A 56497-nucleotide genomic window follows, 5' to 3' on the forward strand; every position below is an offset into this window, starting at 1 on the left:
CTCGGCGAGCAGCCCATAGGGTCCTTCGCCGACGTCGATCCCGTGCTGGCACGCGGCGAGCTCGAGCGTCGCTGGCGTACGACGGGGCTCGGTGTTGCCGCGACGCTGAACGACACCTTGGTTTCTGAGGTGGCGAACGAGTTCGTCTCGCAGTTCGTGCGCGACAAGATCAACCAGATCGTTAAGGACCCTGCGACGGCGAAGCTGCTCGAGCCGCACGACTACCCGATCGGCACGAAACGACTTGCTCTCGACACCGGCTACTACGAGACGTTCAACCGTTCGAACGTGTCACTGGTGAGCATCCGCGAGACCCCGATCGAGCGATTCAGTCGACACGGCATCGTCGTCGACGGGCACGAGCACGAGTTCGATGCCATCGTCCTGGCCACTGGTTTCGACGCGGTCACCGGCGCCCTCGAGCGGATCGACATCACCGGTCGCGGCGGGCAGTCCCTGACAGACGCGTGGTCCGAGGGCGCCAGGTCCTACCTCGGTCTCGCCGTTCACGGGTTTCCGAACCTGTTCACGGTCACGGGCCCGGGAAGCCCGGCGGTGCTGACGAACGTCCTGGCGTCGATCGAGCACCACGTCGAGTGGATCTCCGACTATCTGGAGCACCTGCGCCGTGAGGGCGTCTCCCGCACCGAGGCCACGGCCGAGGCGCAGGCCGACTGGGTCGCGCGGGTGGCCGAGCTCGCCAGCCACACCCTCTATCCGAAGGCCGCGTCCTGGTACATGGGCGTCAACGTGCCGGGCAAACCTCGCGTGTTCCTCGCCTACCTGGGCGGCTTCGGCCACTACCGCACTGCCTGTTCCGAGGTGGCTGCCTCCGGCTACCCGGGGTTCGCCCACGCACACTCGGTCCGCGAGTCCGCGGCCCGCGAGACCGAAAGGGTCAACGCATGACCGGCACGACGCTCCCGACGACGACTCCCGCACCTGGCCAGAACGTCCGGGCGGCGGTGGTCGACCGCGTGGCCGCCAACCAGTTCACGTTGTCCGAGATCCGCCTCTCGGACCTTCGGCCCGGCGAGGTCCTGGTCGACGTCAAGGCCTCGGGGCTGTGCCACAGCGACTGGAACTTCGTCTCTGAGGACCGCGGGACCCCGTTCCCGGCACTGCTCGGCCACGAGCTCGCCGGCGTCGTCAAGGCGGTGGCCGACGGGGTGACGGAGTTCGCGATCGGCGATCACGTGGTGGGCTGTGGAGTCGGTTCCTGCGGCGAGTGCGACAACTGTCGTGAAGGCCGTTCCATTTGGTGCCGTCACCCCGAACGCGCGGCGCGAGCTGCTGGTGAGCCTCCGCGCATGACGACCGCTGACGGCGATCCGCTGTGGCAGTTCCTCGGGATCGGCAGCTTTGCCGAGCAGACGATCGTGCACCAGAGCATGCTCGTCGCCGTCGATCCGAGAGTGCCGTTCGACCGTGCGGCGGTGCTGGGTTGCGCCGTCGCCACGGGTGCGGGGGTCGTTATGCGCTGCGCGGAGGTGCGTCCTCGGGAGACCGTGGTGGTGTTCGGTGCTGGTGGAGTCGGGCTCAACGCCATCCAGGCGGCGGCCCTGGTCGGCGCCCGCAAGATCATCGCCGTCGACGTCCAGGACGAGAAGCTCGAGCTGGCGAAGAAGTTCGGGGCCACGCACGGCGTCAACGCTCGCGACGTCGATCCGGTGGAGGCAGTCGCCGAGATCACGGGTGGCCACGGGGTCGACCACGTCTTCGAGATGACGGGCCTTCCCGGCCCGCTGGGCCAGGGGTACCGGATGCTTGGCCGCGACGGCACCGTCTACATCGTCGGGATGCAGGCTCCGGGCTCGCGTTTCGAGCTCCCGAGTGCCGAGATTCTGCGTGGCGCGAGCGTGCGGGCCGTGTGGATGGGCTCGTCGAACTTCAAGGTCGACGTCCCCTACTACGCCGAGCTGTACCTGCAGGGTCGCTTCAACCTCGATGACCTAGTTGCCCAGAACATCGCGCTCGACGACATCAATGACGGTTACGCGCGGATGCTCACCGGCGGCGGCGTCGCCCGCAGCGTCATCGCCCACCACTGAAACTCGCACCGACGAAGGGACATCATGACGATCACGACCGAGCAGCGGCTCGACCAGGACCTGTTCACCCGGAACACCCTGTTCATCGGTGGTGTGTGGGTCGAGCCCGCCACCACGAACCGGCTCGACATCATCAACCCGACGACCGAGGACGTCATCGGCTCGATCCCGGAGGCCTCCGAGGCAGACGTCGACCGCGCCATCTCGGCTGCGGTGGAGGCCTTCGCGAACGATCCGTGGCGACGCCTCACCTACGCCGAGCGCGCCGAGTACCTCGAGCGCCTCGCGGTCGAGATCGAAGCGCGCGCCGACCGCGTGGCGCAGGCTTACGTGCATGACTTCGGTGGAACGATCCGCAGTGGTCAGGTGATGGCCGCTGGCGCAGCCGCCTTGGTCCGAGCGCACGTCGGATACGTCGAGCGCCTCTCGGACGACCCAGAGCGCGTCACGGTCGGCAACCTCGAAGCCCTGCTGGTGCGAGAGCCGATCGGCCCCGTCCTCGGGATCGTGCCGTGGAACACGACCTTTTACGTTTCCGTGGTCAAGATGGCACCTGCTCTCCTCACCGGATGCCCCATCGTCATCAAGATCGCCACGGAAAACCCGCTGGGCAGTTTCGTCCTGGCTGAGGCCATCGAGGCAGCCGGGATCCCGGCTGGCCAGGTCAGCTTCCTTCCCGGGCGTCGTGAAGCGCTCGGAGCGATCACCAAGCGGCCGGAGTTCAACTACATCTCCTTCACCGGCAGCACCGAGGCCGGCATCGAGATCATGAAGGACGCTGCCGACAACGTCACGGCGCTCACGCTCGAGCTTGGCGGCAAATCCGGCGGGATCATCCTGGATGACCTAGATCCCGTGGAGCACGCCCCGTTGGTGTTCGCGGGGACCATGGCCCAGGCCGGACAGATCTGCACAACCTACTCGCGCCTGTTCGTGCCGAAGGCGAAGGAGCAGGCCTGGCGGAACGCGCTCGCAGACTACTACGACGGTCTCGTGGTCGGCGATCCGTCCGATCCGGCCACGGACGTCGGCCCCCTGGTATCGGCGTCGCATCGCGACAAAGTGGAGCGCTACATCGACATCGCCCGAGCGGAGGGCGCCACGATCCTCGCTGGGGGCGGCCGGCCAGACGGCTTGGAGCACGGCTACTTCGTCCGCCCCACGTTGGTCGCCGACGTCACGTCGGACATGCGCATCGTTCGGGAAGAGGTGTTCGGTCCGGTCATCACCCTGCAGCCCTATGAGACCGAGGAAGAGGCCATCGAGATGGCCAACGACTCCGAGTTCGGTCTCGCGGGCGGCATCTTCACGATGTCCGAGGCCCGGGCGATCCCGATCGCGCTCCGCCTCGAGGCCGGCAACATCAGCGTCAACCTCTCGAGCGGCTCCTTCCAGTTGCCATTCGGCGGCTACAAGAAGTCCGGTATCGGACGTGAGGGCGGTTTCGCCGGTGTCGAGGAACTGCTCGAGTGGAAGCAGGTCCAGCTCAAGCGCACCTGACCGTGGCGTACGTCGACTTGTGACGCCAGCACGACCGTCCCCAGCACCTGAGGTGGAAGCCCATGACCCCCATTCCTGACGATCGCTCTCACGCGCCGCTCGATCGCCGGTACCGGAGGCAGCGGTTGATGGCCACGATCGCCGCCTTCGGCATGATGGTGACTGTCTCGACCGTTGCTGCTGCTGGCTTCACGGTGGTGCCTGGCACTGAGCACTTCGGGGTCGGTGCCGGCCGATACCTGATCTGGTACTCGGTCTTCACGCTCGCGACGGCCGCGGTGTACTCCTCCGCGGGCCGGCTGCTGGAGCGCCACGGCGCTCGGGTGATGTCGATCAGCGGCAGCATCGGTGTGGCTGCGAGCTTCACTGGGATGGGTGTCGCGCCCAATCTGGCTGCCTTCTACGCCTGGTCGGCGGTCCTCGGCGTCTCCTGGACGGGGTGCACCTATCTCGTGGCAACACACCTCACGACCGTCTGGCACACCCACAGTCGCCGCGGGACCGTCGTGGGGATCGTGGCCACCGGGTTTTCGTTCGGTGGGTTCCTCTGGGGTCTCGCCTTTCCCCCGATCGTGGCCAGCTTCGGGTTCACGGGAGCGTTCACGGCCATCGCGGCATTTGTCGTCCTGTTCGCCGTGCTGCCCGCCATCTTCCTGGTGCGCGAACCGTCCGAGATCACGGTGGACGTGCCTGACCCTCGTGCGCGGCGAGACGGAGGACCGCGTCTGACACGGGGTTTCGTCGTCGTGACGACTCTGCTCGGGGCCGCGTTCTTCCTCTTCGCCCTCGAGTCCGCGTTCGTCAGCGTCCAGCCCGCGGTGTACGACAACCTCGGTGTCAGTGCGACGACAGCCGGCCTGCTCGTCTCGGTCTACTCGGTCAGTGGCTTGGTCGCCAAGCCCATTCTCGGCTACCTTCACGACCGCTTGGGCGTGATCGCCCTGTACGCCGTGCTGGTCTGCCTGTTCGCCCTGGGACTTCCGATGATCGCCCTGTTCGGAGACCTGGGAGCGGGAGTGCTCTTCCTCCTGCTGCCGGTGGCCGCCCTTTCGCTCTCTGTGCCAACTATCATCGTGCCGCTCGTGACCCTGCGGGCCGTCGGCCAGGAGCGCTTCGCCGTGGTCTACGGATTCGCCCTGTCGGCGTTCGCAGTGGGGCTCGCCGCCGCACTGCCTCTGTGGGGTCTGATCCGAGACCTGACAGGCAGCTACAGCCTCGCGATGCTCGGAGGAGCAGGTCTCGGGATCGTCGGCGTCCTTATCTCCTTCTTCGCCTACCGCGTCGGCCGTGGCCTGCGAGAAAACGACGGCGCAGCTGTGCCGGTGCGGGCACAGGCGTCGAGCGCAGCACACTGACGCCGGCGCGACTAGGCCGACCCTTCCGAGGATCTGGCAGAACTTTTAAAGGTTCGACTTCAACTACGTTGTCTAAAGTTGTATGGTGTGATCCACGGCACACGGGTGTTCGTGGCACGGAGCGCGATCAGGAGACTGCGGTGAATGCACAGAACGTCCTCGATATCGAGGGGATCGGCATCTCGTTCGGCGGCATCAACGCCCTCACGGGTGTGTCCTTCAGCGTCGGCCACGGTGAGATCTGCGGACTCATCGGACCGAACGGGGCTGGCAAGACAACCTTGTTCAACTGCATCACCCGGGTTTACGAACCGACCGTCGGCACCATCCGCTTCCAGGGCGCAGACCTGCTCGCCATGCGACCGCACCGCATTGTGGGAGCGGGAATTGCGCGGACGTTCCAGAACCTCGCGCTCTTCCCCTCCATGTCCGTGCTCGAGAACACGATGTCAGGCGCCTCCGCGCTCGGGCACACCGGTTTCGTGTCCGCAATGCTCGGCCTGCCCGCGTCGCGGCGCGCCCACCGGCAGGTTCGCCACCACGCATGGGAGCTCCTCGAGCGCCTCGACCTCGTCGACGTCGCCCTCGAGGACGCCGACGGGCTGCCCTTCGGCACGCTGAAGCGAGTCGAGCTCGCACGAGCGCTCATCGCCCGCCCTCAACTGCTTCTGCTCGATGAGCCGGCCGGCGGTCTGACCCACTCCGAGGTCGACGAGCTGGGTGTGCTGATCAAAGACCTGAGCCGGTCGCTCGGATTCTCCGTTCTCCTGGTCGAGCACCATATGGGTCTGGTCATGGGAATCTCCGACTCGGTCGTCGCCTTGGACTTCGGACGCGTCCTCGCCCAGGGCGCGCCGCGAGAAGTGCAGGAGAATCCAGACGTCGTGGCCTCCTACCTGGGCACGGCAGCGGCATGAGCGCCCTCGAGATCTCGGGACTGAGTGCCGGGTACGGGGCGGCGGACGTCGTTCGTGACATCTCCATCTCGGTCCCCGCCGGCGAGGTCGTTGTCGTCCTCGGAGCGAACGGCGCCGGTAAGACGACGACGATGCGCGCCATCTGTGGGCTGATCGATCGGCGAGGCAGCGTCCGAGTCGACGGCGTGGAGATCGGGACAAAGCCGGCGGACGTCGTCCGTGCCGGTGTGTCCTTGGTTCCTCAGGGTCGAGGAACGCTGGGCACCTTGACGGTGCTCGACAACCTCCGCGTCGGAGCTGCACTGCGCGGGGACCGGGCGGGTATCGCGGACGACATCGAGCGGTGGACGACGGTGTTCCCCGTCCTCGCCGAACGGGTCGACCAGCGCGCCGGAACGCTGTCCGGAGGCGAGCAGCAGATGCTTGCGGTCGCCCGAGCCTTGATGGCGCGCCCACGTGTGCTGCTCTGTGACGAGCCCAGCCTTGGCCTGGCTCCGCGCATCGTGCAACACCTGTTCGCCACTCTGCGCGACATCAACCGCGAGGACTCCACCTCGATGCTGATCGTCGAGCAGAACGCTGAGCTGGCCATGGACCTAGCCTCGTCGGTCAACCTGCTCGAAGTGGGGCGCATGGTCCGCACCGGAACGCCCGCGTCGTTCCGTGAGGACACCGAGCTCCGTCGCGCCTACCTGGGTTACTGAGGAGACCTCCATGGAACTGTTCGTCGAACGTCTCCTCGCAGGTGTCACCAACGGGTCGATCTTCGCCCTCCTGGCGCTCGCGCTCGTGATGGTCTACCGGAGCACTGGCACCCTGAACTTTGCCCAGGGCGAGTTCGCGCTCTTCAGCGCCTTCTTCGCCTGGTGGCTCGTCGGTACGGGACTGCCCGTCTGGGCGGCGGTGATCGCGGGCATGCTTGCCGGGTTCCTCCTGTGCGCCGCAGCGGAACGCGGCCTGATTCGCCCCGTCCAGAAGAAGAGCGAGCTCGCGACCTTGATCGTGGCGCTCGGGCTCTTCAGCGGACTGAACGCCGCCGTCGCCCTGATCTGGGGGACTGACACCAAGGTCATGCCCAGCATCGTGCCCAACGGCTTGGACGACTACTTCGAGCTCTTCGGTGCGCGCGTGTACGGCGACACCGTCGTCACGTGGGTCGCGCTGGCCGTTGTCACCCTGCTCATGACCGTGCTCTTCACCAAGACCGAGCTCGGCCTGCACATGCGGGCCGTGGCCGACAACGCCGAGTCCGCTGCGCTGACGGGGGTCAACACCAGTCGGATCCTGATGCTGGGCTGGGGTCTGGCAGGTGCGATCGGCGCCTTGGCCGGATCCCTCGCCACGCCGCTGGCGCCTGAACAGCTGTCCGTCACGACGATGTTCCCGATCTTCATCGGGGCCTGTGCCGCTGCGCTGCTGGGCGGGCTGGACAGCCTCGCCGGGGCCGTGATCGGTGGCCTCATCATCGGCGTCGTCGAGGCCATGGTCACCGGGTACGTGCCCCTGGTCGGCGGCGCGATGCAGCAGACCACCGCCATGGTCATGATCGTCCTCATCCTCGTGGTCCGACCCAACGGCCTCTTCGGCAGCAAAGAACTGGAGCGTGTGTGATGCCGACAGTCACCGACCGCGAACGGACGACCGAGCCCCGAACGGAGCGCAGCCCCGTACTCCTCGCCGAAGGCAGCCGCGCCTACCGGATCGTTGCGCTCGTCATCGTCGGGGCCATCACCGGGCTAGCACTCATCGGTACGACCCTCTCGGTCTACCGGATGTCACAGGTGACGGCCGTCATGATCACGGCCATCGCAGTCGTGGGCCTCAATCTGGCCACGGGGTACACGGGCCTGTTGTCGATCGGCCACTCCGCCCTCTTCGGTGTGGGGGCTTACGCGACCGGCATCCTGATCCTGGACTACGCCTACTCGCCGCTCCTGACCCTCCCGGTTGCGACCGCACTCGGATTCGCCGTCGGTCTCATCGTGGGCGTGCCTGCCCTACGGATCCGTGGCCTCTACTTCTCGCTCGTGACCCTGGCCCTCGGCATCGCCTTCCCGGAGATCATCCGCCGCTTCGACGACTTCACCGGAGGTGCCGCCGGCCTGCTCATCAGGTCGCAGTTCCTCACGCCTCCGAGCTGGACCGGTCTGACCCGCTTCGAACGAGGGCTGTGGTTGTACGGACTCTCGTTCGTCTCGCTCGTGGTCGTGATGCTCCTCGTGCGCAACCTCATGCGCAGCCGGACGGGCATCGCCATGCGTGGCGTGCGCGACCACGAGGTCGCCATCAGGTCCAACGGTGTCGACGTGGCCCGCACGAAGGTCATCACCTTCGGCTTGTCGGGCGCGATCACCGGCTACGCGGGCGGGCTCTTCGCGATGAACGTCGGAGCGCTATCGCCCGACGGCGGCTCCTTCACCCTCGTGAAGTCAATCGAGCTCATCACGGCCATGTTCATCGGTGGAGCGGGGACACTGCTCGGTCCGCTGATCGGATCGACCGTGACGGTCTTCCTGCCTGAGCTGACCAGCACCTGGACCACCGGACCGATCTCCGGCGTCCTGTTCGGCGTGACGCTGATCGTCCTGGTCTTCTTCATGCCCGAAGGCATTGCGGGACGACTGCAGATCGTCATCCGACGCTTCGTGCGGGTCGTGCCGTCGGATCATCCGGTGGCCCGACGCCGTGCCTCGTCGACCCAGAACTCGGGAGGAAAAGTCACCGGCGAAGAGCCGGTGGCGGCAGGAGGTGCCGAGCACCCGCCCGGGCCGAACTCAGATGATGCGAGCAGTGAAGGAAGTTCACGATGAAAACCAGCAAGTACGGCGTGATCGGAGTGGCGATCACCCTGGCCCTCGCCAGCGCCTGCGGCACCAACACCGGCGGGACGACCAGCGGTTCTGCGGAGGAGGCACTCTCGAGCGAGAACTGCGCCGACCCCGCGGCTGTGACCGGGGAGATCACCGACGAGTTGGTCGTGGGCATCTCCGCGGCCCTGTCGGGCCCGGCCGCCCAGGCCATCGGCCAGGTGCTCCAGGGCGCAGAGGCGCGATTCGAGCTCGCCAACCAGAACGGTGGCATCGACGGAGTCGAGATCTCTGTCGTCAAGCGCGACGACGGGTTCACGCCCGAGCGCGCCAAAACGAACGTCCAAGCACTCATCGACCAGGACCAGGCCGACGTTCTGACGACGTTGGGCGGCGGCCAGGTCGACGCCATGTCGGACTACCAGAACGAGCAGTGCGTCCCGTTGCTCAACGCGATATCGAGCGTGCCGAAGTACTACGACCCGGTGCAGTTCCCGTGGACTACCCAGGACCTTCCCGCGGCGTCCATCGAAGAGGCTGCGATCGCTCGCCTCATCGAGGAGCGCTACCCGGACGGAGTCGAGGTCGCCATGGCCTCGAACCCGAACGAGTCAGGACAGGCGTACGCGGAGGCCTTCGAGGCCGCCATCGAAGGCACTGACATCAGGCTCGTCAAGAACGAGCCGATCGTCGACCCGGCAACCACCGCATCGACCCTGGAAGCGACCGGCGCCAAGGTGCTGAACATCGGCGGCATCGGCACTGACTGCCTGTCGATGATGAACGCCATCGGTCGGGCCGGCTGGGAGCCGGAGCTCGTGATCGTGCCGTCCAACTGTACGGACGCCAAACTGGTGTTCGAGCCCGCGGGCGAGGCCGCCGACGGAGTCGAGATCCTGCGGTGGTTCAAAGAGCCGATCCTCGAGGAGTATGAGGACGACGACGCTGTCCTCGAGTTCGTCGAGGCGGTGACCGCCGCAGGCGCTGACCCGTCGTCGTCCTACGTCCTCAGCGGTTGGGCAATGGCCGACATCACGGTCAATGCCCTCGAGGAGGCCGCGGTCTCTGACGGCGGTCTGTCGCGCATCGGCATCATGAAGGCGGCGCAGTCCCAGGACTACAAGGCACCGCTGTTCATCGACGGCGTGAGCTTCACGGTCGACGGCGAGTCGGATTCCTTTGGCATTGAGTCGTTCCGACCGTACGCGTGGAACGCGGAGACCAAGAAGTTCGAGCCCGTGGGCGACGTCATCTCCGCGGACTGACCACTGGGTTGCCCGTCGCCGCTCCACCCACCGGGCACGGCGGCAGGCACACGTCGGGACTCTTGGGCTCGGTCGTGTGCCTGCTTCGCTGGCTTTCGAGCAAGGCAGCGGTGTGGGTCACTCCCCGCCGTCGTCCTGCCACAGGCGATATAGGCACAGGCAGATGAAAAGCTGGGCGCGACGATAGGGCTCGGTCAAGGAGTACCCGAGCTCGGCCTCAGCCTTCTGCACCCAGTAAGTCACCGAGTTGTGATGAACATGGACCTGGGCCGCAGCCTTGCGCAGTGAGTCCGTCGTCGCGTAGGCCTCGAGCATCTGGAGGACGTGTTCCCCGTGCTGCTCGGCTAGCGTGGCGAGTGACTTCACATCGGGGACTATCTCGATGTCCGTGCGATCGAGCCGGCACAGCGCCGCAAGCCCGGAGAGGCGGCCACCGTCGAGCCAAACACCCGCGACCGGCTGGTACGGGCCACGGTCGTGAAGCGAGGGGCGGGCGAACCGGTAGGCGTCACGCGCGGTGAGATAGGCCGTTGAAGCGTGGTCGGCTTCCACGACTCGGCCGTGCGCGGCCCGAACTCCTGTCGGGACGCCGGGGACGGCGACCGGTCCGACGTCGGCGGCTGCTAGCAGCACCACGGTCTTGTCGCGGCGTGTGGTGCGCGCGATGACGCGCTCGATGTCCCCGAGTGTGGCGACGAAGCCATCCACGCGGTCGGCCTGACCGCTGCAGATTGCCACCCGGACCAGTGCTCCGGCGGTCAGTCCGAGCTGCTTGCGAGCCCATCCCTGGGCGACCTCGCTGGACGAGGGATCCAGGAGGAGGTCGATCGGCGGTGAGATGGAGCTGGCGCCGGAGATGCCCCAACGCTCCACCACGGTCACGGTCAGGGCAAGACGATCAAGGAAGTGCGCGGCGAGCAACCCGGGTTTGGCGTCCACCCAGACAAGCCCACCAGTGGCGACCGAGCTGGCTGTCGCTCCGTCCGGTGCGACGACCGACAGCGCTCCGCCGCGCGCGTCCCGCGCCGCCCCGCGCCCATCGGCTCGGCGCCGACCGACAGCGCTGCTCACGAGTGCCGCCGCCTGTTCGATCAACCTTTCCAGACTCGTGCCCTGGAGCAGCTGCCCGTCGAAAAAGGCCGTGATCGCCGACTCCGTGGGCCACCCTGGCGGATCCGATCGTGGATCGTCCACGTTTCGGCACCTCCCGCCGTCGCTACGCTGCGTAGACAGTCAGGGCCTCGACCACGCAGGCCGGTTTGGCCGAGCCCTCGAGCTCGATGGTAAACCGCACGGTCACCAACGTCCCGAGTTTGACCGTGCGCGACTCCACCAGTTCGGCCCGGGCACGCAGTCGCGCGTCGACGGGCACTGGCTGCGGGAACCTCACCTTGTTCGTACCGTAGTTCACCGCAACGCTGACGCCGTCGACCCGATACATCTGTTGGGCAAGGAACGGAACGAGGGACAGCGTCAAGAAGCCGTGGGCGATGGTCGACCCGAAGGGGCCCCTCGCGGCGCGGACCGGATCGGTGTGGATCCACTGATGGTCGCCGGTCGCCTCAGAGAACTGGTCGATTCTTTCCTGAGTCACGGTCAACCAGTCACTGACGCCGATCTCAGTGCCGCCCGCGGAGGTCAGCTCACTGAGGCCGTTATAGACACGCATAAGGACTCCCAACGCCCTACGCGGAGGCGGTTAGATCGAGAACGATCTTGCCCATGTGCTGGCTCGATTCGAGACGAGCGTGGGCTGCGGCGACCTGCTCAAGCGGGTACGCGCTGTCGAGTGCTGGCTTGACCGCACCGGACTCGAGCAAGGGCCACACATCGGAGCGCAGCCCCCGGATGACCTCCGCCTTCTCGTCGATCGATCGCGCCTTGAGGGTCGCAGCCTTGATCGTGAGCCGCCGACGCAGCATCACACGGAGGTCGACCGGCGCGACCGACTCCGATGACAGTGTCGCGAGCACAGAGAGGCGGCCATCCAGGGCAAGCGCCTGGAGGTTGCGTTGCATGTAGTCGACTCCCACCAGGTCGACGATGAAGTCGACTCCGCGGTCGTCGGTCCACGCCTTCACCGCCGGTAGGAAGTCGTCCTCGCGGTAGTTGATCGCCAGGTCGGCGCCGAGCTGACGGCAGAACTCCACCTTCGCCTCGTTCCCCGCGGTCGCTGCGACGGTCGCGCCGAGCGCCCGAGCGAGTTGGATCGCCATCGAGCCGAGACCGCTGGACCCGCCGTGCACAAGCACTGTTTCGCCGTCGCGGACCGGACCGCGACGGACGATGGCGTCCCACGCGGTGCAAAGATTCTCCGGCAGGCTCGCGGCCTCGAGCATCGTGAGTCCCTGGGGCACCGGAAGCAGATGCTCGGCGGGCACAACCCCGTAGTCGGCGTTGCCGCCGATCGTCAGAGCGCACACGCGGTCCCCAATGCTCCAACCGTCGACTCCGTCCCCGACCTCGGCGACCTCGCCGGCGAGCTCCAAACCCAGAACGTCGGGGGCGCCCGGCGGCGGGGGGTAGAGGCCCTGCCGCTGGATCGTGTCAGGACGACTGACCGAGCTCGCGAGGACTCGCACCAGCACTTCGCCGGCGCCCGGGCGCGGGACGGATCGACGCACGATCACAGCAGCCTCCGGGCCGCCGGGCTCGGGCGCGACAACGCAGCGCATCTCGGTGGGCAGGCTCAAGGTCATCATCAGGTCCTTCGGTCGGCAGGGCGTGCGAGTTCAGTTCGCAGCCTGGTTCGAATGGTAATCCAAACGTCCGACAATAACAAAAAGCGACAGGTGTAGAAAAACCTCGCTGTGACTGTTGTCGGACCGCAACCTGTATGACTAGGGTCACACGTGTCGCGGCGCCCGCCCGGCAGACCCAAGGAGTTTTGGCATGCGCTCGAGGCTGCTCACCGTCCTGACGTTTCTCTGTATTGCAACGACCACGGCATGTGGTGGAGCGGACGGGAGCACCGACTCCACACCGGACCCGGACGGCACCATCACCGTGCTCGACGTGAACCCGCAGCCCAACGGCACCATGGATCCGCGAACGGCCAAGAACGACTCAGGGCCAAGCCAATCACCGCTCTATGCCGTATTCGACCGTCTGATCGGCTTCGACGAAGAGGGCACCCCCATCCCACAGCTCGCAACGGAATGGTCGTACTCCGATGACCTGACCGTCGTGACGCTCACACTGCGCGAAGGAGTCACCTTCCACGACGGCACCGCATTCGATGCCACGGCAGTGAAGGAGAACCTCGAGGCCGCGAAGACTCTTGACGCTGATGTCGGCTCGACCTTCCGTGCCGCCGCGGCGCAGATCGCCTCAGTCGAGGCGACCTCGCCGACCGAAGTCGCTATCACCCTCACCGCACCCGACGGCGGCTTCATCTACGCGCTCGGCACGCAGATTGGCATGATGATTAGCCCTGCCGCGCTCGGAAGACGCGGCCTCGAGATGGACCCTGTCGGCACCGGTCCGTTCGTCCTCGAAGAGTTCACGCCGAACGAGTCGACGTCGATGGTGCGCTACGACGACTACTGGGATGGGGTCAAGGACCGACCCAAGCGCTTGGTGATGAAGTACGTCACCGACGAGACGACCCGTCTGAACGCTGTCCGCTCAGGCGAGGCGACCGTGGCCAGCGTGACCCCACAACAGATAGCCACCGCGGAGGGCGCGGGACTCGAGGTCAAGATCAACCCGTCCGGCAGCCGATGGACGATGTACCTGAACACGTCAGGCGCCCTTGGGGAACCACTGGTTCGCCAGGCACTGATGTACGCGATCGATCGTAAGTCAATCGCGGCGGCCCTGGGCTTCGGCACCACCGAACCCACCGTGCAGCTCATCCCCAAAGGCCAGCCGGGACACATCGACGGCGCCGAAGACGACTACGCATTCGACCCAGACAAGGCCCGCGAGCTTCTCGAACAGGCGGGCTACCCCGACGGTCTTACTCTCGGGTTCCTGCTCCTGAACCTGTCCGACTACACCCAGATGTTCGACGTGGTCAGTCAGCAACTGAAGGACGTCGGCATCACCCTCGACGTCAAGACGATGGACATCAGCCAGAGCCTCCCGGCCTTCCAAGACGGATCCGGCGGTGACATCTGGATGGTGCGATGGGGCGGCCGCGCCGACCCCCTCCAGACGCTCGAGATCGTCGTCGGGCCGGGTGGCACCTACACGCCAGGCGGGGTCGTCAGCGAGGACCTCGCCGACGCACTCGAAGCCGTGTCGGGATTCAGCGTTGACGACCCGGCCCGCGCAGAAGCGATCGAGGAGGCCAACCGCATCACGATCGAGAGCGCCGCAACCGTCCCGATCATCGACCGCCCGATCATCTATGCCTACAAGAAGGGATGCGTCTCGGGGCTAGAGCCGTATCTGGCGTCGAGCGCCAACGACTGGCGCGACGTGACCGTAGGCGTCGGATGCAGCTGAACGGGGGCGGCTCATGCTGACCTTCGTCCTGCGACGACTCGGGATCCTGCTCCTCACCTTAGGACTGGTCACCGTCATCGGATTCCTCCTGATCCACATCACCCCCGGTGACCCCGCGGTGGCAGCCGCGGGCCCCGACGCAGACCAGGCGACGATCGCGGCGACACGGGTCGAACTCGGGCTCGATCGTCCATTGGTAGTCCAGTTCTGGGAGTACACGACCGGTCTGGTGCGTCTGGACTTCGGGACGTCGTTCGACGGAGGCCGGCCGGTGCTCGACGCGATCACTGACCGGCTGCCGGCAACGCTGAGCCTGGTCATCGCATCGCTTCTCGTGGCACTGCTGATCTCCATCCCGTTGGGGGTCGGCACTGCCGTTCATCGCGGCTCGATCTGGGACAGGATCGGCGTCCTGCTCGCGTCGCTGGGTGTGGCGCTCCCGGACTTCTTCGTCGGGCTCGTCTTGGTGTTGGTCCTGGCGTTGCAACTGGGAATATTCGATGCCACCGGCTACGTGCCACTGTTCGACGATCCGATCCAGTGGGCCTATCTCCTGGTCCTACCGGCTCTGACGCTCGGGACGACCGTGGCCGCGGAACTCACTCGACACATTCGGGCCTCGGTGTCCGATGTGCTAGAGCTCGACTACGTCCGAACGGCGAGGTCTAAGGGGCTTGGCAGCACGCGGGTGATCCTGAAGCACGCGAGCCGCAATGCCGCGATGCCGGTCGTCACCGTCTTCGGTAACCAGATCGCGCGCCTGCTGGGCGGAACCGTGATCGTCGAGCAGATCTTCAGCATCCCGGGCATCGGCCAACTGCTGGTGCAGTCGGTCTTCACCCGCGACATTCCCATGGTCCTGGGCATCGGGATCTTCATCGCCATGATCGTGCTTTTGGTCAACGTCCTGATCGACCTGTCGTACGGATGGTTGAACCCGAGGGTGCGTGCGTGAACAGGAGTCAAGCCGTGAACGTCACTGCGTCCCGAGAGCGCGGCAGGGGACTGCGTCAGACATTGACCCGCGGCGGTGGCGTCGACCGCTTCCGACGTCAGCCTCTGGCTGTGGCCGCCTTGGTGTTCGTCGTCGTCATCACGACGGTCTGCATCCTTGCGCCGCTACTCACCCCGTATCCCTTCGATCGTGGGGTCCTGGCCGACACGCTCCAAGGCCCCAGCGCGAGGCATCCGCTGGGGACCGACGATGTTGGCCGCGATGTACTGAGCCGCCTGCTGTACGGGGGCCGAACGACACTCCTGGCTGCGGTGCAGGCGACAGGGTTCTCCGTGATCCTCGGGGTACCGGCCGGACTCATAGCAGCGTTCGCAGGTGGCTGGGTCGACGCTTGTCTGTCACGAGTCGCAGACGCCATCATGACCTTTCCGGCACTCCTGCTTGCCGTGGTCATCATCGGCATCACAGGACCCGGCCTCACGAACGCAATGATCGCGATCGGCGTCGTCTACGGTCCGCGGCTTTTCAGGGTGGCGAGGGCGGCCGGGTTGGCGGTGCTGAACGAGACCTACATCGCTGCCGCCAAAACCGTCGGCTGCAGTCCGCTCCGGATCCTGATGCGCCACATTCTCCCCAACGCCTTGTCGCCGTTGCTCGTCCAGGTCTCGCTGACGATGGCGACGGCCGTCCTCGCGGAAGGGTCGCTCAGCTTCCTCGGGCTGGGCGTCCAACCCCCTCAGTCCAGTTGGGGAGCGGTCCTCGGCCGATCAGTCCCGCAGATGTCACAGCACCCTGTGCCCGTCATCGCCGCCGGTGTGCTCATCTCCCTGTTGGTGCTGTCCTTCAATCTCCTGGGCGACGGCATCCGTGACTCCATCGGACGGGAGCGGAAGTCATGAACACCGACTTGGTCGGCCAGCACGTGCTCGACATCAACCATCTGACGGTCGAGTTCCGCACAGTCTCCGGGTGGTCACCGGCCGTGCGAGACCTGTCGTTGACCATCGGACGGAACGAGGTGTTCGGCCTCGTCGGAGAGTCCGGCTCGGGCAAGAGCGTCTCGGCAATGAGCATCCTCGGACTCCTGCCGCGTCGCGGCACCCGCATTGGTGGTGGCCACGTCCGACTGGGAAAGACCGATCTGCTCGGGGCGACCTCGAAGCAACTCGACCAGGTCCGAGGCTCACGAGTGGGGATGATCTTCCAAGAGCCGATGACCAGCCTCAACCCGGCCTACACGATCGGTGAGCAGATCGCCGAGAGCGTCCGGCGTCACCGCGGTGCCACGCGGCGACAAGCGTGGGACCGTGCCGTCAGTCTGCTCTCGAGAGTCGGCATCCCCACCGCTGCCAGGAACGCCGAGCGCTACCCCCACCACTTCTCCGGTGGGATGCGTCAGCGAGCAATGATCGCGATGGCCCTCGCATGCGAGCCCGAGCTGCTCATCGCGGATGAGCCGACAACAGCGCTCGACGTGACGGTCCAAGCCCTGATCCTCGATCTCATCGCGGAGCTTCGGGCCGAGTCCGACATGAGCGTCCTACTCATCACGCACGACCTCGCCGTGGTCTCCGAAGTCGCCGATCGAGTCGGCGTGATGTACGCCGGAGAGTTGGTGGAGCAGGCCTCCACGGCTGACGTGTTCAACGCCCCGCAGCACCCGTACACAAGCGGCCTGCTGTCGTCGATCCTCGCGCTCGATTCCACGCGGGAATTCGCCGGCATCCCCGGAAGCGTGCCGAGCGTCGACCGCGAGTTCCCAGGCTGTCGGTTTGCGGACCGCTGCGCCTTTGCGACCGACGCATGCACGATTAGCCCGGTGGCTCTCCGCCGAAGCGCGGGGCGAATCCACCGCTGCCTGCGATCCGACGAGCTGGTCCTGGAGGGTGCACGATGAATCCGATCTTGAATCTAGAGCGAGTCACGGTGGAGTTCGTGCGTCAGCGTGCGGTGGGGCGTCCGCGCCAAGTCCTGCACGCGGTGAACGAGGTAGACCTAGAGATTGCGCCGGGCGAAGCAGTTGGGCTCGTTGGCGAGTCGGGCTCTGGTAAATCCACCGTCGCGCGAGCTATCACCGGTCTCAATCCAGTCACCTCCGGCGCAATAGGCGTCGACGGCAACAGCGTCCTTCGCGCCAAAGGCAAGGACCTGCGAATGCTCAGGCGCCGTTTCCAGATGGTGTTCCAGGACCCGTACTCGTCGCTCGATCCTTCAATGTCCATCGGGTCCACCCTCACCGAGTCGCTGACGGTTCATGGGCTGGAACGAGGGCCGGCGGCCGTGGAACGGGCGGCTGACATGCTCCTCGCGGTGGGGCTTCGCTCAGCCGACCTCGCCAAGTACCCCCACGAGTTCTCTGGGGGCCAGCGCCAGCGGATCGCGATTGCCCGCGCCTTGATGACCGACCCGGATCTGATCATTCTGGATGAAGCCGTGAGCGCGCTCGACGTGTCGACTCGGGCCCAGGTGCTCGACCTTCTCCAGGGATTGCGGCGAGACCGCCGGCTGGCTTACCTCTTCATCGGTCACGACCTCGCGGTCGTACAGCGTATGAGCGACAGAATCGCCGTGATGTATCTCGGCCGGATCGTCGAAGTTGGACCCGCCGATGACGTCATCAGGAACCCGCAACACCCCTACACGGCCTCCCTCCTGGCGTCGGTACCGCAGGTCGGTTCGCGAGGAGCGGAGCGAGCGGCAGAGTTGCGTCGTCGTCTCCATGTCCGCGCCGATCCGCCAGACCCGTGGAATCCTCCGAGTGGATGTGCCTTCGCTACGCGGTGCCCTTTCGTCATGGAGATGTGCCGCGCCGAGACTCCGCCAGCAGTAGAGATTGCCTCAGAAGCGGTCTCCCGCTGTCACCTGGCCACCGACGCGGGCCGAGGGACGGAGTCTGAAGCGCGCTGGGACAGGGCACGCGAGTTTCTCGCCATGCCCAGCCCAGCGTCATGAGCGCAGCAGCGCTTCGCTGATCGATCATCACCCAAGCAACGGAAGGTACGACAAGGTGAACACCACCACCCGCGACACGAAGGACGAGACCATGACTGACCTGACCGATGACCGGCACCGGGGTCCCGACTTCACCGGGCGTGTTGTGGTCGTGACTGGCGGCGCCCAGGGAATTGGTTTCGCCTCGGCTCAGATCATGGGCCGTGGGGGTGCGTCAGTCGCGATCCTGGACTTTGACAAGGACGCGGCGGATCGCGCCGTGGCGGGCCTCTCGGCGCGCGGTGCCCGCGCCCTTGCGCTCCACGCTGACGTCACTGACCAGCTCAGCGTGAAGGCCGCCTTCGACGAGGTGCGAACGACCTTCGGGGACGTCGACGTCCTGGTGAACAATGCCGGCGTGGCGGGACCGAACCGGCCGGTCTGGGAGACGCCCCCCGACTTCATGCGGAGCATGTTCGAGGTCCACGTCATGGGCGCCTACCACTGCATCGTGGAGGCCGTTCCCGGCATGATCGAGGCGGGATACGGCCGTATCGTCAACGTCGCGAGCGTCGCGGGGAAAGAGGGCAACGCAGGCGGGGGAGCCTACTCCGCGGCGAAGGCAGGCCTGATCGGACTGACCAAGTCGCTGGGCAAGGAGCTTGCGCGCAAGGACGTGTTGGCCAATGCTGTCACGCCGGGCATGGTCACGACCGGAATCAGCACGCGAAGTGGCGTCTCCGAGGAACGCAACCGGCAGCTCACCGCACTCATCCCGATGGGGCGCCAGGCGCATCCGGACGAGCTGGGCCAGCTCATCGCCTTCGTCGCCTCGGACCGCCTCACCTTCACCACGGGTTCGGTGTTCGACGCCAGCGGCGGGCGGGCCACGTACTAGCGGACCGAGGCGGGTGCTCTGCCCGAATCGTCCCGAGACAGACATTGGATTGTAAATGTCCAACCTTCTACGGTATGTTCGAGGCGACTGCGGTAGATGGACGCTGCCGTGGAGCGAACGACCGACCTGGATGGATGCGAGGACGAGACGACATGCGCATGAGGCTCTCGAACGACGAGGCGTTGTTCCGTCAGGAGATCCGTCAGTTCTTCAGCACCCAGATCCCCGAGGACATCCAGGAGCGGTCGGCCGCGGGTGAGACCCGCGAGCCGGACGACATCGCGGCCGTGCAGCGAATCCTGAACGAGCACGGCTATGCGGTCCCGAGCTGGCCTACTGCCTGGGGCGGGCGTGACTGGTCGCCGGTGCAGGAGCACGTCTTCCTCGACGAGATGCACCTCGCGCACGTCCCTGAGCCGCTCACGTTCAACGTTGACATGATCGGCCCGGTCCTCTGCGAGTTCGGAACCGACGAGCAGAAGGCGCGGTTCCTGCCCGGCACGGCCAACCTCGACATCTGGTGGTGCCAGGGTTTTTCAGAGCCGGACGCTGGCTCGGACCTCGCCTCACTCCGCACCAGCGCCGTGCGCGACGGCGCCGAATTCGTCGTGAACGGTCAGAAGACCTGGACGACCCTGGCGCAGCATGCGGACTGGATGTTCGCCCTGGTGCGGACCAACCCGGATGCACCCAAGCGCCAGAAGGGCATCAGCTTCCTCCTCATCGACATGCGAAGTCCGGGGATCACCGTCCGACCGATCACGCTGCTCGACGGCAGCGTCGAGGTCAACGAGGTCTTCCTCTCCGACGTGCGAGTGCCCGTCGCGAACCTCGTCGGTGAACAGGACCACGGGTGGACGTACGCCAAGTTCTTGCTCGGGAACGAGCGGACCCGCGTCGCGCGAGTAGGCGTGTCCAAGAACCGACTCGCCCAGGCGAAGCGCCTGGCCGGCGAGACCCCTGCGGGTCGGGGGACCCTGCTCGACGATCCGATCCTGCGGGCGCGGATCGCCGAGATGGAGAACGAGCTCGCGGCCCTCGAGGTGACGCTCTTCCGCGCAACGTCGGGCGATGTCGACCAAGCCGCGATCGCCTCCATCCTCAAGCTCCGGGGCAGTGAGCTGCAGGAGCAGACGACCGAGCTGATCGCCGACATCGCCGGTCCCACTGCCCTCGCGGTCGACGGCCCATCCGACGAAATCCCGCGATGGGCGCAACGGTCAATCCGCTCCTACCTCACCCAGCGGAAGGTCGGCATTTACGGAGGCTCCTCCGAGGTCCAGCGCATGATCATCGCCAAGACCCTGACCGGTCGCTGAGCGCACGACGACGATAGCGAGACATCATGGATTTCACCTTGAGCAGGGAGCAGGCGGCACTTCGTGACGCCGTACGCGAGCTCTACCGACGTTCCTACGACATCGAGCGTCTTCGCGAAACGGCCACCGCAGATCGCGGCTGGCGCGCCGACGTCTGGCGATCCTTGGCTGACACCGGCATCCTCGGGCTGGCCATCCCCGAGGACCTCGGAGGCGCCGGGGCCGGCATCGTCGAGGTCGCCACCGTGATGACGGAGCTGGGCCGAGTCCTGGCCCCGGAACCAGTTCTTGACTCCGCCCTGATCCCCGCCGACCTCCTCCTTCGGAGCAACAATCCACGACAGTGGCAGGAGACCCTCGAGGGAATCGCGAGCGGAGAGCTCCTCGGAGCGATCGCTCACGAGGAATGGGGCGACCGTTGGCCACACCGTGCTATCGCAACGTCGGCGACCGAGACGATTGACGGTTGGATCCTGAGTGGATCGAAGCGCCTCGTCAAGCACGGGGACGTCGCCGACTTCTACCTGGTCTCCGCGCGAGCCGGAGACGACGTCGCCGTCTTCATGGTGGACGGTTCGACGCAGGGCCTATCGAGGACAGCCTTCCGGACGCCCGACCGCCGCCGGGGCGCGCACCTGTTGCTCGAGAAGTCGCCAGCGACACTCATCGAGCTGGGCGACCCCGACGCAGCACTGCGTCGTGTGGAGACCCTCGAACAGGTCGCCCTCTGCGCCGAGGCCATCGGCAGCATGGAGGAAGCGCTGCGGATCACCACCGACTACCTCGGGTCCCGCAAGCAGTTTGGCGCAGCCTTGGTCACCTACCAAGCACTGGCCCATCGGCTGGCTGACCTTCACGTGCTCGTGGAGATGGCGCGCAGCATGAGCCTGTACGCCGTCGCGGTCGTTGAGGACGGGGCGGGCGAAACGAGGATCGCCTCGCGTGCCGCGCTGCAGGTCTGCCGTTCGGCACGCGCCGTCGGGCATGAGTCCATCCATCTGCATGGCGGAATCGGTGTCACCGAGGAGTACGTCATCGGCCAGTACGCCGCCCGCCTCATGGCGATCGAGGCCCGACTTGGTGGCGCGCTCGAGCACCTGCAGCAGCTGGCATCCGGGATCGACAGCTACGACAAAGTCGCCCTGGGATGACCGGAGCGACTCCCCCCGCGACGGCGTACCTCCGCACGCCGACAGACGACCTCGAGAGGACAGGTGTGCGATGCACGGCCTGATGCAGGATCGCCCGCTCACACTGCCGCAGCTGCTACCGGGGATGGAGCGGCAGTACGCCGACTCGCGCGTGATCACCTCGTACGACACTGGCCCGGTCTCGATGACCTTCCTGGAGACCCTTGAGCGAGTCCACGCATTGGCGAGGGCGCTCGACGGGCTCGGAGTCTCAGCGGATGCTCGGGTGGCGACGTTCGCGTGGAACACGCAACGTCACTTCGAGCTGTACCTGGCCGTGCCTTGCTCGGGCCGGGTCCTCCACACCGTGAACCATCGGCTCTTCGCGGAACAGATCGACTACATCCTGCGCGACGCCGGCGACGAGGTTGCCTTCGTCGAGCGGTCGATGCTCGCGACGGTGTGGCCAGTTCTCGAGCGGTCTGCGGCGATCCGGCACGTCGTCGTCGTGAACGACGGGACCGCCGCCCCGGTCCCGGACGACCCGCGAATCCTGGACTACGACCAGCTGGTCGATGCGTCGCTCGGCTCCGAGCACCCGTTCGCCGTCGACGACGAACGTACCGCCAGCGGACTCTGCTACACCTCCGGCACGACCGGTCTGCCGAAGGGCGTCCTCTACGACCACCGATCCACGGTCCTGCATGCCCTTCTCCTGCAGGTGGCCGACGGCTACGCGATCCGACGTCAGGACGTCCTCTTCCCCATCGTCCCGATGTTCCACGTCAACGCCTGGGGCTACCCGTACGCTGCGGTGATGTGCGGCAGCACGTTGTCGCTTCCGGGCCCCGTCACGGCGCCCGAGCGCCTCGCCGCGCAGATGGAACGGGACCGGATCACGCTCGGTGCCGCGGTCACCACGGTGTGGACCACCGTCGCTCCCCACCTGGAGGGTAAGGACCTCTCGTCGGTCCGCAGCCTCATCTGCGGTGGCGGCAAGGTGCCGACGAGCCTGTCCGAGCACTACAAGGCCACGATCGGGGTCCACCTCAGCAGTGGCTGGGGCATGACCGAGACAAGCCCGGCCGCCACCTACGTCGCGCAGGCCGACGCTCCTGGGATGGCCCCCGATCGCATCGACCTCATGAGCCGTCCCGGATCGTCCCTCCCGCTGCTGCAGTTCCGGATCGTCGACCCGCCGGGTAGTACCAGTGAACTGAAGTGGGACGGCGACACCGCGGGGGAGCTGCAGGTCTACGGGCCGACGGTCGCCGGTCAGTACCTCAACCGCGACGCGACAGAAGGCTTCACCGAGGACGGCTGGCTGCGGACCGGCGATCTCGCGACGCTCGACCCACACGGCGCGGTGACGATCGTCGACCGGGTCAAGGACCTGATCAAGTCCGGCGGGGAGTGGATCTCGTCCGCCGACCTGGAGAACCTCCTGGTCAGCCACCCGGCGATCGCCGAGGCAGCGGTCATTGCCCAGGACGACGAGCGGTGGGGGGAACGTCCCCTGGCCTGTCTCGTCCTCGAGCCGGGTCACGCCATGACGGCCGTCGAGATGCGCAATTTCCTCGACGGGAAGGTCGCGAAGTGGTGGATCCCGGACGACATCGCCGTGGTCACGTCACTGCCCAAGACCGGCACGGGAAAGATCTCCAAGCTCCAGCTGCGGACCTCCCTCGCGGTAGCCGCTGACGCCTGACCAGGCCCCCTGCACACTCCGACTCAGAAGGACCCACTCATGAGCATGTCGTTCGACTTCACCGGCCAGACCGTCGTCGTGACCGGCGCCGCGCAAGGCATCGGCCTCGAGATGGCGAGGTTCTTCGTCGACGCAGGCGCCACGACCTACCTCATCGACTTCGAGGACGAGGCGCTGGCGACGGCCGCCGTCGACACCGGCGGACGTGGCGTTCGCGCCGATGTCTCATCGACGGGCGATGTCGAAGCGGTGATCCGACAGGTGATCGAGGAGACCGGCCGTGTCGATGTCCTCGTCAACAATGCCGGCATCCTGAGGGACACCGTCGTCTGGAAGCTAGCGGACGAGGACTGGGACGCCGTCCTGAACGTCCACGCCGGCGGAACCTTCCGCTTCACCCGCGCGTGCGTCCCGCACTTCCGTACCCGGGGATACGGACGGATCATCAACGTCACCTCCTACACCGGACTGCACGGCAATGTCGGTCAGGCCAACTACGCGACGGCGAAGGCCGGCATCATCGGCTTCACGAAGACGACCGCCAAGGAGCTCGCCCGGTTCGGCGTCACCGTCAACGCGATCTCTCCGAACGCCCGGACCCGAATGATCGACTCGATCCCCGCCGACCGTGCTGCTGAGCTGGCAGCCACGATCCCGATGGGCCGCTTCTCGGAGCCGGCAGAGGTCTGCTCGACCGTCGGATTCCTCGCCGCGACCGAGTCGGGCTACGTCACCGGCGTCGTCCTGCCCGTCGACGGCGGGATCTCGATCTGAGCGCCAGCAGCCCGTCCACCGTCGCGCGGGCCCCGCGCGACCAACCGTAGGAGCAACGCATGGCAGAGGCCTATCTCGTCGATGGTGTCCGGACCCCGGTCGGACGTCGCAACGGCGGACTCGCAGAGGTGCACACGGCAGATCTCGGAGCGACGGTGCTGGGCGCCCTCGTGGACCGCGTCGGGATCGATCCGGCACGGGTGGACGACGTCATCTTCGGCTGCCTCGACCAGATCGGCATGCAGGCGGGCAACATCGCGCGGACCAGTTGGTTGACGGCTGGTCTTCCGGAGACGGTGCCGGGCGTCACGATCGACCGCCAGTGCGGATCGTCCCAGCAGGCAGTGCACTTCGCGGCCCAGGCGGTCATGAGCGGCACGCAGCATCTCGTCGTCGCCGGCGGGGTCCAGACGATGAGCCGAGTGCCGATCTCAGCCAGCTGGAGCACCGACACCGTCGCGGACCCCTTCACTGGATCAGTGGGCTGGGAGAAGCGTTACGGCCACGAGGAGATCAACCAGATACGAGCGGCGGACCTCATCGCCGAGAAGTGGGACATCTCGCGCGAACGGATGGAGGAGTTTGCGCTCGAGAGCCATCGGCGAGCGGTCGACGCGGTCGACGCCGGACGGTTCGATGCCCAGATCGTGCCGGTCGGCGAGGTGGCAAGCGACGAGGGTCCGCGCCGAGACAGCTCAGCGGAGAAGCTCTCGAGTCTGAAGCTTCTGCGCCCGGGGGGTCGCCTCACCGCCGCAGTCGCCAGCCAAATCTCCGACGGAGCCTCGGCGATGCTCGTCGCGTCGCAGGAGGCGGTGGACAGGTACGGCTTGACGCCGCGCGCCCGGGTCCACCAGCTGACCGCACGCGGAGACGATCCGGTCCTGATGCTGACTGGGCCGATCTCGGCCACGAGGCACGCCTTGGCGGCCAGTGGCCTGGCGATGGACGACATCGATCTGTTCGAGATCAACGAGGCGTTCGCCTCGGTGGCGCTGGCGTGGCTCGACGAGCTGGATGCCGACCCGGCGCGCCTGAACGTCAACGGTGGCGCGATCGCACTCGGCCACCCGTTGGGTGCATCCGGAACCCGGATCATGATCGACCTGCTGAACGAGATGGAGCGCCGCGACGTCCGATTCGGTCTGCAGAGCATGTGCGAGGGCGGCGGCCTTGCCAACGTGACCATCATCGAACGAATCTGAGGCGGTTTCCATGGGTGACAGCGTGCGGGACAAGGTAGCTGTCGTAACCGGCGGCGGGCGGGGACTAGGCAAAGCCTTTGCGCTCGCCCTGGGTGCCGAAGGGGCCCGCGTGGTCGTGGCGTCCCGCAAGCGCGCAGATCTCGAGGCGGTGGTCCACGAGGCCAAGACCCTGGGGATCGAGGCGTGGGCACGCCCGACGGACGTGACGGATGAGGCGTCGGTCGACGGCCTGATCGCGGAGTCGGTCGACCACTTCGGTCAGGTCGACATCATGGTCAACAACTCCGGTGTGATCGTGACGCGACCGCTGGTCGACCTGACCCTCGAGGAGTGGGACTCGATCGTCGACACCAACCTGCGAGGCGTGTTCCTGGGCTGCAGGGCCGCAGGGCGACATTTCATCGCACGCGGCGGCGGCGGCAAGGTCATCAACATCGCCTCGAACTACGCCCTAAAGGGTTACCCGTGGCATGCGGCGTACTCGGCGTCGAAGGCTGGTGTGGTCGGGTTCACGCGGTCGCTGGCGGTAGAGTGGGCGCGCCACGACATCCAGGTCAACGCCCTGGCGCCAGGCTACACCGAGACAGACATGAGCGCCGTGGCGATGGCCGACGAAGAGTTCAACGACAGGATCCTGCGGACCATCCCGGCCCGGAGAATGGGGCGACCTGACGAGATGGCGCCGTGGGTGGTCCTCCTCGCGGGCCCCGCATCGGACTTCATGACGGGCGAGATCGTGACCGTCGACGGCGGGCAGACGGTCTTTTGAGCGGAACCGACGGCCGATCCGATGTTAGGCTCCGATGCTAACGCTGATGTTTGACATCCGACCTTAGACAGTCGCGGTCGGAGGATGGAGAGGCATGACGATCAACGCTGGCGACCCCGGCCCGCCCAAGGTCATCGGTCAGAAGGTCATGCGGCCTCGGCAGCAGGTCGAGGAAACGATCAGGCAAGCCATCCTCTCGGGCGAGCTCAAGAGCGGTGAGCTGCTTCCTCCAGAGGTTGAGCTCGCGCGCCAGTTCAACGTCAGTCGAACAACCCTGCGCGAGGCACTGCGTGTCCTGACCTCCCAGCACCTCATCACCAAGGTTCCCGGCGCGCGGGGCGGCAACTTCGTGCAGTCGGTCGACTATCAGTCGATCGGCGCTGCCGTGATCGGCGCGGTCGACAACCTCATGGCCCTCGGCAACATCGAGTTCGACGAGGTCGCGGACGTGCGCCAGCAGCTCGAGGTGCCCTCGGTGAGGCTCGCCGCCGCGCACCGGTCCGACGAACAGCTCGCCGAGCTGACCGCGATCGTCGACCGGCAGAAGTCGGCATCGGTCGACGATCCCGACGTCGCCGACCTCGATCGCCAGTTCCACACCCTGATCGCCACGGCGTCGGGAAACCGGGTCCTGGCAGCACTCGTCGCAGCTCTCCACCACGTCACCGAGCCCGTGCACTACCTGGACCTCTCACCCGATGTCGGACGCACGACCGTCAAACAGCATCAGGCGATCCTGCGAGCGATCGCGAAAGGCAACGGGGACGCCGGCGAGAAGGCGATCGTCGAGCACCTGACCTATCTGCGCAAGCACATTTCCGCAAGCTCAGACGCATAGCCACTTCCACCTGCTGCCTAATGTTGGACTTCACTTCACCTGTCTAAAGTAGTAGGATAGGTTCTGTCCGCGAGCCCGCCGACGTTCCGGAGCGGGCCCAGGAGCTTGGCACCGGTCCGCGGTTGCCTGCGCGGCAAAGGCAGGAGATGCGAGATGAGTGCACGACCGAACAGCGACCGTCCGTTGGAGGGTGTGCGGGTCGTGGACGTCACCACCTCCTATGCCGGTCCAACGGCCTCGATGTACCTCGCGGACCTCGGGGCTACCGTCATTAAGGTGGAGAAGCCTGGCGGAGGCGACGACTCCCGCGGATGGGGTCCCCCCTTCATTGACGGCACGTCCGCGTGGTTTGCCACGGCCAACCGCAACAAGTCGTCGGTCGTGCTCGACCTGCGCGACCCGGCTGGACGCGAGGCGCTCCTGCGCCTGGTCGCCTCCGCGGACGTGTTCCTGCAGAACATGAATCCGGCCAAGCTGCAGCGACTGGGGATCGACGGCGCATCGTTGCTGGACCGTCACCCCCGACTGGTGTACTGCGCGATGTCGGGCTTCGGCCTCGACGGCCCCGACAGCCATCTGCCGGGCTATGACCTCGTGGCCCAGGCGAGGTCCGGACTGATGTCGGTGACGGGCGAATCCGGTCGCTCCCCGCAGCGGGTCTCCACCGCACTGTCGGACGTGGTGACGGGGATGTGCGCCGCGATCGCGATCAACGCAGCACTCGTCCGACAGGCCCGACACGGGCGCGGTGAGATCATCGACGTCTCGCTGTTGGACACCGACCTTGCGATGATGGCTCCTCGAATCGGAGCGTTCCACGCCGGGGAACCCGAGCCGGCGCCGAGCGGGGGGACCGACTCCGTCCTGGCGGTCTACCAACCGTTCCAGACGGCAGACCGCGTCATCGTAATCGCGATCGGGAACGACATGATGTGGCAGCGATTCTGCGGAGCCACGGGGCTGGCCGACCTCGGTGCGGAGCCGGAGCTTCGCGACAATGCCGGCAGGCGTGAGCAACGTCCGCGCATCACAGCCCGGATCGCCGAGGTCCTGGCCCAGCGAACGGCAGCCGAGTGGCTCAGCGTGATGGAGTCCGTCAACGTTCCCGCCGCGATGGTCCAGTCGCTCTCGGAGGTCGTCGCGGACCCCCAGGTGGTCGCTCGTTGTGCCCTGATGGACGTGCCCGGAACGGGTGGGTCCCTGGTCACGGTGCGGAGCCCGTTCCGGCTCGCTTCGGCGCCGGAACCGCGCAACGAACGTTTCCCCGATCTGGGGGCCGACACCGAACGGGTGCTGATCGAGCTCGGCTACTCACCTGAGGAGGCGCGTGCCCTCGTGCCAGCTGTCACGGCCAGGGAGGAAGCGTCATGAACACGATCGAGTCCGACTCGAAGGACGAGCGACACGAAGGCGAGCTCGTGGTCGAGCGCGACGGCTTCGTCACCCTGGTGACGATCAACCGGCCGCAGGCTCACAACGCCCTCAACGCGGGGGTGATCGACGCACTGCGGCAGGTCGTCAGTGCGTGCGCCGCGGACGACGGCTGCCGAGTTGTTGTGATCACCGGGTCAGGACGCAAGGCCTTCTGCGCGGGTGCCGACCTGGGCGAGATCGCTGAGCTGACGCCCGATGCGGCCGAGGCGTACATGCGTGCGGGGCAAGCTGCATTCCGTCAGATCGAACGCGCGGACATCCCCGTCATCTGCGCTGTCAACGGGTTGGCGCTGGGCGGGGGATTCGAGCTGATCCTGTCCTCTACCTTCGCGATCCTCTCCTCGGAGGCGTCGATGGGACTGCCCGAGGCCAGCCTGGGTCTGATCCCCGGGTACGGAGGGACCCAGCGCCTTCCGCGGCTCATCGGACGGCAGGCCGCGACCCAGCTCATGCTGACCGGCGGTCGTCTCTCGGCCGACCGCGCCCACCAGCTCGGACTGAGTCCCCTTCCTCCCGTGGCGCCGGACGACCTCCTCCCGTCAGCCCTGGAGGTGGCACGATCCATCGCCCGGCAGGGGCCCCGCGCCGTGCGATCGATCCTGCGAGCAGTGCGCGAGGGACAGGACGCGGCTCTGGACGCCGCGCTCGCCCTCGAGTCGGGCCTCGCCGCCCTGGCGATCGCGGACGACGAGTCCCGCGAAGGTGTGGACGCGTTCCTCTCACGCCGACCACCGCAGTTCCGGGCAGACGTGCCATGAGCGCGCCCCACCGACCTTCGAGCCGACGGACCACGAACGATGGAGACACGCGATGACTGATCGAGCGGACGCATCGGAGCACCCGCGATGAGCGGGCTGCAGCGCACCGTCGCCGTCCTCGGTGCAGGGACCATGGGGTCGGGCATCGCGACCGTCATGGTCCGTGCCGGCCACCGGACCATCCTCTTCGACGTCTCCGAGGACGGCCTCGTGCGGGGCATCGAGACGGTCAATGGTTTCCTCGACAACAGCGCACGACTCGGCAAACTGACTGAGACCCAGGCCGCAGAGGCGAAGGCACTGCTCGTCGGCACGACCCACCTCGCCGACCTCGCCGCGAGTGACGTCGTGGTGGAGGCCGTCTGGGAGGACCTCGCGCTGAAGAAGGACGTGTTCGGGCACCTCGACGACGTGGTCTCGGACCGGACCCTGTTCCACACCAACACCTCGACCCTCTCGGTCACGGGCGTCGCCTCCGGGTCTCGTCTCCCGGAGCGGGTGGTCGGGACCCACTACTGCAACCCGGCGCCGCTCATGAAGCTCGTCGAGGTCGCCAACGGGAGGCACACGGCTTCCTGGGCCACCGAGGCCACCCTCGAGTTCATGACCTCGCTGGGCAAGACCTCGGTCATCACGAAGGACCGTCCAGGGTTCATCGTCAACCGCTTCCTCATCCCGTGGGAGAACAGCTGCATCAACGCGCTGGAAGCGGGCCTGGGATCGGTCGAGACCATCGACGCAGCCGTCCTCGGGTCGGTCGGTCACCCGATGGGACCGTTCCGTCTGCTCGACATCGTCGGCATGGACATCCACCAGCAGGTCGCGACGCGTCTGTACGAACAGCTACGCGACCCGCGCTTCTTCCCGCCGCCGATGGTCGACCGCATGGTCGCGTCGGGCGACCTCGGTCGCAAGACGGGCCGCGGATTTTACGAGTACGGCGACACGAAGCTGTTCGGATCGTGAAGGGACATGACATGGACCAGATCACCCAGGTTGGCCTGATCGGCTTCGGCACCATGGGCACCGGAATCGCCGTGGTCCTGGCCGCCTCGGGCCGGTCGGTCGTCGTGGTCGAGGCCGACCAGGATCGAGTCGATCGCGGCCGAGCTGCTGCCGAGTCCCTGTGCGAGGACCTCCTGCCTGACGGCACGGCCGCGGACCGAAAGGCGATCCTGCGCAGGATCGTGGCATCGATCGACCTGGCTCAGGTCGCGACGACCGAGCTCGTCATCGAAGCTGTGTCTGAGGACCTCGACGTCAAGAAGGCAGTCCTGGCAGATGTCGCAGACCTGGTCGGTGACGAAGTGGTGATCGCCACCGCGACCACGGCGCAGTCCATCACGGAGCTTGCTGCGGCACTCCCCAACCCGGGCCGCATCGCGGGCCTGCACTTCTTCAACCCGGTACCCCACCATCGGACCGTCGAGGTGATCCGTGGTCTGGCGACGCGCGACGACGTGGTCGACGCTCTCGTCGCCTTCGTAGCCTCGCTCGATGAGAAGGAGGCGGTCGTCGTGAAGGACAGCCCGGGATTTCTGGTGAGCTCGATGCAGTTCCCGTATCTGAACGACGTCATCCAAGCGCTCGACGACGAGCTCGCGAGCGCCGACGACCTGGATCTGGCCCTGAAGCTCGGTCTCGGCTACAAGGTCGGCCCGCTGGAGATGCTCGACGCCGCAGGGCTCGACGTACACCTGCAGGGCACCTCGGCTCTGCACGCGGCAACGGGCGACGCCCGTTACGCACCCCCACCGCTGTTGCGTCGCATGGTGGCTGCTGGTCACCTCGGGAACAAGACCGGCCACGGATTTCGCACACACGCCCCCCGGAAGGACGACGCATGACCACATACGACGACATCCTGGTGGACCGAGACGGTCCCGTCTTCACCGTCACGATCAACCGTCTGGACGCCGGCAACAAGCTGCGTCATCAGACCTGCCTGGAGATCTTCCGCGCCCTTCAGGAGTTCCGGGTCGACCCGACCCTTCGGGTGGCGATCCTGACCGGCGCGGGCGACAAGTTCTTCTGCATCGGCGGGGAGCACGACCCGATCACATCACTCGACCAGTCCCAGGTCCTGCCGATCGTGGACGTCTACCAGGCCATCGACACGATCCCCAAGGCCGTGATCGCCGCCGTCAACGGCTTCGCCGTCGGCGGGGGGAACGTACTCCACACAGTGTGCGACCTGACGATCGCCTCCGACAACGCCGTGTTCCGCCAGGTCGGCCCCTCTGTCGGCAGCTTCGATGCCGGATACGGCAGCTGGTACCTGGAGGACACGATCGGGCGCAAGCGTGCCAAGGAGATGTGGTTCCTGAACCGCAAGTACACCGCCGACCGTGCCCTGGAGATGGGCCTCGTCAACGAGGTGGTGCCCGCCGACCAGCTCCGTGCCCGGGCGCTCGAGGTCGCTCAGGACCTCGCCACCCGCAGCCCGATGGCGATCGGTGGCATGAAGGGTGCGTTCTCGGCCCGCCACAACGGAGTCTCGGGGCAGGCGAGGATGGCCCACGACCAACACCTCACGCTATACCTCCAGACGCGGGAGGCCCACGAGCTCAGCGAGGCTTTCGGAGAGCGTCGCCAGCCCGACAGCGAGACCTTCTACTCGTGAGCTCGCCCGATTCTTCTGCCGACCTGTATTTCGACGACGTCCCGGTCGGGACGTCATGGATGACGACGTCGCGCACCATCACCGAGGCAGACGTCGTCAACTTCGCCGGTCTGACCGGTGACCGGTTCCCGCTGCACACCAGCGAGGAGTTCGCACGGCAGACGCCCTTCGGTACCCGCGTCGCCCACGGCCTGGTCGGACTGACGTTCGCCCTCGGCCTGATGTGGCCGCGGACCGGACAGTTCGACCGTTCATCGATCGCCTTCCTGGGCGTGAAGGACTGGAACTTCCTGGCACCCGTCGCCTTCGGAGAGACGATTCACGTCGAGTACGAGGTGACCTCACACCGGGCATCCCGCACGAAGAGCGACCGAGGCATCGTCGAGTTCGACGTCCGTCTCGTCGATGCCAGTGGCGACGTCCTCCAGAGAGGCACCTTCGCCTTGCTCCTCTCGCGCCGCCCGGCGGACCCCGCATGACCTCTGCGCATCTGTACGCCGCCTCCCGGACGCCGTTCGGCCGGTTCGGCGGAGGGCTGGCCGGAATCCGTCCCGACGACCTCGCCGCCGCGACCCTCACCTCCTTGGTCGCGAAGGCTCCCGACCTGGACCCGGCCCTCATCAGCGACGTCTACTGGGGCAACGCGAACGGCGCTGGCGAGGAGAACCGCAACGTCGGCCGCATGGCGGTGCTCCTGGCGGGGCTCCCGACCAGCGTCCCGGCGACCACGGTCAACCGCCTGTGCGGCTCCTCCCTCGACGCCGCGATGATGGCATCGCGAGCCGTGGAGACCGGTGACGTCGAGATCGCCGTCGTCGGCGGCGTCGAGTCGATGACCCGTGCTCCGTGGGTGCTCCCCAAGCCCGCCAAGGCCTACGCGCCGGGCGACATGCAGGCGGTGTCCACCACATTGGGTTGGCGCCTGGTCAACCCGACCATGCCAGCGACCTGGACGGCGAGCCTCGGCGAGTGCAACGAGCTACTCGCCGACCGCCTCTCGATCGGTCGTGAGCGTCAGGACGCCTTCGCCGAGCGCTCGCACCGACTCGCCGCGGCCGCGTGGGACGAAGGCTTCTACGCCGACCTCGTCGCCGCGGTCCCCGGCGCACAACTGGAGCGGGACGAGAGCATCCGTCCCGGCACCACCCCCGAGTCCTTGGCTGGCCTCAAGCCGTCCTTCCGGCCCGACGGGACGATCACCGCCGGCAATGCCTCTCCGCTGAGCGACGGCGCCGCGTCACTGCTCATCGCCGCGGAGTCGGCCGCCGAGCAGATCGGTGTGGCACCGCTGGCACGAATCGCAGGCCGAGGAGTGCACGCCGTCGATCCCCAGGACTTCGGCATCGCGCCGGTGCACGCGGCGCACCGCGCGCTCGCGGCAGCCGGTGTCGGTTGGGGTGAGGTGGGTGCGGTCGAGCTCAACGAGGCCTTCGCGGTGCAGTCGATCGCTTGCGTCGACGCCTGGGACATCGATCCTGAGATTGTGAACACCAGGGGTGGTGCCATCGCCCTCGGCCATCCCCTTGGTGCGTCCGGAGCGCGGGTGCTCGGAACGCTGGCCCACCGCCTTCGTGATTCCGGTGAGCGCTGGGGCGTCGCTGGCATCTGCATCGGCGTCGGTCAGGCCCTGGCCGTCGTCCTCGAGAACACCAACGTCTGATCGATGACTGCGCGCGGTCCAGGAGAACCCATGTCCCTAGTACTTCCCCCTCACGTCGGTGTCTTCGGCGGCGGGCGCATGGGAGCCGGAATCGCCCACGCGTTCTTGCTCGCCGGCAGCCGCGTGAGCGTGATCGAGACCGACGCCGTCGCCGCCGCCGCCGCACGGCAGAGGGTGGAGTCCAGCACTGCTCAGGCTGCGACTCGCGGCCTGTTCCCCCCGGGGGGCGCAGCGGCCGTCCAGGACCGTCTGACGGTCACGGTCGATGCCGCGGCCCTCCGGGACGCCGCCTTGGTGATCGAGGCCGTACCTGAGGTACCGACGCTCAAGGCCGACGTGCTACGCATCGTCGAGGAACACGTGAACAGTGTCGCCGTCATCGCAACCAACACCAGCAGTCTGTCCGTGGACGACCTCGCGTCGGAACTGGCGGATCCCAGCAGGTTCCTCGGTCTGCACTTCTTCAACCCGGTTCCTGCGAGCGCGCTCGTCGAGATCGTCCAGGGGTCGAGGACTGGGAGCGACCTCGTGACCCGGGCCCGGGCCTGGGTCGAAGCGCTGGGGAAGACAGCGATCGTCGTCACGGATTCACCCGGATTCGCCTCGAGCCGCCTCGGAGTCGCGATCGCGATCGAGGCGATGCGGATGGTCGAGAGCGGTGTGGCCTCGGCCGAGGACATCGATCTGGCGATGACGCTCGGATACAAGCACCCCATGGGGCCGCTACGCACGACCGACGTCGTCGGGCTCGACGTGCGCCTAGCGATCGCCGACCATCTCGCGCGGGAGGTCGGCGACCACTTCACGCCTCCCCAGATCCTGCGCGACAAGGTGGAGCGGGGCGACCTGGGGCGCAAGTCCGGACGAGGGTTCTTCGACTGGTGACGGTCGTCGAGGTGCTAGCCGGTCGTCAGCAGCTGCACGGCGGCATCGCCGAACCAGTACGCGAGCTTCGATTCCGAGACGCCCTCGCGAGCTGACAGTGCTCGAACCTGCCGGGGGCCTGCGAGGTCGACAAGGATCTCGACCGCGACGTCGACGTCCGCGCTGGACATCTTCCCTTGATCGATCCCGCGACGGATCACCCCCGACCAGAGCTCTCGGATCTCGTCGTGGCAGTCAGACAGGCGCCGCGCGACGGGCTCGGACAGGTGGAGCGCATCCCGATCGGCCACGACCATCGCCTCGTGATGACCGAGCTTGAATCGTGACTGCTCCTCGATGCCCCGGCGGGCCTGCTCGACGGGGTCGTCGGCCAGAGACAAGCCGCTGGCGATGGCGTCGCGCAGGCCCAGGGTGTACGCGAGCACAACTTCATCGAGGATCTGCTGCTTGGAGTCGACGTAGTTGTACAGACTCGGTGCCTGGACGCCCAACTCGTGGCCGATGTCCTTCATGTTGGTGCCGCTGTAGCCCTGGCGAGCGAAGAGGCGGGTGGCCCCCTCCCGGACCTGCTCGACGCCGCCGGCCAGTGGTCGCCCGCGGCGGGTCTCGGGATCGGCGGTAGGCATGGAGGGGACTCTACTGGGGTGTGCGCCTGCGCCCTAGGGCGTCGTCTGCTCGTCGACGGGATGGGCGGAGTGGCGGTCGAAGAAGCGACGCTTGATGTCCGCGTGGTAGGCGCGGACAGCCTCGGCGGTCGCGTCGCGGTCACGTGCCTCCAGACCCTCCACGATGTGAAGCCGGCCCTCGCTCCATGCGGCGTGGATGTCGACGGCGCCGACGTCGGGAAGAACTTGTCGGAAGGCAGCCGAGATCTTGAGGCTCCGGAGCATGTCGAGCAGCAGGTGGTTCTCCGCGAGGCCGATCAGGACCTCGTTGAAGGGAACCACCGTGTCGGTCAGCTCGCTGAGGTCCATCACGCCGTCGGCCGTGGCCGGGTTGGGTACCGCCGCTTCGGCGACAGCGCGCAGCCTCGCGACTTGTTCGTCGCGGAGGTCGTGGACGACCATGTCGACCACGCCGAGCGAAAGGGCGCAGCGAGCGTCGAGGATCCGGGCAAGATTGCGTTCTTCCGAGGCGGTGAGTGTCGTGGTCAAGACCTTGTCTCCCCTAGGCGATGCCGAATCCTCCGATGCTAGCGGCGTGCTCCAGCACCGGCAATCAGGGGGGAGTGCGCGTCACGCGCTGGCGCGCTCGCGCACGGCCGTGCCCCAAGGGGTGAAGTCTCCGAATCCGCCCTTGAAGTAGGTGAGCGGCTCTCCGCCGGCCACACAGGCCGCGACAGCCCGGGCGATGAGGATGCGGTGAGTGCCGCCGTACGACGTGTCGACGACCTTGCATCGGACCCATCCCAGCGCACCGTCCAGCACCGGGTGCTCGCCTGGACCCGAATCGAGGGCCACGCCGTCGAACTTCGCCGACGAGCGCGAGGCGAAACGCATGGCCAGGTCGGACTGGCTGTCGCTCAGGAAGTTCACCGTGAAGTCGCCCACCTCGGCAATGGCGGTGCCGGTCTCGGAGGTGCGGTTCAGGCACACGAGAAGCATGGGCGGTTCCATCGACAACGAGCTGAAGGCACTCACCGTCGCGCCGAGCGGAACGCTGTTATGAAGAGTCGTCACGACGGTCACGCCGGTGACGAAGTGCCCCATCGCGTCGCGAAACGTGGTTTCGCTGAGGAGTTGAGTGGCGTCGGCCTGGGCAGTGATGGTGCTCATCTGTTGCTCCCTTCGCTGGTAACTAATGAACATTAGTAAAGCGCATCTGCGGCCGTGCGGCAATGGGTCACATTAGTCCGGGAGCGCCCAGCGGCAGCCGAGACGCGTGTACGCTGAGTCAGCCAGTTGACGAGGCCGTCGCCGCGTCGCGCGCGAGATCTCTGTCGCCGAGGCAACGTCCGCTGTGTTGACTAATGACTGTTCGTAAGTAACATCTTCTGATGAGACCTACTTGCGTTGGCAGGTGGGCGATTAGGCGGCAGGTGCCGCGAAGGAGGAGTCATGCAGGTAGGCGTCATGGTGACGAGCTACAACCAGCGGGACTGGGATCGTGTCCTGGCCGGGGACAACGACAAGCCCCCGGTGAACCCCGACATCCCCATCGTCGATAACAGCCTGGCGTTGGGCGCGATGGTCGAGCCCCTCGGCTATGACTCGATCTGGTGCGCCGAGCACTACGGGTCGCCGTACTCGATGCAGTCCAACCCGCTGCAGTGGTTGAGCTACTGGGCCGGTCGCACCGAGCGCATCGACATGGGCACCGCGGTCATCGTGGCTCCGTGGTGGCAGCCCGTGAAGCTGGCCCACGAGATCGCGATGCTGGACACCCTCCTGGACGGACGGCGTCTTCACCTGGGTATCGGCCGTGGTGTCGCCGCTCACGAGTACGCCGGCTTCGGCATCGATCGGGAGGAGTCGCGCGACCGGTTCCGCGAGCTCATCGAGATCCTCCGCCTGGCTGATTCCCAGGAGTCCTTCGAGTACGACGGGGAGATCTACAAGATTCCCGAGACCCAGGTCCGTCCGCAGGCGCGCAACAAGGGCAGGTTGATGGAGACGGCCAAGGCCGCTTTCAACACGCCGGCGTCGATGGACATGGCTGCCGATCTCGGTCTCGGACAGCTGTTCGTGGCTGCCGAGGGCGAGGACCAGATGATCTCGCAGGTGGCGAAGTTCAACGCGATCCGCGCGCAGAAGGGCCTCGCGCCGAACCAGCCGACCACGATGCTCTACCTACACTGCTCGACCGACGAGGAGGAGCTCGAGAAGGGCTGGCGCTACGTGGCGCAGCAGACTTGGGCGGCACGCAACCACTACGCGGTCTGGAAGACGGAGTCCTTCGCCAACACGAAGGGGTACGAGGAATACGCGGCCCGTTTCGAGCAAGACGCCGAGGTCGACGAGAACAAGGGCACGCACCGCGTGAAGCAGACCGGCCTGGTCGGCACGCCGGAGCAGATCTTCGACCAGATCGAGCGTTTGCAGAAGAGCATCAGCCTGGAGTACCTGATCGTGCACCCGGCGCACGGAGCCAAGCCGGCTCCCGAGGCGCAGGCGAGCCTGAAGCTGTTCGCCGAGGAGGTTCTCCCTGCCGTCCACGCTATGGAGACGCCGCTTCACGAGCACAACCTGGGCAAGCCCGAGGACCTCGACTTCGTCCCCAGCATCGGCGGAGCCGTCGGCTGAAGATGGCTGATCACGGAGGATCCACGACAAGCCGGACGAGCCGAGCACTGGTACTCGGAGGGGGTGGTGTCACCGGCATCGCGTGGGAGACGGGATTCCTTGCCGGGATGACCGAGCTCGGGCTCGATCCCCTCGCGGCCGATCTCGTCGTGGGTACTTCGGCCGGGGCGACCGTCGCGGCCCAGGTCACCAGTGGTGTTGCCATCGATGCTCTCCTGGCCGCACAGATCGATCCCGACGGAGGCGCGGAGCCGCCACCGACGGTCGACCTGAGATCGGTGCTGGACGAGATCGACGAGCTGCTGGCCTCGAGCAACGACCCCCTCGAAGCACGACAGCGTGTCGGCCAGTTCGCGCTCGCGTCGAGCGTGCCGTCCGAGGCGTATCGGCTCGATATCATCCGCCGCCGCCTGCCGGACCATGAGTGGCCATCGGTGCGGCTGATCATCACCGCGGTCGATGCCGCCACGGGTGCGCTGGTCGAACTCGACCGCTCCAGTGGCCTCGCGCTGGTGGACGCGGTGGCGGCGAGCTGCGCGATCCCGGGAGTCTGGCCCGCGGTCACCGACGGCGGGCGGCGTCTGATGGACGGCGGCATCCGCACGGGGTCGAACGCCGACCTCGCCCACGGGCACGACCGGGTCCTGGTGCTCGAACCGTTCGGGCGGTCGTCCCTGCCATCCGACTTCGTGCCGCTTGCGTCGGAAGCGGTCCTCGTCGTCGAACCCGATCTTGAGTACCGAGAGGTCGCACCCAACGCCCTCGACCCGGCGGCGCGGCCACGAGCCGCCCAGATCGGGCGTGCTCATGCGCACCGAGAAGCCGCCCGCATGGCCCCCTTCTGGGACGTCGGCAAACCGACCAACATCTCTGCAGCGCCGTCCGGCGCCTCCATGAAAGGACCAAGGACGCCACGATGGTGACGACCCGATTCACCGAGACCTTCGGTGTCACACACCCCGTCGTCCAGGGCGGCATGCAGTGGGTCGGCACCGCCGACCTTGCCGCAGCGGTCTCGAACGGAGGGGGCCTTGGGCTCATCACGGGCCTGACTCAGCCGACTCCGGAGGCGCTCACGAACGAGATCGCGCGGTGTCGAGAGCTGACGGACCAGCCGTTCGGGGTCAACCTGACGATCTTGCCGACGATCACGCCGGTGCCCTATGACGAGTACCGCGACGCCATCGTCGAGTCCGGAGTGCGGATCGTAGAGACCGCGGGGTCCAACCCCGAGCCCCACATGCCGTACTTCCGCGAGCACGGCGTGAAGGTCATTCACAAGTGCACGAGCGTCCGCCATGCCATGAAGGCCGAGCGCGTAGGCGTCGATGCCGTCAGCATCGATGGTTTCGAGTGTGCCGGCCACCCAGGCGAGGACGATATCCCTGGACTCGTTCTGATCCCGGCAGCCGCCGCTCAGCTCTCGATCCCGATGATCGCCTCTGGCGGCTTCGCGGACGGACGCGGCTTGGCTGCTGCCATCGCGCTTGGAGCCGACGGCATCAACATGGGCACACGCTTCCTGTGCACCACGGAGTCGCCGGTCCACCCTCTGGTGAAGCAGAGGATCGTCGAAGCGACCGAGCTCGACACCGAGCTGATCTTCCGTCCGCTGCGCAACACGTCGCGGGTCGCCTCGAATGCCGTCAGTCGCGAGGCCGTCCAGATCCTCGACGCGGGCGGTTCGTTCGAGGACGTGCGACACCTGGTCAATGGGCAGCGTGGGCGCGGGGTTTACGAATCGGGCGACATCGAGGCGGGGGTGTGGTCGGTCGGCCTCGTGCAGGGGCTCATCCGCGACATCCCATCGGCGACCGAGCTCGTCGGTCGGATCGTCGCCGAGGCCGAGGCGGTCGTGCGGGATCGTCTGTCGAGCTTCGTCTCCGCGGATGCCAGGTCGCTCTCGTGACCGCGAGCGCCGACGAAGTCACCGTCCGTCGGGACGGCGGGGTGGTCACGATCGAGCTCTCGGCTCCACAGCGGCTGAATGCCGTCAGCTCCGTGATGCTGGACCAGCTCCGGTCGAACCTCGCCAAGGCCGACGCCGACCCGACGGTGCGCGTCGTGGTGGTCACGGGAGCTGGGAAGGCTTTCTGTTCGGGTGCTCACCTGCAGCTGGACGTCCACCGCGAGAGCGACGCTCCGGACACCTCGACCTTGGCGTCAGCCAACCAGGTGGTCACGACGCTGACGGGTATGCAGACCATCGTCATTTGTGGGCTGAACGGTCCCGCGGCGGGCGTAGGCGTCTCGATCGCGCTGGCCTGTGATCTGGTCCTGGCGAGTGAGGACGCCTACTTCCTGTTGGCGTTCACTCGCATCGGTCTGATGCCGGACGGCGGGGCGACGGCAGTCGTGGCGGCATCCGTCGGCCGCAGCAGGGCGCTGCAGCTGGCGCTCCTGGCCGATCGTCTCTCGGCGTCAGAGGCTGAGAGGGTGGGCCTGGTCTGGAGCACCCATCCGCCCGAAGAGCTCGCTGGCGCGGTGACCCAACTGGCAGACCGGATTGCTGCCGGACCTGTTGCGGCGCTCGGCATGACGAAACGAGCCGTCAACGCAGCGACCCTCGGCGGTCTCGACGACGCCCTGCGCCGGGAGTGGGACGGGCAGCTCGTCTTGTTGGTGGGACCCGAGTTCGCCGAAGGGGTCGACGCGTTCCTCGGCCGGCGGCCCGCTGACTTCGCACAGTGACCGTCGGGGACGCCGTGCCTCTCGGCAGGCAGGTCCGGACCCATAGCAGTCCGGAGTCGGCGGTCTCGGCCGTACGCGATGGGGACACCGTGCTGGTCGGTGGTTACGGGATGGCCGGCATGCCGTCACCTTGATCGACGCGCTGATAGGCGCCGGTCCGACCCACCTGACAATCACATCCAACAACGCCGGCAACGGCGACACCGGACTGCTGCACTGCTCAAGGCCGGACGGGGTCCGCAACTCGTCTGCTCGTTCCCACGCCAACACGACTCGCACGTATTCCACGACCTGTGTTTCTCTGGGCAGGTCGAAGTCGAACTTGTGGCGCAGAGGAACGCCCGTGGAAACGTATGCGCGCTGCCGACATTGCCGGTTTGTTTACCCCCACGGGCGTCGGGACCCTGCTGGCCGAGGGCAAGGAGACCCGCACGATTGACGGACGCGACTACGTGCTCGAGCTGCCGATCCGCCGCGACGTCGCCCTGATCACCGCCCACCGGTCCGACCGAATGGGCAAACTCGTTCACCGCAAGGCCGCCCGCAACTTCGACCCGTCATGGCCACCACCGCGACCACGACGATCGTCGAGGTCAGCCGTGGCGTCGAGACCGGTGCCATCGACCCCGAGAACGTCATCATCTACGGACCGCTCGGCCCTTGTCGGGGCGAGCCACCGCATGAGTTTTGCCCCTATGTCAACGTCCGGTGTTCCAGGCCGGGGAACACGACCTGCAGGTGTGCGCGGATCTGGCTGGCTGTCAGATGTGCCAGATTGAGTGAGGCGCCGCCGCCTCCTCAATGCGACAGGACATTATCGCGAACGAAAGCGATCTGGTCGCAGCCTTGCTGTAGCCATTGAGAAGGCCCATTCCCACAGACCATGAGCGTGTCGGCCGGTCGAAACCTGAGGAGAAGCCGGCGGCATTGCCGCGGCCGTGAGGCTGAACGGGCTGCGCTTCTCTTGAACCAGATCGACGAGGACGACCTTCCCGTCCTGCGACGGAGACTCCGCGAGACGTTTCGACCAGACAGGTCCGCCTGTCGCCGACTACCGTGGCAGTGACACCGCTAGATGCTCATTCAACTGAACAATGGCTGGTGCACCCCCCTTGGGAGCACGGACCCGGGGTAACGGGAGTCAACCGGAGGCAGCGGGACACCGGTTTCACGCTCAGAACTACCATCCAAGCGTGATCCAGCGGGGCGTCCCCACGGTTTAACTCCCCCCTCGCGCAGCTCGGGCGACGCCCAGTTTGGTGCTTGGGAAGGAGCGATAACGTCGAATGCTTGGGCCAGGTGCGCACCAGGGGTGCACCGGCAAGCAGGCGCTAGATAGCGGCGCCGGATGCCTGGCTCAAGAACGGCTCATTAACCTCGCCGATCGACCTCGAAGACGACCGATCGCGACTCGTCCCGCCAGACGCCGTCACTGGTCCAGGAGTATGCTCTGACCTGCTGCTTTCAAGCATCATGACGTCGGCTGTAGGCGTGCTGAGTCGGCGTCGGACCCCTCGCCATCAATCTACGGATCAGAAGGTTTGGGGTTCGAATCCCTACAGGCGCGCAAGAGTCTTCGCAGGTCAGGCCCGGGTCCCGGGCCTGACCTGCTGGCATTTCGTGGGTCGCGAGCGGCTCGACGCGGCGCGCGTCGCGAGGGGTGTCTCAGGTCGCTTGACATCGCTCGACACCCGACGGCTACCGTGGCGCATGGATGTCGACGCTGACTCCCCTGCCGAGGCGCTGCGCGACCTCACGCGATTCTCGGTCGGCTCGGCGGTGTGGCTGGGGTTGGTGGGGATCGGCGGGTTCGTCTACGCGGCCACGCTCGGCACGAGCGACCGGGACCAGGTGCGATTCGTCGGTCTCGCCGTCGGGACGGGCTTCGTGCTCGTCTCGCTGGGATTCCTGGCCGCGCTCCTCAGGGCGTGGCGGAGAGACGTGAGAGCGGCGCCGCTCGTCGCCGGTGATCGCCCTGAGTGCGCGAGTGGTGGGGCGGCGATGTTCTACGAGGGCTACGTCTCCCTGGTGAGCGTGGTGGTGGCCGTGGCGGTCGCGGTGTTCGGCATCGTGTTCGTGCCCGCCGCCGCCGATGGAGCGGCGTGGGGCTGGTTCACCCCGGTGCTCATGGGGGTGGTGGCCGTCAGCTCCGCGCTGTTCGTGCGGTGGCGCGGCAATGAGTACGTCGGCGTCCACCCGGAGGGGATCCGGATGATCCGCCGCGGGAGACTCGAGACCGCGCCCTGGGCCAGGGTGCTGTACTTCGAGAGCGGGCAGGTCGGGATCGAGGGACGGCCGGACCGGGCCGGTGTGAGTGACGAGGTCGAGACGCGCATCCGCGAGCTGGCCGTCGCGGCCGGACTCGCCACGTTCGACGAGCGCCTACGCGCGGGCGAGTCGATCGACCTGGGCGCCGTGACCCTCCAGCCACAGGTGTTGCTGCTCGAGGGTGAGCCGATGAGGTGGGACGAGATCGACTCGGTCACCTACGAGCACGACGGAGAGAACAACTGGACCCATGTGCTGGTCCGCGGTCGGCGGCGCCGGCACCGCGCCAAGGTGAGGGAGTCGGGGATCGCCAACTTCCCCGTCTTCGAGGAAGCGCTCCGCACGTACACGGGACTGCGGGTCTTCGACCCCCGATGAGCGCGATGGCGTGATGTCGCGCGAGGGTCGGCGCGCAACCGCCGGGCCGATGGACATCGCGCTACGTCGTACGTCCTCGGCTTCGGCTTCGGCTTCGAGGAGCCTCGGACGCCGGCGCCGGCGTCGAGCGGCCCCAGCCGGTGTCCTCGGTCAGCTTGTGCAGCAGTGGTTGGACGCGAAAGGGCACGGGGGTCGCGACGGAGAAGGTCGAGTTCGTCTTGCGGACCCCGTCGATCGCGACGATGGATGCCGTCAGGACCTGGAGCGCCTCCAGCGAGCTGATGGCCACGTGGACCAAGATGTCCTCCCGTCCCGCCTGGATCTTCACCTCGATCACTTCGGGGAGCTGGGCCAGTCCGTGCACGATCGGTCCGAGCAGGCGTTGGTCGAGCTCGACGCTGACCAACGCCTGGACCGGCATCCCGATCGCGGCGAGGTCGATCACCGGCCTGAAGCCCTTCAAGATCCCTTGGTCGACCAGTCGGCTCATCCGCAGCTGGATGGTGTTGCGGCTGACGCTCAACCGCTCCGCCATCTCCGCGACGCCCGCGCGGGCGTCGTCCGTCAGCAGCCGCAGAATCTCGGCGTCCAGTCGATCGATCGTTGGCATCGTGACAGTCTCCGCATTCGTCCCGGGTCGTTAGCAACACACTATGCGCAGTTGTCTTGCATTCTGTTGACCAACTGAGCGGCAGTAGGCGATTCTTCTCATCGAAATGACCAGCGCGATCCGCTGGGACTCACCGGACGGCCAGCCACAAGCCATGCCGTCACCTTCGAAGAGAGCTTCAGCCATGAGCACAGAAGTACGAGATCGACAGGTTCAGCGACTCGGGGTCTTCGACCGCGATGACGACCTCCGGGACGCCGAGCACGAGCAGGTCGTGTTCTGCCGGGATCGGCGCACCGGACTGCGCGCCATCATCGCGCTGCACGACACCACGCTCGGGCCGGGCCTCGGCGGCACGCGGTTCTTCCCCTACCGGCACGAGTCCGACGCCATCACGGACGTGCTCCGTCTCTCCGAGGGCATGACCCGCAAGGCGGCTGTCGCCGGCATGCCTCTCGGGGGAGCCAAGGCCGTCATCATCGGTGACCCTGCGACAGACCGGTCGGAGGAGCTGCTCGAGGCGTACGGCAGGTTCGTCGAGTCGTTGGGCGGGCGCTACTACACGGCAGCAGACGTCGGCACGACCACCGACGATCTCGACGTGATCGGTCGCACCAGCCGCTACGTGGTCGGGCGAAGTGTCGGCGCTGGAGGCTCGGGAGACAGCGGCTACTCGACGGCACTCGGCGTGTTCAGCGCCATGCAGGCAGCCGCAACCGCGACCTGGGCCGAGAGCGGCATCGCCGGCAGGCGAGTCGGGGTCGAGGGTGTCGGGAAGGTGGGACGCCACCTCGTCGACATGCTCCTCGACGCCGGCGCGCGGGTCGTGGTCTGTGATCCGCGCCCCGACGCTCTCGACAGCATCGGCGCGCGATCTGCGGCAGTGGAGCGGGTCTCGTCGGTTCTGGTCGAGGACCTCGACGTCTACGCGCCGTGTGCGCTCGGAGCCAGCCTCACGCCGCAGACGGTGGCGACGCTCTCCGCTCGCGTCGTGTGCGGCGCGGCCAACAACCAGCTGCTCCACCGCGACGTCGCGGAGCTGCTCCGACGGCGATCGATCCAGTGGGTGCCCGACTACGTCGCCAACGCCGGGGGCCTGATCCAGGTGGGCAGCGAGCTGACCGGTGCCACCCGCGACGAGGTCGAGAGCAAGGTGCGACACGTCGCGGACACCACCCGCGAGATCCTCCACCTCGCGGGCGACCAGGACGTGACCACCTGGGAGGCGGCCCGGCGCATCGTCGCCGGTCGCCTGGAAGCGGCGCGGGCCTGACCCGACCTGCCCTGTCCGCACACTCCGACAGGAGAAGCAATGACACTCACCGTGAGTCTGCCCGCCGCTGACCGCGACCCGGAAGGAGGCGCCGTGTCCACTGCCCTCGCCACCGTGCTCGGCGCTCGCCAGGACGACCCTCGTTCCGTCCCACCCTTCCAGCTGATCGACGAGGACGGAGAGCCGACCGCGCTCGGTGTCAGCATCGGGATCGACCTGAACCTCGCTCAGGAGATGCATGCCGACATGGTGCTCGCGCGCCGTCTCGACTCGGAGGCGCTCGCGCTGCAGCGCCAGGGGGAGCTGCACCTGTGGCTGATGAGCTGGGGCCAGGAGGCCGCACAGGTCGGCTCGGTCCGCGCCGTCCGCGACTCCGACATGATCTTCCCGAGCTACCGAGAGCACGCCGTCGCCCTGTGCCGGCGGATCGCCCCCGCCGACATCATGCGTCAGTGGCGCGGCGTGTCCCACTCGGGCTGGGATCCCGCCGAGTCGAAGGTGCACATCAACTCCCTGGTACTCGGGACCCAGACCCTGCACGCGACCGGCTACGCCGCCGGCGTCCGCATGGACCGGTCCGACGACGTGGTCCTCACCTACTTCGGTGACGGGTCGGCGAGCCAGGGAGACGTCAACGAGGCACTCAACTGGGCCGCCGCCGGCTCGCTGCCGGTCCTCTTCTTCTGCCAGAACAACCAGTGGGCCATCTCGACGCCGACGCACACCCAGATGCGGACCCCGCTCCACGTTCGCGCAGCAGGCTTCGGAGTGACGGGGTACCACGTCGACGGCAACGACGCCATGGCCGTGCACGCGGTGACGCAGTACGCCGCGGAGCAGGTGCGCGGTGGAGCGGGCCCGGCGCTGATCGAGGCGCAGACCTACCGGCTCGCCGGTCACTCCAGCTCGGACGACCCCAAGCGCTATCGCACCGAGGACGACCTGGCCGCGTGGCTGAAGAAGGATCCCATCGTCCGGCTCGAGCGCTTCCTGCGCCGAGCAGGGGTGGAGGACGCTCACTTCGAGGATCTCGCCGCGCGCGAGGAGGCCTTCGCCGCGACGGTCCGTGAACAGTGCAAGGCACTGCGCGGAGACGACCTCGCCGCGGTGTTCGACCAGACCTATGCCGAGGCCCATCCCGTCATGGACCGCGAGAAGGCCGAGTTCCTCGGCCGTCGAGACCGGACGGTGGCTTGAGATGACGACGACGTACTCGCTCGGCGCCGCGATCAACGCCGGTCTCCGCGCGGCCATGGCAGGTGACGACAAGGTCGTCGTGATGGGGGAGGACGTCGGCACCCTCGGCGGCGTCTTCCGGGTGACCGACGGCCTGGTCGGCGAGTTCGGAGCCGACCGCGTCGTCGACACCCCCCTCGCCGAGTCCGGCATCGTCGGTACCGCCATCGGCCTGGCGTTGCGCGGCTACCGACCCGTCTGCGAGATCCAGTTCGACGGGTTCGTCTATCCCGCGTTCGACCAGATCGTCAGCCAGCTCGCCAAGATGCGTGCCCGCTCGCGGGGCCGGCTCTCGCTGCCGGTGGTGATCCGCATTCCCGTGGGGGGTGGCATCGGTGCGGTGGAGCACCACTCCGAGTCGAACGAGGCCTACTTCGCGCACACCGCCGGACTGCGCGTGGTCTCCTGCTCGAACCCCGACGATGCCTTCCACATGATCCAGCAGGCCATCGCCTCCGACGACCCTGTCATCTTCTACGAGCCCAAGCGCCGCTACTGGGACAAGGGCGAGGTCTCGACCGAGCCGACGCGCTCGCTGCACGAGGCAGCCGTGCTCCGCGAGGGCAGCGACTGCACGCTGGTGGCGCACGGACCGACCGTGGCCACCGCGCTCGCTGCCGCGGATGCGGCACGGGAGGACGGGTTCTCCATCGGAGTCGTCGACCTCCGGTCGCTCTCGCCGCTCGACGTCCCCACGCTCCGCAAGGTGGCTGCCGAGTCCCACCGCATGGTCGTGGTCCACGAGGCCTCGACCTTCCTCGGCATCGGCGCCGAGATCGCGGCGACCGTCACCGAGTCCTGCTTCTACGACCTCGAGGCCCCCGTGCTCCGGGTCGGCGCCTACAACCTGCCGTACCCGCCCGCGCACATGGAGAACGACTTCCTGCCGGACATCGACCGCGTGCTCGAGGCCGTCGAGACCAGCCTCAACTTCTAGGAGACCCGCACCGTGTTCGACTTCAAGCTCCCCGACGTCGGCGAAGGACTGACCGAGGCGGACATCCTGGCGTGGCACGTCAGCGTCGGTGACGTCGTCGAGGTCAACCAGACGCTCGTCGAGATCGAGACCGCGAAGTCGGTCGTGGAGCTGCCGTCCCCGGCGGCCGGCACCGTGACGGCACTGCACGTCGAGGTCGGTCGGACCGTCCCCGTGGGCACGGTCATCGTCAGCATCGCCGACCATGCCGAGACCGAGCCGACGAGCACCCCGCCCGTCGCGCCGGCGCAGCAGGGACAGGGTGGTGCCGACGGCGAGGACGAACAGCCACTCGTGCTGGTGGGCACGGGGCCCGCGCCCGCCGTCGCGCGGACCCGGCGCCTGTCGCGTCGGGCGGACGCCCCCACCACGACGCCGACCTCGGCGAACGTCGCGCCCACGGCGAACGTCGAGCTCACGACGTACGTCGCGGGCGCGCCGCGCGCCAAGCCGCCCGTGCGGCTCCTCGCCCGCCAGCTGGGCGTCGAGCTGGCGTCGGTGACCCCGTCACACGGGGACGTCATCTCCCGCAGCGACGTCGAAGCAGCTGCCGCCACCGCCCGCGATGCGCCGGACGGAGCGCAGGCGACGAGCCGTCCCACGGATCCGGATCGGGAGGTCCGCACGGCGATCAGGGGCGTGCGCAAGGCGACCGCTGCGGCGATGACGGCGTCGGCGTTCACCGCGCCCCACGTCACGGAGTTCCTGACGGTCGATGTCACCGAGACCATGAACCTGCTCGCGCGCCTCAAGGCCGACCGGCGCTGGACCGGCGTCCGCCTGACGCCGCTGGTGCTCGTCGCCCGAGCGCTCCTGCTCACCATTCGCACGTACCCCGGCATCAACGCGCGCTGGGACGAGGGCGCGCAGGAGATCGTGGAGCCGCGGTATGTGAACCTCGGGCTGGCCGCCGCCACCCCTCGTGGCCTCATCGTCCCGAACGTCAAGGACGCCGACCGGATGGCCCTCCGCGAGCTTGCCGACGCGATCGAGGCCCTCGTCACCACGGCTCGCGCCGGCAAGACCTCACCGGAGCAGATGGCGCGCGGCACCATCACCATCACCAACATCGGCGCCCTCGGTGTGGACGCCGGAACGCCGATCCTCAACCCGGGCGAGGCCGCCATCCTCGCCTTCGGCAACGTCCGCGACATGCCATGGGTCGTCGACGGCCGGATCGAGGTCCGCAAGGTCACCCAGCTCGCGTTGTCCTTCGACCATCGCCTGGTCGACGGAGAGCTCGGCTCGAACGTCCTGGCGACGCTGGGCCGGCTGCTCGCCGACCCCAGTGAGGCCTTCGCACTGGCATGAGCCCGGGAGTGACGCTCGCCCATCCGGGCGAAGGAGTGGCGGGGCTGGTCGTGCTGACGGTCTATGCGCGTGCCGACCTGGCGGTGTGCTCACGGGTGCTGCAGACGTTCACCGTCCGTCAGTTCGCCGTGGAGCGGCTCGTCGCGGACCTCAGCAGGTTCGACCATCGCGCGGTGAAGGGCCTCGAGGACGTCCGCGGACCCGTGATGCGGATCGCCCTCGTCCTCTCCCTCCAGCGTGAGGACGACCTCGAGCGTGCAGGCAAGCTGCTCAACCGGGTCGTGGACGTCTACAAGGTCGAGCAGACCTTCAAGGCGTGAGGACTGAGCACCGCGCGCCCCCGCTGCCCTGCACGCCGCCATCAGCTTGAGAGGCAAGCCATGACCACCACCACGTTCGACATCGTCATCCTGGGCGGAGGCAGCGGCGGATATGCGACCGCCCTCCGCGCGAGCCAGCTCGGCATGAGCGTCGCGCTCATCGAGAAGGACCGGCTGGGCGGCACCTGCCTGCACAACGGTTGCATCCCGACCAAGGCGCTCCTGCACGCCGCCGAGGTCGCGGACGCGGCGCGCGAGGCGAGGACGTTCGGCGTCCGGGCAACCTTGGACGGCATCGACATGCCCGGAGTCCACGCGTACAAGGATGCTGTCGTCCATCGGCTGCACAAGGGTCTGCGGGGGCTGATCGAGTCCGCCGGCGTCGCGATCGTCGAGGGTGACGGTCGCCTCGCCCAGACCCTTCCCGAGGGCGGAGGCATCATCGACGTGAGCGGCGATCGGTATCAAGGCCGCAGCCTGGTCCTCGCGACCGGTTCCGCTGCGCGCAGCGTTCCCGGGCTGGAGATCGGAGGACGAGTGCTCACCTCCGACGAAGCACTTCGACTGCCCGAGGTGCCTCAGCGTGCCGTGGTCGTCGGCGGATCGGTGATCGGCGTCGAGTTCGCCAGCCTGTGGCGCTCGTTCGGTGCCGAAGTGACGGTGGTTGAAGCACTGCCGACGCTGGTGCCACTGGAGGACCCTTCGCTCTCCAAGCAACTCGAACGAGCGTTTCGCAAGCGCGGCATCGCCTTCCGGACCGGGACCCGGCTCACGGGCGTCGTACAGTCCGAGAGCGCGGCGACGGTCACCCTGGACGACGGCTCGACCCTCGACGCCGACGTCGTGCTGGTCGCCGTGGGCCGCGCGCCGCGCACGGAGGGGCTCGGGTACGCCGAGGGCGGAGTTCGGCTCGACCGTGGCTGGGTCGTGACCGACGAGCGTCTCGCGACCACCGTCAAGGGTGTCTATGCCGTTGGTGATCTCGTGCCGGGCCTGCAGCTGGCACACCGCGGCTTCGCCCACGGCATCTTCGTCGCGGAGGAGATCGCCGGCCTGACTCCGCAACCGGTCCGCGACGTGACCATCCCCCGGGTCACCTACTGCGAGCCGGAGCTCGCGAGCGTGGGACTCACCGAGCCGCAGGCTCGCGACCAGTACGGTCAGGACGCCATCGAGGTCGTCGACTACAACCTGGGCGGCAACGGCAGGAGCCAGGTCCTGCGGACCGCCGGCAGCGCCAAGCTGGTCCGCGTGCGGAACGGGCCGGTCGTCGGTGTCCACCTGATCGGCAGCCGGATGGGCGAACAGATCGGCGAAGCAGCGCTCATCGTCGGGTGGGAGGCACACCCCGAGGACGTCGCTGCCCTGATCCACGCTCATCCCACCCAGAACGAGGCGCTGGGTGAAGCGGCCCTGGTGCTCGCGGGCAAGCCTCTGCACGCCCACGCCTGAGCGTCCCGCCCGCCGACGGACGGCAGTGACCCCGGATGAGGGCGAGCCGCTCGTGCTGACCGCTGGCACCGCCGCCGTTCCCGATCGGCCGGGTCGGCACGTGGGAGGTCGCTGAGCAGACCCGCGGGCTTCTTTCGTCGTCGACTGCGGCTGACGCGCCCCCGCCTCACCTGTCGACGCGATCCGAGATCGCGCCGAGAGGTCGGCCGGGCTCGACGGGCGCCAGCAGCGCGCCGTAGGTGTCGGGCCGGCGGGTGGTCAGGAACGGGAAGAGCTCCAGCCAGTCCCGCCTCTGGTCGAGGTCGAGATCGGCCACCACGACCGCTTCGGCTCCCCGTGGAGCCTGTGCCAGAACGCGGCCATACGGGTCGGAGATGAACGACGTCCCGTAGAACGTGAGCGGGCCCTCGACGCCTGTCCGGTTCGGAACCACCATGAACGTGCCGGCCGTGATGCCGTTCGCCACGATGACGCTCTGCCACAGCGGCTGGGTGTCGAAGCCCGGGTGTGCCGGCTCCGATCCGATCGCGGTCGGGTAGACGAGGACCTCGGCGCCGGCGAGGGAGTAGGCGCGCGCCAACTCGGGGAACCACTCGTCCCAGCAGGTGGGCAGGCCGATCCGGCACTCGCTCAGCCGCGGGACCTCGTAGACCGGGTGCGGGTCGGTGGCAGGACCGGGCCGGAAGTAGGTGTCCTCGTAGTAGCCGTCGGTGACCGGGATGTGGAGCTTGCGGGTGCGGCCGACCAGATCCCCTTCGGGGTCCACCAGGAAGGCGGTGTTGTATCCGAGGCCGTCCTCCCCGGAGACACGCTCGTAGAGCGAGGCGTGGACGAAGATGCCGAGTCGCTGCGCGGTCTCGCGGGCGAAGGCCATCGTGGGCCCATCGCTCAACGACTCGGCCTGATCCACCGGTCGGTGACCTCCGCGGACGGCGGCCGGATATCTCGCCAGGGTGAGCTCAGGGAAGAACACCACGCCGGCGCCGGCCCGGGCAGCCTGTTCGGCGCCACCTCGCAGCGCGGATAGCAGCGCCGCGGCGTCGGCGCGCCACCTGTGCTGGACGAGCCCGACCCTGAGCGGGGGCCGGGCGCTGGGGCGGGTCCGCGCCGGGGACCCCGGCAGATCATCGATCCGGCAGATGAGTTCCACAGGTCCATTCCTCACGAAAGCGCGTCAACAGATCGACCACGACGGTGTCATCGTAGTCATATCCTACCGGCATTCCAATGATGGGACGCCGTGGCCGCGCGACTCAGCGGAAGCGACGCAGGATGTGGATGTTGACCGATTCGACGTGGGTGCGCATGGCTCTCTCGGCCTGCGCCGGGTCGCGAGACTCGAGTGCTTCGAGGATCGTCACGTGCTCGTCGAAGGACAGCCGGTAACGGCGCTCGTCCTTGCCGATGAGCTCGTTGATGCCGCGGTTCACCTGGTTGCGCACCGTGGCGAGGATCTGCTCCATCTTCGCGTTGTTGGCGGCACGCAGGATCGTTCCGTGCAGGAGGTCGTTGACCCGCTTCATCGCCTCGATGTCCGCGGCAGGGTCGTCGCCGAGTCGCGCCGCCGTCTCGTCGAACGTCTCTCGTAGTTCGGTGAGCTCGGCATCGCCGATCCGGTCGGTCGCGAGCATGGCCAGGTAGCCCTCGACCGCCTCGCGCACCTCCAGTGCCTCACGCAACTCCAAGTAGGACAGGTGGGGAATCAGGTACCCCACGTGAGGAATGGGGGAGACGAGTCCCTCGGACTCCAGGCGCAGGAGGGCCTCGCGCACCGGAGTCTTCGACATGCCGAGAGTGGTCGCGAGCTCGGTCTCGGACAGGCGGGAGCCGGCCGGCAGGCCGGACACGACCAGCTCGACGAGGCGCTCGTAGGCCTGGTCGGCCAGCCGCGGTTTGGCGGCCGCCGGTCCTGTCGCCTTCGCGGCTGGTGTGGACACAGTGAACTCCCTTTGTGCAGATGTCGCGGGCGCGGACGCCCCTGGGTGCTCCGACCTCACCGGACGCGGCACCCCGCGCGGGGTGCCGCGCTCCTAGCAGGATAGCGGCTCGACATCACCGGCCTAACACGGTGGCCGTCGCCTGCTTCCTCCTGGCGGGCGGACGACGGCGGACCTGCGTCGCGGAGGCGCCTGGCGTCCCACCATCCAATACACTAGTGACATATTACTCATCCATCGGTTAGATTCCACTAAGCCCGTTGAGAGGAGCCGCCGTCGTGTCGCTGAAGCCCACGTCGCACCAGTCCCCTGACGAGACGTTCCCGCAGCGGGGAGCGCCACTCGCCGAGGTGGAGGACATGCTGAATGCCCTGTACGACCAGGTCCCTCCGGTTCGGCAGGGCCGGTTCGGGATGTTCTCGCTGCGCGGCAATGACGAGATCCAGGAGGCCGCTCGGCGCGGGTACGAGCGCTTCTTCAGCATCAACGGGCTCTTCGCCCGGGTGTTGCCCAGCCTCAAGCTCATGCACGACGAGCTGCTGGCTGCCTGGGCGTCGGAGCTCCACACGACCGCCGACTGCGGTGTCCTCACCTCGGGTGGCTCGGACAGCATCTTCAATGCCGTGCACTCCATCCGTGAGTGGGCCCGGGAACGTCACGGGGACGAGGCGGACGTCGAGATCGTCGCACCGTTCTCAGCGCATGCCGCCTTCACCAAGGCCTGCCACTTCCTGGGCGTACGCCTGGTTCGGGTCCCGCTCACAGGCGAGTACCGGGTGGACCTCGCCGCGATGGAGGCGGCCATCACCGACCGCACCGCAGCGCTGATCGCCTCGGCGCCGTCGTGGCCGCACGGCGTCTACGACCCGATCGCCGCGGTGGGCGCGCTGGCCCGTGAGCGAGACCTCTGGCTGCATGTCGATGCGTGTGTCGGCGGGTGCATGACGCCGTTCGTGCGCGATCTGGGATATCCCGTTCCGGCGTTCGCGTTCGACGTCGAGGGCGTGTCGTCGGTGAGCCTTGATCTGCACAAGTACGGCTACGCGCCCAAGCCGTGTTCGGCGCTGTTCTACGCCAGTCCGGATCTGCGGCGGTTCCAGGGCTTCAGCACCGAGGACTGGTCGAACGGTCTCTACCGCACGGATGCGTTCGTCGGCTCCCGGCCGGCCGGCGCGATATCCGGTGCCTGGGCGGTCCTCCGTCACCTGGGCCGCGACGGATATCTGCGGACAGCGCAACGGACCATGGCCGTGCGGGACCGCGTGATCGCCGCGGTCGAGCAGATTCCCGAGCTGCACGTGGTGGGCAGCGAGATGTCCCTGGTCGCGATCGGGGCTGCGGAGCTGGACATCACCGAGATCGGCCAGGGCCTCTCGGGACGCGGATGGTCGGTCTTCGGCGTCGCTCATCCGCCACTGATCCATCTGACCTGCGACGCCGTGGACGACGAGCTGGTGGACGAGTTCCTCGCCGATCTGGTCGCCGTGACCGCCGACGTCTCGCAAGGGGTCGCGGTCGCGGATGGAGACATCAGCTACACCTAACCGGCCCCCAGGGGCGTCAACGGATCACCGGGTCGGTGTCAAGCAGGCCTCGCCCGGCTTACACAAGAAGGCAGGGGATGTTCGTGGTCAGGAAGCATGACGGGATCGCAGATGTGGCCGGGCACGTGTTGTCACGGCGCTCCATGCTCTTCCGCATGGGCGTCGGCGGTGCGATGGTCGTCGGCCTGCCCTCGCTGTTGGCCGCCTGCGGTGACTCGGGGTCGTCGGGCGGCAACGCCGCCACGCTCCGCATCGGATTGACCTCGGAGATGGACTCTCTCAACCCGTTCGTGCAGCAGAGCGCGGCGGCGGTGATCGCCACGCACCTGCTGTACCCCACCCTGTTGCGGCTCGAGGGCGACGACTTCGCTGTCGAGCCGGACCTGGCCGACGACTACGAGGTGGCCCCCGACGGCAGGTTGATCACGTTCACCCTCAAGACCACTGCCAAGTGGTCCGACGGCGAGCCCGTCACGGCTCGGGACGCGGCGTTCACCATCAACATGCTGGTGCAGCACCGTGAGGGCGCGGCCGCACTGCTGGCGCAGTACGTCGTCGGCATCACCGAGGCCGAGGCGACCGACGACGAGACGCTGGTGGTGCGGTACAGCGAGCCCATCGCCAATGCGACGGGTCTGTTGACGCGGGTCGTGATCCTGCCCGAGCACGCTTGGAGCGAGCCGGCCTCGGGCGACGGCGCTGCCCTCAAGACCGTCGAGTTCAACGAAGGCACCGTCTGCGGCGGCCAGTTCGTGCTCACGAAGTACACCCCGAAGGAGATCGTCCTGCTCGAGGCGCACGCCGACTGGTACGGCGACAAGCAGTCGATCTCGACTCTCGGGTTCGTGACCTTCGGCGCCCCGGACGCGATGATCAAGGCGTTGGAGTCCAGCGAGATCGACGCTGTCGCCCTGCTCTCGCCCAGCACGGTCGGGGGCAGCCTCGACCAGCTCGAGGGGAAGGGACTCACCACCGACCAGGCGCCCGGGTTCGTCATGAACAACGTCTACTTCAACGTCAACCCGAAGAAGACCCAGCACCGCGAGCTCCTGGAGCCCGAGGTCCGCCGGGCGCTGTCGATGGGGATTGATCGCGAGCGCATCGTCGAGGTGGTCCTCTTCGGGATGGGCGAGCCCGCGGGATCGCTGGTCTACCCCGCCATGGGCGACTGGCACGACTCGAGCCTCGTTCCCGATGCCTTCGACGTCGACGGGGCGAACGAGATCCTCGACGGTCTCGGTTTCGAGCGTGGCTCCGACGGGATCCGGATGGCCGGCGACGAGAAGATGTCGTACACCGTCAACCTGGCGAGCGGCCTCGCCGGCGGCGACCGCATCCTGCAGATCATCAGTGACGGATGGACGCAGCTCGGCGTCGCGGTGAAGCCCAGCACGCTCGATGCGGCGGCGATGATCGACGCCATCAGCGCGCCGGACGGGAAGTACCTCACCAATGACATCGCCGTGTGGGGCTTCTTGCCTGCGTCGCCGGATCCCTCGGCGGTCCTCGACCACTTCATCACCGCGTCGATCGGCGGCTTCAACAACTGCCACTACTCCGATCCGGAGTTCGACCGGATGTACGACGAGCAGAACGCCACCCTCGACGTGGACGGGCGCCGGCGGATGGTCTACGACCTGCAGCGACGCTTCTTCGATGCCCGGGCGATGCTCGCGCTGGTCTACGTCAACGCCCTGGCCGCCTCGGGCTCGAAGCTGACGGGGTACCAGATGTCCGGCTTCGGGCCCTTCAACGCCGTGTCGCGTGACCAGGTCACGCAGCTACGCCCGGCGTAGGGGTCGGCCAGGTGGGTGCTCTGCGCACGATCGGCAGGCGGCTCGTGGGAGCCGTCCTGCTGATCTGGCTGGCGGTGACGTTCGACTTCTTCCTCTTTCGCCTCGCGCCGGGCAATCCGGTCGATCAGATGAGCCGGATCCCGCAGGGGAGTGCTGAGCTGCAGGCCCAGCTGAATCGCGAGTTCGGCCTCGACCAGCCGATGCTGGTGCAGTACCTGCGGTACCTGGAGCAGCTGTCCCAGGGCAATCTGGGCGTCTCCTTCGTGAACCGGAGGCCGGTCCGGGAGAACCTGGTCGATGCCCTCCTCAACACGCTGCCGCTCGTCGGTCTGGGGCTCCTGGTCGCGATCGCTCTCGGCATCGGCCTGGGCGTCCTGGCCGGCGCCTACCGGGGCCGATCGGTCGACCACGGCGCGGTGACGCTCGCGACGTTCATGTACTCCCTCCCGCCCCAATGGGTCGGCATGGTGCTTCTCTTCCTCTTCTCCGGGCTGCTGCCGACGGGTGGGATGACCGACCAGTTCCTCATCGATCCCACCCCCGCGCAGAAGCTGCTCGACGTCGGCCGTCATCTGCTCCTGCCGGCGCTGACCCTGGGACTGGTGATGTTCGGGCAGTACACGCTGATCATGCGCTCCTCGATGGTCGAGACCCTCAGCGACGACTATGTGCTCACCGCTCGGGCCAAGGGCTTCCGACCCCGCTATGTCCTCCGTCGGCACGCTCTCCGCAACGCGCTGCTGCCCACCGTCACTCTCATCGGGCTCTCGGTCGGCGCCATGGTGGGTGGCGCGATCCTCATCGAGGTCGTCTTCTCCTGGCCCGGGGTGGGACGGACGATCTACGACTCGATCGTGGCTCGGGACTACCCGATGATGCAGGGAGCCTTCCTGGTGTTCACCGTCTCGGTCGTGCTGTTCAACCTGCTGGCGGACGCGACCTACAGCCTCCTCGACCCGCGAGTACGCCGTGCGGGAGCGGGCCGGTGAGCGCGCTTGCCGAGTCCGCGCGCTCGACGCGCAGGACCGCGAGGCGGCCGACGCCGGGACTCGTCTTCAGCATCGCCGTCCTGTCCCTCTTCACCGCCGGCGCGCTGTTGGCGCCGGCACTGTTCCCCGCCGGGTCGGGCGCCCAGGTGGGCGACCCCTACGCCTTCCCCTCGAGCTCCCACGTGCTGGGACTCGACGACGCCGGCTCCGACGTGGTGGCGGAGCTGCTCTGGGGAGCGCGCG

Annotated in this window: 56 protein-coding genes (2 of these 56 cut by a window edge); 47 read left to right on the forward strand and 9 right to left on the reverse strand. The window is 67.4% G+C overall.

The features are described from left to right. From KVF89_RS01885 to KVF89_RS01925, 9 genes are all read left to right on the forward strand, one after another. On the forward strand, window positions 1–909 hold the 3' portion of the coding sequence (locus tag KVF89_RS01885) for a flavin-containing monooxygenase (RefSeq protein WP_257422856.1). The gene continues 750 nt to the left of window position 1, outside the view; 909 of the gene's 1659 nt are visible here — the last part of the coding sequence; the start codon falls outside the window, past its left edge; its stop codon occupies window positions 907–909. Next, window positions 906–2051, forward strand: coding sequence for a zinc-binding dehydrogenase (locus KVF89_RS01890; RefSeq protein WP_257422857.1), 1146 nt, complete (start codon window positions 906–908; stop codon window positions 2049–2051). Before KVF89_RS01885 ends, KVF89_RS01890 begins: the two co-directional genes overlap by 4 nt. Window positions 2052–2075: 24 nt before the next feature. Further along, a complete protein-coding gene (locus KVF89_RS01895; protein WP_257422859.1) occupies window positions 2076–3551 on the forward strand; it encodes an aldehyde dehydrogenase family protein in 1476 nt (491 codons plus the stop codon). Window positions 3552–3613: 62 nt separating this feature from the next. Continuing rightward, window positions 3614–4906, forward strand: a complete 1293-nt coding sequence (locus tag KVF89_RS01900) for an MFS transporter (protein ID WP_257422861.1) — start codon at window positions 3614–3616, stop codon at window positions 4904–4906. A 140-nt stretch (window positions 4907–5046) separates the two neighbouring features. Next, window positions 5047–5823: an ABC transporter ATP-binding protein gene (locus KVF89_RS01905; RefSeq protein ID WP_257422863.1), complete on the forward strand. Its 777-nt coding sequence runs from the start codon at window positions 5047–5049 to the stop codon at window positions 5821–5823. Then, a complete protein-coding gene (locus KVF89_RS01910; RefSeq protein WP_257422864.1) occupies window positions 5820–6527 on the forward strand; it encodes an ABC transporter ATP-binding protein in 708 nt (235 codons plus the stop codon). Before KVF89_RS01905 ends, KVF89_RS01910 begins: the two co-directional genes overlap by 4 nt. A gap of 10 nt (window positions 6528–6537) precedes the next feature. Continuing rightward, window positions 6538–7434 carry a branched-chain amino acid ABC transporter permease gene (locus tag KVF89_RS01915; RefSeq protein ID WP_257422866.1) on the forward strand — a complete coding sequence of 299 codons (897 nt, stop codon included), beginning with the start codon at window positions 6538–6540 and terminating at the stop codon, window positions 7432–7434. Beyond that, the gene (locus KVF89_RS01920; protein ID WP_257422868.1) at window positions 7434–8633 is read left to right on the forward strand and encodes a branched-chain amino acid ABC transporter permease; all 1200 of its coding nucleotides are present in this window, start codon (window positions 7434–7436) and stop codon (window positions 8631–8633) included. The genes KVF89_RS01915 and KVF89_RS01920 overlap by 1 nt, the downstream gene beginning before the upstream one ends. Beyond that, window positions 8630–9895 (forward strand): ABC transporter substrate-binding protein, encoded by a 1266-nt coding sequence (locus tag KVF89_RS01925; RefSeq protein WP_257422869.1) that lies wholly within the window; start codon window positions 8630–8632, stop codon window positions 9893–9895. Before KVF89_RS01920 ends, KVF89_RS01925 begins: the two co-directional genes overlap by 4 nt. A 117-nt stretch (window positions 9896–10012) precedes the next feature. On the opposite strand, the gene KVF89_RS30320 is transcribed toward KVF89_RS01925, so the two are convergent. The 3 genes from KVF89_RS30320 to KVF89_RS01940 are packed head-to-tail and all read right to left on the reverse strand — an operon-like array spanning window position 10013 to window position 12594. After that, entirely contained in the window at window positions 10013–11089 is a 1077-nt protein-coding gene (locus KVF89_RS30320) for a helix-turn-helix domain-containing protein (RefSeq protein ID WP_257422870.1), read from the reverse strand. 22 nt (window positions 11090–11111) lie between these two features. Then, complete coding sequence (locus tag KVF89_RS01935; protein ID WP_257422871.1) at window positions 11112–11564, reverse strand: MaoC family dehydratase; 453 nt, start codon at window positions 11562–11564, stop codon at window positions 11112–11114. Window positions 11565–11580: 16 nt separating this feature from the next. After that, complete coding sequence (locus KVF89_RS01940) at window positions 11581–12594, reverse strand: NAD(P)H-quinone oxidoreductase (protein ID WP_257422873.1); 1014 nt, start codon at window positions 12592–12594, stop codon at window positions 11581–11583. Between the two features lie 193 nt (window positions 12595–12787). Between KVF89_RS01940 and KVF89_RS01945 the strand changes: the two genes are divergently transcribed. From KVF89_RS01945 to KVF89_RS02045, 21 genes are all read left to right on the forward strand, one after another. Beyond that, window positions 12788–14347: an ABC transporter substrate-binding protein gene (locus KVF89_RS01945; RefSeq protein WP_257422874.1), complete on the forward strand. Its 1560-nt coding sequence runs from the start codon at window positions 12788–12790 to the stop codon at window positions 14345–14347. A 13-nt stretch (window positions 14348–14360) separates the two neighbouring features. Next, window positions 14361–15302, forward strand: a complete 942-nt coding sequence (locus tag KVF89_RS01950) for an ABC transporter permease (protein WP_257422876.1) — start codon at window positions 14361–14363, stop codon at window positions 15300–15302. Beyond that, the gene (locus KVF89_RS01955) at window positions 15275–16201 is read left to right on the forward strand and encodes an ABC transporter permease (protein WP_257422877.1); all 927 of its coding nucleotides are present in this window, start codon (window positions 15275–15277) and stop codon (window positions 16199–16201) included. Before KVF89_RS01950 ends, KVF89_RS01955 begins: the two co-directional genes overlap by 28 nt. Then, entirely contained in the window at window positions 16198–17199 is a 1002-nt protein-coding gene (locus tag KVF89_RS01960) for an ABC transporter ATP-binding protein (RefSeq protein WP_257422878.1), read from the forward strand. Before KVF89_RS01955 ends, KVF89_RS01960 begins: the two co-directional genes overlap by 4 nt. Next, complete coding sequence (locus KVF89_RS01965) at window positions 17196–18254, forward strand: ABC transporter ATP-binding protein (protein ID WP_257422879.1); 1059 nt, start codon at window positions 17196–17198, stop codon at window positions 18252–18254. The genes KVF89_RS01960 and KVF89_RS01965 overlap by 4 nt, the downstream gene beginning before the upstream one ends. Window positions 18255–18309: 55 nt before the next feature. Continuing rightward, entirely contained in the window at window positions 18310–19131 is an 822-nt protein-coding gene (locus KVF89_RS01970; RefSeq protein ID WP_257422881.1) for an SDR family NAD(P)-dependent oxidoreductase, read from the forward strand. Window positions 19132–19289: 158 nt separating this feature from the next. Next, entirely contained in the window at window positions 19290–20450 is a 1161-nt protein-coding gene (locus KVF89_RS01975; protein ID WP_257422883.1) for an acyl-CoA dehydrogenase family protein, read from the forward strand. A 26-nt stretch (window positions 20451–20476) separates the two neighbouring features. Further along, complete coding sequence (locus tag KVF89_RS01980) at window positions 20477–21601, forward strand: acyl-CoA dehydrogenase family protein (protein WP_257422885.1); 1125 nt, start codon at window positions 20477–20479, stop codon at window positions 21599–21601. Between the two features lie 70 nt (window positions 21602–21671). Further along, window positions 21672–23288, forward strand: a complete 1617-nt coding sequence (locus tag KVF89_RS01985) for a long-chain-fatty-acid--CoA ligase (RefSeq protein ID WP_257422886.1) — start codon at window positions 21672–21674, stop codon at window positions 23286–23288. A gap of 39 nt (window positions 23289–23327) precedes the next feature. After that, window positions 23328–24062 carry an SDR family NAD(P)-dependent oxidoreductase gene (locus KVF89_RS01990; protein ID WP_257422889.1) on the forward strand — a complete coding sequence of 245 codons (735 nt, stop codon included), beginning with the start codon at window positions 23328–23330 and terminating at the stop codon, window positions 24060–24062. Window positions 24063–24121: 59 nt separating this feature from the next. Continuing rightward, window positions 24122–25264, forward strand: a complete 1143-nt coding sequence (locus KVF89_RS01995; protein ID WP_257422891.1) for an acetyl-CoA C-acetyltransferase — start codon at window positions 24122–24124, stop codon at window positions 25262–25264. Window positions 25265–25274: 10 nt separating this feature from the next. Then, window positions 25275–26033 (forward strand): SDR family NAD(P)-dependent oxidoreductase, encoded by a 759-nt coding sequence (locus KVF89_RS02000; RefSeq protein WP_257422893.1) that lies wholly within the window; start codon window positions 25275–25277, stop codon window positions 26031–26033. Between the two features lie 94 nt (window positions 26034–26127). Then, window positions 26128–26871 (forward strand): FadR/GntR family transcriptional regulator, encoded by a 744-nt coding sequence (locus KVF89_RS02005; RefSeq protein ID WP_257422895.1) that lies wholly within the window; start codon window positions 26128–26130, stop codon window positions 26869–26871. Window positions 26872–27024: 153 nt separating this feature from the next. Beyond that, on the forward strand, window positions 27025–28242 hold the full coding sequence (locus KVF89_RS02010; protein WP_257423010.1) for a CaiB/BaiF CoA transferase family protein: 1218 nt from the start codon (window positions 27025–27027) through the stop codon (window positions 28240–28242). Further along, complete coding sequence (locus KVF89_RS02015) at window positions 28239–29063, forward strand: enoyl-CoA hydratase/isomerase family protein (RefSeq protein ID WP_257422896.1); 825 nt, start codon at window positions 28239–28241, stop codon at window positions 29061–29063. Before KVF89_RS02010 ends, KVF89_RS02015 begins: the two co-directional genes overlap by 4 nt. Window positions 29064–29150: 87 nt before the next feature. Then, complete coding sequence (locus KVF89_RS02020; RefSeq protein WP_257422898.1) at window positions 29151–30029, forward strand: 3-hydroxyacyl-CoA dehydrogenase family protein; 879 nt, start codon at window positions 29151–29153, stop codon at window positions 30027–30029. An 11-nt stretch (window positions 30030–30040) separates the two neighbouring features. Beyond that, window positions 30041–30910 (forward strand): 3-hydroxyacyl-CoA dehydrogenase family protein, encoded by an 870-nt coding sequence (locus tag KVF89_RS02025; RefSeq protein WP_257422900.1) that lies wholly within the window; start codon window positions 30041–30043, stop codon window positions 30908–30910. After that, window positions 30907–31686 (forward strand): enoyl-CoA hydratase-related protein, encoded by a 780-nt coding sequence (locus tag KVF89_RS02030; RefSeq protein WP_257422902.1) that lies wholly within the window; start codon window positions 30907–30909, stop codon window positions 31684–31686. Before KVF89_RS02025 ends, KVF89_RS02030 begins: the two co-directional genes overlap by 4 nt. Before the next feature lie 59 nt (window positions 31687–31745). Then, window positions 31746–32165: a MaoC/PaaZ C-terminal domain-containing protein gene (locus tag KVF89_RS02035; protein WP_257422904.1), complete on the forward strand. Its 420-nt coding sequence runs from the start codon at window positions 31746–31748 to the stop codon at window positions 32163–32165. Beyond that, window positions 32162–33346 carry a thiolase family protein gene (locus KVF89_RS02040; RefSeq protein ID WP_257422906.1) on the forward strand — a complete coding sequence of 395 codons (1185 nt, stop codon included), beginning with the start codon at window positions 32162–32164 and terminating at the stop codon, window positions 33344–33346. Before KVF89_RS02035 ends, KVF89_RS02040 begins: the two co-directional genes overlap by 4 nt. A gap of 30 nt (window positions 33347–33376) precedes the next feature. Continuing rightward, a complete protein-coding gene (locus KVF89_RS02045) occupies window positions 33377–34231 on the forward strand; it encodes a 3-hydroxyacyl-CoA dehydrogenase family protein (protein ID WP_257422909.1) in 855 nt (284 codons plus the stop codon). A gap of 14 nt (window positions 34232–34245) precedes the next feature. Here the strand turns inward: KVF89_RS02045 and KVF89_RS02050 are convergent, their stop codons facing one another. The 3 genes from KVF89_RS02050 to KVF89_RS02060 all read right to left on the reverse strand — a co-directional run bounded on the left by KVF89_RS02050 (window position 34246) and on the right by KVF89_RS02060 (window position 36006). Next, window positions 34246–34857, reverse strand: a complete 612-nt coding sequence (locus KVF89_RS02050) for a TetR/AcrR family transcriptional regulator (protein ID WP_257422911.1) — start codon at window positions 34855–34857, stop codon at window positions 34246–34248. Between the two features lie 33 nt (window positions 34858–34890). Then, entirely contained in the window at window positions 34891–35385 is a 495-nt protein-coding gene (locus tag KVF89_RS02055) for an FCD domain-containing protein (protein WP_257422912.1), read from the reverse strand. Window positions 35386–35466: 81 nt separating this feature from the next. Then, window positions 35467–36006 carry a flavin reductase family protein gene (locus KVF89_RS02060; RefSeq protein ID WP_257422914.1) on the reverse strand — a complete coding sequence of 180 codons (540 nt, stop codon included), beginning with the start codon at window positions 36004–36006 and terminating at the stop codon, window positions 35467–35469. Between the two features lie 282 nt (window positions 36007–36288). On the opposite strand from KVF89_RS02060, the gene KVF89_RS02065 reads away from it, so the two are divergent. The 7 genes from KVF89_RS02065 (at window position 36289) to KVF89_RS02095 (ending at window position 42810) form a co-directional block, all read left to right on the forward strand. After that, a complete protein-coding gene (locus KVF89_RS02065; protein ID WP_257422915.1) occupies window positions 36289–37473 on the forward strand; it encodes an LLM class flavin-dependent oxidoreductase in 1185 nt (394 codons plus the stop codon). A 2-nt stretch (window positions 37474–37475) separates the two neighbouring features. Beyond that, complete coding sequence (locus KVF89_RS02070; protein WP_257422916.1) at window positions 37476–38396, forward strand: patatin-like phospholipase family protein; 921 nt, start codon at window positions 37476–37478, stop codon at window positions 38394–38396. After that, window positions 38390–39382, forward strand: a complete 993-nt coding sequence (locus tag KVF89_RS02075) for an NAD(P)H-dependent flavin oxidoreductase (RefSeq protein WP_257422918.1) — start codon at window positions 38390–38392, stop codon at window positions 39380–39382. Before KVF89_RS02070 ends, KVF89_RS02075 begins: the two co-directional genes overlap by 7 nt. Continuing rightward, window positions 39379–40164, forward strand: coding sequence for an enoyl-CoA hydratase-related protein (locus KVF89_RS02080; RefSeq protein WP_257422920.1), 786 nt, complete (start codon window positions 39379–39381; stop codon window positions 40162–40164). Before KVF89_RS02075 ends, KVF89_RS02080 begins: the two co-directional genes overlap by 4 nt. Window positions 40165–40178: 14 nt before the next feature. Continuing rightward, window positions 40179–40298: a CoA-transferase gene (locus KVF89_RS30325; protein ID WP_257423012.1), complete on the forward strand. Its 120-nt coding sequence runs from the start codon at window positions 40179–40181 to the stop codon at window positions 40296–40298. Window positions 40299–40517: 219 nt separating this feature from the next. Continuing rightward, on the forward strand, window positions 40518–40943 hold the full coding sequence (locus KVF89_RS02090; RefSeq protein ID WP_257422921.1) for a CoA-transferase: 426 nt from the start codon (window positions 40518–40520) through the stop codon (window positions 40941–40943). Between the two features lie 931 nt (window positions 40944–41874). Continuing rightward, window positions 41875–42810 (forward strand): hypothetical protein, encoded by a 936-nt coding sequence (locus tag KVF89_RS02095; RefSeq protein WP_257422923.1) that lies wholly within the window; start codon window positions 41875–41877, stop codon window positions 42808–42810. A 61-nt stretch (window positions 42811–42871) separates the two neighbouring features. On the opposite strand, the gene KVF89_RS02100 is transcribed toward KVF89_RS02095, so the two are convergent. Beyond that, window positions 42872–43420: an Lrp/AsnC family transcriptional regulator gene (locus KVF89_RS02100; protein WP_257422924.1), complete on the reverse strand. Its 549-nt coding sequence runs from the start codon at window positions 43418–43420 to the stop codon at window positions 42872–42874. 184 nt (window positions 43421–43604) lie between these two features. Here KVF89_RS02100 and KVF89_RS02105 point away from each other — a divergent pair, with 184 nt between their 5' ends. The 6 genes from KVF89_RS02105 (at window position 43605) to lpdA (ending at window position 49988) form a co-directional block, all read left to right on the forward strand. After that, window positions 43605–44693: a Glu/Leu/Phe/Val dehydrogenase dimerization domain-containing protein gene (locus KVF89_RS02105; RefSeq protein ID WP_257422926.1), complete on the forward strand. Its 1089-nt coding sequence runs from the start codon at window positions 43605–43607 to the stop codon at window positions 44691–44693. 93 nt (window positions 44694–44786) lie between these two features. Continuing rightward, a complete protein-coding gene (locus KVF89_RS02110) occupies window positions 44787–45890 on the forward strand; it encodes a thiamine pyrophosphate-dependent enzyme (RefSeq protein ID WP_257422928.1) in 1104 nt (367 codons plus the stop codon). 1 nt (window position 45891) lies between these two features. After that, window positions 45892–46866, forward strand: a complete 975-nt coding sequence (locus KVF89_RS02115; RefSeq protein ID WP_257422930.1) for an alpha-ketoacid dehydrogenase subunit beta — start codon at window positions 45892–45894, stop codon at window positions 46864–46866. 12 nt (window positions 46867–46878) lie between these two features. Next, window positions 46879–48216, forward strand: coding sequence for a dihydrolipoamide acetyltransferase family protein (locus tag KVF89_RS30330; RefSeq protein ID WP_257422932.1), 1338 nt, complete (start codon window positions 46879–46881; stop codon window positions 48214–48216). Beyond that, window positions 48213–48536, forward strand: coding sequence for a hypothetical protein (locus KVF89_RS02125; RefSeq protein WP_257422934.1), 324 nt, complete (start codon window positions 48213–48215; stop codon window positions 48534–48536). The genes KVF89_RS30330 and KVF89_RS02125 overlap by 4 nt, the downstream gene beginning before the upstream one ends. A 60-nt stretch (window positions 48537–48596) precedes the next feature. Continuing rightward, window positions 48597–49988, forward strand: coding sequence for a dihydrolipoyl dehydrogenase (lpdA, locus tag KVF89_RS02130; protein ID WP_257422935.1), 1392 nt, complete (start codon window positions 48597–48599; stop codon window positions 49986–49988). 166 nt (window positions 49989–50154) lie between these two features. Here the strand turns inward: lpdA and KVF89_RS02135 are convergent, their stop codons facing one another. Both KVF89_RS02135 and KVF89_RS02140 read right to left on the reverse strand, forming a co-directional pair. Continuing rightward, window positions 50155–51153 carry a nitrilase-related carbon-nitrogen hydrolase gene (locus KVF89_RS02135; protein WP_308212697.1) on the reverse strand — a complete coding sequence of 333 codons (999 nt, stop codon included), beginning with the start codon at window positions 51151–51153 and terminating at the stop codon, window positions 50155–50157. 88 nt (window positions 51154–51241) lie between these two features. Further along, window positions 51242–51925 (reverse strand): GntR family transcriptional regulator, encoded by a 684-nt coding sequence (locus tag KVF89_RS02140; RefSeq protein WP_257422938.1) that lies wholly within the window; start codon window positions 51923–51925, stop codon window positions 51242–51244. A gap of 359 nt (window positions 51926–52284) precedes the next feature. Between KVF89_RS02140 and KVF89_RS02145 the strand changes: the two genes are divergently transcribed. From KVF89_RS02145 to KVF89_RS02160, 4 genes are all read left to right on the forward strand, one after another. Further along, window positions 52285–53469 carry a pyridoxal phosphate-dependent decarboxylase family protein gene (locus KVF89_RS02145; protein ID WP_257422940.1) on the forward strand — a complete coding sequence of 395 codons (1185 nt, stop codon included), beginning with the start codon at window positions 52285–52287 and terminating at the stop codon, window positions 53467–53469. Window positions 53470–53624: 155 nt separating this feature from the next. Then, on the forward strand, window positions 53625–55265 hold the full coding sequence (locus KVF89_RS02150) for an ABC transporter substrate-binding protein (protein ID WP_257422942.1): 1641 nt from the start codon (window positions 53625–53627) through the stop codon (window positions 55263–55265). An 11-nt stretch (window positions 55266–55276) separates the two neighbouring features. After that, window positions 55277–56254, forward strand: a complete 978-nt coding sequence (locus KVF89_RS02155; protein ID WP_257422944.1) for an ABC transporter permease — start codon at window positions 55277–55279, stop codon at window positions 56252–56254. Beyond that, window positions 56251–56497, forward strand: the 5' portion of a protein-coding gene (locus KVF89_RS02160) for an ABC transporter permease (RefSeq protein ID WP_257422945.1). 665 nt of this gene lie beyond the right edge of the window; the window shows 247 of its 912 coding nt (coding positions 1–247); it begins with the start codon at window positions 56251–56253; its stop codon lies beyond the right edge, outside the window. The genes KVF89_RS02155 and KVF89_RS02160 overlap by 4 nt, the downstream gene beginning before the upstream one ends.

Origin of the sequence: Nocardioides carbamazepini (genome assembly GCF_024614185.1) — a bacterium.
Classification (GTDB): domain Bacteria; phylum Actinomycetota; class Actinomycetes; order Propionibacteriales; family Nocardioidaceae; genus Nocardioides; species Nocardioides carbamazepini.

Bases quoted from the DNA above. Each gene is read 5' to 3' on its own strand.
- KVF89_RS01965 (WP_257422879.1), top strand. From the start codon at position 17,196: ATGAATCCGATCTTGAATCTAGAGCGAGTCACGGTGGAGTTCGTGCGT.
- KVF89_RS02040 (WP_257422906.1), top strand. From the start codon at position 32,162: ATGACCTCTGCGCATCTGTACGCCGCCTCCCGGACGCCGTTCGGCCGG.
- KVF89_RS01935 (WP_257422871.1), bottom strand. From the start codon at position 11,564: ATGCGTGTCTATAACGGCCTCAGTGAGCTGACCTCCGCGGGCGGCACT.
- KVF89_RS02105 (WP_257422926.1), top strand. From the start codon at position 43,605: ATGAGCACAGAAGTACGAGATCGACAGGTTCAGCGACTCGGGGTCTTC.
- KVF89_RS01985 (WP_257422886.1), top strand. From the start codon at position 21,672: ATGCACGGCCTGATGCAGGATCGCCCGCTCACACTGCCGCAGCTGCTA.
- lpdA (WP_257422935.1), top strand. From the start codon at position 48,597: ATGACCACCACCACGTTCGACATCGTCATCCTGGGCGGAGGCAGCGGC.
- KVF89_RS01915 (WP_257422866.1), top strand. From the start codon at position 6,538: ATGGAACTGTTCGTCGAACGTCTCCTCGCAGGTGTCACCAACGGGTCG.
- KVF89_RS01980 (WP_257422885.1), top strand. From the start codon at position 20,477: ATGGATTTCACCTTGAGCAGGGAGCAGGCGGCACTTCGTGACGCCGTA.
- KVF89_RS02070 (WP_257422916.1), top strand. From the start codon at position 37,476: ATGGCTGATCACGGAGGATCCACGACAAGCCGGACGAGCCGAGCACTG.
- KVF89_RS01900 (WP_257422861.1), top strand. From the start codon at position 3,614: ATGACCCCCATTCCTGACGATCGCTCTCACGCGCCGCTCGATCGCCGG.
- KVF89_RS02060 (WP_257422914.1), bottom strand. From the start codon at position 36,006: ATGAGCACCATCACTGCCCAGGCCGACGCCACTCAACTCCTCAGCGAA.
- KVF89_RS02005 (WP_257422895.1), top strand. From the start codon at position 26,128: ATGACGATCAACGCTGGCGACCCCGGCCCGCCCAAGGTCATCGGTCAG.
- KVF89_RS01910 (WP_257422864.1), top strand. From the start codon at position 5,820: ATGAGCGCCCTCGAGATCTCGGGACTGAGTGCCGGGTACGGGGCGGCG.
- KVF89_RS01960 (WP_257422878.1), top strand. From the start codon at position 16,198: ATGAACACCGACTTGGTCGGCCAGCACGTGCTCGACATCAACCATCTG.
- KVF89_RS02125 (WP_257422934.1), top strand. From the start codon at position 48,213: ATGAGCCCGGGAGTGACGCTCGCCCATCCGGGCGAAGGAGTGGCGGGG.
- KVF89_RS01890 (WP_257422857.1), top strand. From the start codon at position 906: ATGACCGGCACGACGCTCCCGACGACGACTCCCGCACCTGGCCAGAAC.
- KVF89_RS02045 (WP_257422909.1), top strand. From the start codon at position 33,377: ATGTCCCTAGTACTTCCCCCTCACGTCGGTGTCTTCGGCGGCGGGCGC.
- KVF89_RS02030 (WP_257422902.1), top strand. From the start codon at position 30,907: ATGACCACATACGACGACATCCTGGTGGACCGAGACGGTCCCGTCTTC.
- KVF89_RS02095 (WP_257422923.1), top strand. From the start codon at position 41,875: ATGGATGTCGACGCTGACTCCCCTGCCGAGGCGCTGCGCGACCTCACG.
- KVF89_RS01990 (WP_257422889.1), top strand. From the start codon at position 23,328: ATGAGCATGTCGTTCGACTTCACCGGCCAGACCGTCGTCGTGACCGGC.
- KVF89_RS01945 (WP_257422874.1), top strand. From the start codon at position 12,788: ATGCGCTCGAGGCTGCTCACCGTCCTGACGTTTCTCTGTATTGCAACG.
- KVF89_RS02020 (WP_257422898.1), top strand. From the start codon at position 29,151: ATGAGCGGGCTGCAGCGCACCGTCGCCGTCCTCGGTGCAGGGACCATG.
- KVF89_RS01925 (WP_257422869.1), top strand. From the start codon at position 8,630: ATGAAAACCAGCAAGTACGGCGTGATCGGAGTGGCGATCACCCTGGCC.
- KVF89_RS02115 (WP_257422930.1), top strand. From the start codon at position 45,892: ATGACGACGACGTACTCGCTCGGCGCCGCGATCAACGCCGGTCTCCGC.
- KVF89_RS01950 (WP_257422876.1), top strand. From the start codon at position 14,361: ATGCTGACCTTCGTCCTGCGACGACTCGGGATCCTGCTCCTCACCTTA.
- KVF89_RS01995 (WP_257422891.1), top strand. From the start codon at position 24,122: ATGGCAGAGGCCTATCTCGTCGATGGTGTCCGGACCCCGGTCGGACGT.
- KVF89_RS01895 (WP_257422859.1), top strand. From the start codon at position 2,076: ATGACGATCACGACCGAGCAGCGGCTCGACCAGGACCTGTTCACCCGG.
- KVF89_RS02000 (WP_257422893.1), top strand. From the start codon at position 25,275: ATGGGTGACAGCGTGCGGGACAAGGTAGCTGTCGTAACCGGCGGCGGG.
- KVF89_RS02050 (WP_257422911.1), bottom strand. From the start codon at position 34,857: ATGCCTACCGCCGATCCCGAGACCCGCCGCGGGCGACCACTGGCCGGC.
- KVF89_RS01975 (WP_257422883.1), top strand. From the start codon at position 19,290: ATGAGGCTCTCGAACGACGAGGCGTTGTTCCGTCAGGAGATCCGTCAG.
- KVF89_RS02150 (WP_257422942.1), top strand. From the start codon at position 53,625: ATGGGCGTCGGCGGTGCGATGGTCGTCGGCCTGCCCTCGCTGTTGGCC.
- KVF89_RS02015 (WP_257422896.1), top strand. From the start codon at position 28,239: ATGAACACGATCGAGTCCGACTCGAAGGACGAGCGACACGAAGGCGAG.
- KVF89_RS01920 (WP_257422868.1), top strand. From the start codon at position 7,434: ATGCCGACAGTCACCGACCGCGAACGGACGACCGAGCCCCGAACGGAG.
- KVF89_RS02075 (WP_257422918.1), top strand. From the start codon at position 38,390: ATGGTGACGACCCGATTCACCGAGACCTTCGGTGTCACACACCCCGTC.
- KVF89_RS01940 (WP_257422873.1), bottom strand. From the start codon at position 12,594: ATGACCTTGAGCCTGCCCACCGAGATGCGCTGCGTTGTCGCGCCCGAG.
- KVF89_RS02100 (WP_257422924.1), bottom strand. From the start codon at position 43,420: ATGCCAACGATCGATCGACTGGACGCCGAGATTCTGCGGCTGCTGACG.
- KVF89_RS02065 (WP_257422915.1), top strand. From the start codon at position 36,289: ATGCAGGTAGGCGTCATGGTGACGAGCTACAACCAGCGGGACTGGGAT.
- KVF89_RS01955 (WP_257422877.1), top strand. From the start codon at position 15,275: ATGGTTGAACCCGAGGGTGCGTGCGTGAACAGGAGTCAAGCCGTGAAC.
- KVF89_RS02025 (WP_257422900.1), top strand. From the start codon at position 30,041: ATGGACCAGATCACCCAGGTTGGCCTGATCGGCTTCGGCACCATGGGC.
- KVF89_RS02145 (WP_257422940.1), top strand. From the start codon at position 52,285: ATGCTGAATGCCCTGTACGACCAGGTCCCTCCGGTTCGGCAGGGCCGG.
- KVF89_RS02010 (WP_257423010.1), top strand. From the start codon at position 27,025: ATGAGTGCACGACCGAACAGCGACCGTCCGTTGGAGGGTGTGCGGGTC.
- KVF89_RS02090 (WP_257422921.1), top strand. From the start codon at position 40,518: ATGCGCGCTGCCGACATTGCCGGTTTGTTTACCCCCACGGGCGTCGGG.
- KVF89_RS02035 (WP_257422904.1), top strand. From the start codon at position 31,746: ATGACGACGTCGCGCACCATCACCGAGGCAGACGTCGTCAACTTCGCC.